This is a genomic window from Neochlamydia sp. S13, assembly GCF_000648235.2.
In the GTDB taxonomy this organism is placed as follows: domain Bacteria; phylum Chlamydiota; class Chlamydiia; order Chlamydiales; family Parachlamydiaceae; genus Neochlamydia.
The window spans coordinates 1095761-1153431 of record NZ_AP017977.1 but is presented as its reverse complement, the minus strand read 5'-3'; the positions used below and the strand labels follow the sequence as shown (position 1 = coordinate 1153431).

The window sequence follows — 57671 nt, the reverse complement described above, 5'->3', positions numbered from 1 at the left end:
GGTATTTTTGCCACCATCTCCAAAAGTTTTCTTCTTTTTCAAGCTGTTGCATTCCTATCTGTTTTTGCTCTTCCCTATCCATATTAACAGACAAAAACAGGTCGGAAATAATCTCAGAAGAAATGTTTTTCAAAGTATAACTATGTACTATTAAGTGTTGCTTAGGCTGAGTGGGCTCAATTTTCAAGTATGTTTTCGGCTCTGGGTCAAAGGTGCAAGAGGTTTCTATTGCCAACAGGGATAAAGAACTGCACAAGAGGAAAGCCCAGCTAATGAATGATTTTAACATTTTTTTAAACCTACTTTTTTAAGGCTAATAGAAGACAACGAAGCATGATGTAGGATAACCAAACAAGAGCTGCTAGCATGAGAGCTGCTGCAAAACTTTGCCTTGCTTCAAAGGTCTCGCGATAGAAAAGAATAAAGCTAAAAAACAGCGCTGTTAACGCTATAACAAGGCTGAGTTTATCTATAATTTTGGAGGGATACATAAGAATATAGCCTTTAACTGGTAATTTGTCTTAATAAAGCAGGCTTTTAAATTTACTTCAATTTTTTTCTAAAAAGATTATTCAATAAAGGCTGCCTTTTAAAAATGGACACTGTAGCAGGCAAAATTTTTTATTGCATGAAAAGCTAAGGGGGGCCATTTGGAAATTTTTTATACAGGGGAGGAGAAAATTTAAAGTTTCTATAGTAAGATAAGCTTTAAAAATAAAATTATTTTGTAAATTTAGCGATAAAACTTTTCCTTGAGATTACAAAAGGTATTTTTCTCTAGAGGGGCATGATTGAAGCGAGGAGAAATTAAAGGCTATCCACAAAAGTTAATAGAATCACTATTATTCCTTTAATTTTTTCTGATATTCGGTAAAATCATTATTTTTTGATTAGAGATAGATGATAGATTTCTATAGCTATGAGTGGATATTTGAGCAAACAGCAAGAAGCCAACAATGACAAAACAACACTTTACCAAGAGTAATTATGAAAAATTTAATTATAAGAAACTTTTATTTAAAATTTAATAAAGCCGCGGCTACTTTACAGTCAGTATTTTTGCTACTCGTGCGTATCTATTTTGGCTGGTCATTTTTTTGGGCCGGCCTAGGAAAACTTCAGAATATCTATGGTACTGCTGAAGCTTTTGCTAGTTTAGGTATTCTTTATCCTCTTTTTAATGCGTATGCTGCTAGCTTAATTGAACTAGTGGGAGGAGCTTGCTTATTTTTAGGCTTGGGAGCAAGATTAGCAGCTTTTGCTTTGTCTATAGTAATGCTTGTTGCTCTTTACACTGCTCATTATGATGTTTTGTTAAATATCTATAGTGCACCTGAGCAGCTTCTTACCCAACTTGCATTTATTTATTTGGTTGCTAGTATGATTATTTTGATTTTTGGCCCAGGTAAAGCTTCAGGGGACTCCTTGATTGAAAAAAAATTGTAAATAGAGAAAGTTTAGAAAAAGGGGATCAATTTAAAGAATGTCAAGAGTTCTTATATTTAGAGTGAGCATTTGGCTAGTTTAAATGATGCCCCTTGAATCTAAAAAGGGAAAGATTTTCCTATAGGCGGGGATAGCTTTTTAAGAAAAAAAGCTATCTTAATAAAAGTTGCCTCATCAAAACTTTATAAAAAATCTCTTATAATTTTTCTAAGGAATTGAATGTTTCAAGGCTTTGGATGTAGGTCTCTTGGATCTATCTCTCGCTACGTTTCTTCAGCTTATAAAAAATTAGGCAGGAATAGGGATGATAATAAAAATATTTTGTTTTTACCTTGACTGACGTTGACTGTTCTTTCTCTTGGAAGAAAAGAGCGTTGAAAAAAGTATTGTACAAAGAAGCTATAGCCGTATATAGCTTAAAAAGAGAATCGGATCTTTAAAAGCAGGCTCTCTTCCTAAAGATAAGTTTATGTTAAAAATATAGGCTTGCATAAGAAGCTGCTCAGAAGCGCATGAAAGGCCTTTAGAATATTAGAAAAACCGTAAGATGAGGGGAATCAGTCTTAAGCTGTAGACCTTTTCTTATTGCCGAGGATTTTAAGAGTGCATTATTTTTTTTCTAACATGCGTGCTTAACTAAAATAAAACCAATAAATGAAGGTGTGTAAATCCTTCTTAAAAAATAATAATAGGAAAGTCATCGAATAATTTATTAGTAACTAAATTTTAGCTATATCTTTAATGATCTAAAATTTTAGCATGGCGCCATTCTATAGGTATATATTCTCCTCCTTCAAGGGCAACTATTCTTTTTCTTATAGGTGGATGGGTAGAGAATAAACTGCTTAAGCTCATTCTATCATTAAAATATAGATGAGAATAAGCCATTCCTTTTAAAGGCATTGTCTCATCTTCTGCTCTCTCAATCTTTATAAGTGCTTGAATAATGCCGGCGGAATTTCTAGTAAATTGTACAGCACAAGCATCTGCTAAATATTCACGTTCACGGCTTACCGCTGCTTTTAAAATAGAGCCCATAATCCAAGTTAAGGCTCCCGCTACAAATATAAGGAGAGCTGCAATAACGACAGGATTATTTTCCTTTTTTTTCCTTCTTTCTCTTGATTGAGAGGTAAATTGAAGGAGGCGCATGCCAATATATAAAGCATAAAAAAAGCCCATTACCATAGCAGCAAGGCGCATGCTAATCTTTATATCACCATTATAAATATGGCCAAATTCATGAGCGATGACACCTTGTAGTTCTTCTCGAGTCAGTTTATCTAATGATCCTTTGGTAATAGCGATGGCTGCGTTTTCAGGTGTGAGACCCGCTGTAAAAGCATTAATTGCGTCTGTTGGTAATATGTAAACGGGAGGTACGGGCAACGAAGAAGCTATAGCTATTTCTTGCACAATATTTAACAGCTGTTTTTCTTTCAGATTATTTGTGTGGTCATCTATAAGTCGAGCACCTAGGGAGCGAGCTACATAGGCGCCTCCCTGCAACTTATAATGGCTATATTCTACCAAGGCTATACCGCAGGTGATAATTAAGAAGGCCCCACCTAGTAAAGGAATAGGAGGATGATAACTATCTTTAGCCAAATCACGCATCGTATATTCAACTAATGTGGAAGTTAAAAGTGTGAGCGCTAAAAAAAGACCTAAATATAGTTTTGTTTTTGAACGCGCTTTTTTCTGAGCTTCCCAAAAGTTTATAGCCATACAAACTATATCCTCATCCTTGACTTGCTTTTAGGGTAGGTTGGCAATTTTAAAGTAAATTTAATTTTCTTTGTCTACGAAGAAAAAGAAACCTTTACAGCTTTTTTAGATTCTTCAGACTCTGCCTCATATAGTTCAGCAGGGTGGTGACCTAAAGAGGTAGCGATTAGAGCTGCGGGAAACTTTTGTTGGATATTATTATAAGCTAATACTTGATCGTTATAAGCTTGTCTAGCAAAAGCTACTTTATTTTCCGTTGTACTTAGCTCTTCTTGTAAATTATGCATGGTATCACTAGCTTTAAGTTGAGGATAATTTTCTGCCAAAGCATAGATGTTACCTAAACCTGCTTTAAGACTGGCTTCAGTGCTCATTAGTTCTTTCATGGCTTGATGGGATGGTAATCCACTTTTTTTTATCTGCTCTCTTATAGCAGAGGCTTGGCTCCTAGCTTCAATAACGGCTTCTAGAGTGGACTTTTCATATCCCATATAACCTTTTACTGTCTCTACTAAATTTGGTATTAAATCATAGCGACGCTGCAGTTGAACATCGATTTGGCTCCATGCATTTTTTACCTGATTACGCGTTTCAATGAGCCTATTATAAATCCCTATTAATGAGAGAGCTATGACAGCAAGGATTGCAATAATAACACCAATAGTTATCAACATACATTCATCTCCTTTACAATATTATATTTAAAATAAAGTCTATAGTATAATGGAACGTTTCTTCTTTAAGAGAGTAGTAACTAATGTATATTCATAAGCCACTTATAATAAAGAAAGCAAGAGAATTTATCTTTAATCTCTTTAGCAGGCCAAAATTGAATTTTACTCCTTCTACTCAAATATGAGTAAGAGACATTCTCTGAATTAATTTATTGCGCTATTCTTCTTACCATCAGACGTATCATAGCTAAATAGAGGAACGCTTGGCTGGTGGTTGGTAAGGCCTCATAATCCTTACTTAATCTGCGGCATTTGCCAAACCAGGCAAATGTTCTTTCTACTATCCATCTTTTTGCTTGTAGATGAAATCCTTTTAGCTTAGATCTTTTAATGATTGTTAAATCAATACCATGTAAAGCTGCTTCTAATTTCATCTCTTCCCCGCTATATCCTGTATCGGCAAACATTTTTTTTGGCCATAAAGCTTTTCCTTGGAAATAATAAAATAGTGCTTTCAGCCCATCTCTGTCGCTACAAGCTGCGCTACTTACTATGACTGCTATTAACAGTCCCAAGTGATCCACCACTATGTGCCTTTTCCTACCTTTAATTTTCTTGCCACCGTCGTATCCGCAGAGCCCTTTTTTTCAGTTGTTTTGACACTTTGGCTATCGACTATAGCTGCGCTAGGTTCCGCTAACTTGCCTAAGCTTTGGCGAAGCGATCGCCTTAAATAAGTATTAATTTGTTCGAATAAATTACTCTGTTTCCATCTTAAAAACTGAGAATAGACCGATTTCCAAGGAGGTAGATCATGAGGAAGATCTGTCCATTGACAACCTGTCCTTAAAACATAAAAGATGGCATTAAGCATCTCTCGTCTAGAGTGCATAGGTGGCTTGCCAGCTTTTTTCTTGCATATTATAGGTTCAAGCACTTGCCATTCTTGATTATTTAAATCGCTAGGATAAGGTTTTCTTATCATATTAGGCTCCTGGTTAAACAGCCTCTATTTTAAACGATTTTAATAATTCAGAGAATGTCTCTAAGGGAAAAAATTATTTATTTTTATCTCAATAAAGCTCTTAACCTTGTTTTTTATAGGGTTATTTAGCATTACACTTTGGTAAAAAAGTTAATTTTAGCTAAGCTTGTATCCCACGAACATTATACATTACCCTTGCAAACTCATGGAATATTTGAACGATACTTTTTCTTTATGGCTATTAGAATATGGAAGCATGGCTCTTTTCTTTTTGCTTGCACTTGGAATTGTCGCCCTGCCGATTCCTGATGAAACGCTTATGGTTATCTCAGGAGTTATGATTCATCAGGGGCATTTATATACAATTCCCACTCTTATGGCAGCCTATCTGGGCTCTATGTGTGGCATTACCTTAAGCTATATGTTAGGAAAGACAGCAGGTCATTTTATTATTAAAAAGTATGGTAAGTGGATTGGTATCAATGAAGTGCGCTTAAAAAAAGCACACGATTGGTATGAATATCTTGGAAAGTGGACTCTTACCTTTGGATATTTTATCCCGGGGGTGAGGCATCTTACTGGCGTGCTCGCTGGGATGACAGAACTTACTTATACGAGCTTTGCTCTTTTCGCTTATAGCGGGGCTTTTTTATGGGCTACAGTCTTTCTTTCGATTGGTTATTTTTTCGGTCCCTACTGGTCTTGCGTTCTCTGCTTCTTAGATGATCATCCCTTAGAATTGATTATAGCAGGAATATCCATTTTACTAATTATATGGCTAAGCAAACGTCGTGATAAAAGCAAAACAGTGACTCAATGATTTTTTAGCATAGTGTCTAGAATAGAATGCAAAATTTAGCTTAGAATTAATTTTTTACATAATTTTCTTAAGCTCTTACGTTGTCTGAAATCTAATTTCTTTAGGAAATGATAAGGTGGAAATAGTAGCGAGATAAAAAAATTTGCTTTACTCTTATCTATATAGTTTTTTTCTTTAAGATCCCTTTAAAACTTCTGCCCTTTCTCAAAAATCAATAAGCGGTCACTGGGGTATAGGGCTTCAGATGCGATTCTGCAGGCATCCGTAAAGTCAAAAATGCTCGCAAATAGCAATTTTTCTATTGACTGCGCTTTAGGATTTACATTTATTCCTCAGCATCAATAATTTAAATAGCAATGCTCCCTCACCCACCAGGGTGGGGTGGGCGCTTACAAAAATCATATTTTATTGCCAAGAGTTCTTACTTATTTATACTAGCTGTTTCTAATGCTGTAAAATTTAAAGTTTTTTAAAAATCTATACTACCTTTAGTTGGGTTTTTATTTTCCAGTGTGGTTGGATTTGTTTTTGGAAGTTTGTTATATTAAGGACTCGGCTACAAACTTAAGTTACAGGGAAACAGTAAATAATTTTAAAGTTATGAGCAATATTTTGAAATTAACGCATCAAGGGAGGCTTTATGAAAAAATTAAATTTAATCCTTACAACTTTAGGTGTAATCTGCTTTACATGTTTATCAGCAAGCGCTTTTTGTGCCACTCCTGGAAAGAAGATAGATGATGCTTTAGACAAAGGGAAAGTTAAATATAAAAAATTTAAAAATATTGTCAAAGATAAATATAGCGATGCTCTAGAAAAGAGTAAGGATAAACTCGATGAGACAAAAGAAAAAGTAAAAGATAGAATTAATTCTACCAAAAAAAGAGTTAGAAGCAAGACAGCAAAAACTCAAGATAACGTTGAGAAAAAGGTGAAACAGAGTAAAAGCTAAGGATTCTAATTATAATGGGCAAGCTTTATATTTTGAAAGCTTGCCCTTAACTCATCTTTTTACTGTTCATTATTTTTCTTCCATTTATAAGAGATCCTCGCTTGCTAATCAGCTTAGACATAGAGTGAAGTGCAATAAAAGAAACCCGGAGAAATTTCGAAATGCTTGTAATTTTAAAGCTTGCTAGCCTGTTCGCTTTATAAAAGAAGCAAGGCTAACCTTTAAAATTGATGACAAGCGGTCAACTTTTACATTTTCAGTTATTTTATTAAATGTTTTTCAAATATTTAAATCGCGAAATTCTAAATATCAACGATTGGGACCTGACCTCTAAAGTGAATAGGGGGAGCTATTGTCTTTTAAAATTATATCTTACATCAAATAATGTTAACAATTATTTTATTTGTAGGACTGACTAGCTTTAATTGCGGTAATTTGTTAGATTAGTAAATCTTTGGTGAAGGTAATTTTACCATTCAACAACTTCTAACTGCTTAGTATAATTTGAACTAAATTTGTTAACGGAGGTCTTTATGAAAAAACTAAATTTTGCCCTTACAATTTTAGGAGCTATTTGCTTGACATCTCTATCAGCAAATGCCTTTTGTGCTACTTTTTGTGCTACTACTCCAGGAGAAAAGCTAGATAATACTCTAGATAAAGTCCAAGATAAATATGAAAATATCAAGGAAAACGTAAGAGATAAATCTAAAGATTTTGGCGATAAAGCCCAAGATAAATACGAAGATATTAAAGATAAAACTAGAGACACCGCCGAAAAAATAAGAGATAAATCCAAAGATCTTGGTGATAAAGCCCAAGATAAATATGAAGATATTAAAGATAAAAATAAAGGCACCGCCGAAAAGATAAAAGATAAAGCTAAAGATATCGGTGATAAGATCCAAGATAAATATGAAGATATTAAGGATAAAGTCAGCGATAAAACTAAAAATATTGCTGATAAAGTCAAAGATAAAGTGAATAAGGGCGCAAGACATGCAAAAAAAGAATCTCATCGCGCAAGAAAACACTTGAAAAAAGCTGAAAAGAGAGCAGCTAAAGCTGAGAAAAAAGCTCAAAGAAGAATGAAAAAGTAAGTGTCTTTTCTAAGTGGCAGGCTTTTAGATATAAAAGCCTGCCAAAAATTTCTTCCCTTTAAAATTAAAATTTTATCGATCTTGGCGTTATTTCCCCTTGTAAATACTATTCATACAATTTTCCTTCTCATTAAAAGTTAGGCGAGTAATTCTACGCTTTAAAAAACTTAGCCTGCATACCCAGCCCTCTGAAAGATGTCTCTTTGCTTAATAAGAGAGATTTTATAAAGTAAGGGACTGCATAAAGAGTAGCTCAAAAGCGTTTTCTAACTAACCTATAAGCCAGGGATGAAAAAAAAATGTATAGTCCTTTCTAAATAAAATAATAGAAGAAGAAATCTTGAAAAGATAACTTTAAAAAAACAAAGGTTTTAGAATAGTTCGCTTGTGGATAAGCTTTTTACTAGGGAAGCGTAGTCAAAAAAGTAGACTAAGCAAGCACTATAAAGAAGACATTTGAGCAAAGATTTCTCGTGCTTCTCCTAAAAGCTCTAATTAATGGCTTTTCCAAAAAGGTAACCGAAAATAGTAAAATAGATAATTCCTATAGAAAATATTAGCTGTTGGCTATGTAATCTGTTTCTTAGTGTATAGCCTATAACAGGTAAGGCTTGCAGAGCATGAAGGCCAAAAAAATGTGAGGATGTTAGATAACCTCGAGAAGTATAATCTGCAAAGGGTAAGCCCCATCCGCTTAGTACTTGTCCCTGCCTTAAATACATATCCTGAAAAGCGATAAAACCGCCTTCTAAACAACTTAAAAGAAATATAACTAAACCTAAGCGAATCCCCCATAAATAAGCAGGGGAACAAAGAGTAGTGGGTTGAAAAAATAAATATAAAATATAACTCGCAATAAGGGTATTAGCTACAATTAATAGATGAGAAAATAGGTATAGACACATACCATAGCAGATAGCAAGGGTTAAGGGTTGCTCTATGCTAAAATGATAAATTTTTCCTTGTATACTCTGTAGAACAATTACAAGCATTTCCATAAATATAAGCAGGGCTGTTAGCCGGCTTATAGCTAAAAACATTTTTGTAGAAATTTTCAAGTATACTAAAATCCATCCTATCGTCAAAAGATAAAGTCCGAAAGAAAAAGCGAATTTGATAGGCTTTATCCAAGGGATGGTCTCAGATGCTACAGGGGAACCTAAGGGAATTAAGCTTAATAAGAAAATTGCTAAAGCAAAATTAAGAATTGCTAGATAGAAGAGTAGGGGATTGCGCTTTTTGCCTTCTCCTATAAAGTATTGCATAGTACGTGTAAAAGATCTCATGTTCTCTCCAAAGATATCCTACACTTGTCATAAAAGAAATTTATTTAAAAGGAAATATTTTTATTAAGTTGCTTATCAAAGAATCTTTGAAAATAAGTCTTCTGATCTTCGTAAATCCTTTAATTAGTGGAGATAGCACACTGATAAGTGAAGAAGCAATCAAAGCAGATGTTAAGAGCTTAGACAAACGAGGAGATCATAAGAAACCCATAAAGTATTTTGCTCTCTAAATTTATAAAAACATGGAGAAGAACCTTTTAATTGAAAGGTTAGTGCTAGGATCATTAAAGAAAAATTTCGGAGTATAGGAGGGGAATTTTAGGGCACTGCGATAAATTTACCATGCCCTTCCTTAATTAAATTGTAAATTATATGCTTTTGAGTTGCTTTTTAAGCACCAGTATACTTTATAAAATCATCCCCTTAAGTTGAGATAAAGCCTTTTACAGAGGCAGGTATGTAGACTTAGCTTTTTAAAGCGTATTATTTAGTTAATCATCTAAGCATCTTATTTGCAAAGAATGGGCCAGAGTCGCTTGCCTATACAAATCATACATACAGCATAAGAAACAACTTTTGGAGGTTAAATGAGTACATTAAGAAATCTAATCATGAGAGGTGAGTTGTGTGTAAGTTAGCCGCCTACATTCATCAAAAAATGGGGGGAGTGCAATATATTTGCATCAAAATTCTTTATCACCAAGGTGATCGTTATAGATTTTCTGGCAGACGCTATATACATGCAGCTCGTAGGCAGCCTATACTTCCTGTTATTTAAAAAACTCTTTATATCCCGCGCTCGCTTACTTTTTTTATTATTATTAAAGCTCAAATTAATCTTAAGTTTCTTTAAGAACTAATTTTTGAAGCTGCCTACGCAAATTTATAGAAAAAATATTATTCCATCTTCCCCAATATAGTCATCGCTACCACGCTACAGAGTAGGAGTAAGGGAGTAATAGGTAAGGACTTATCTGCTGGTTGCTTAGAAGATTTTCCAGATAGTGCCAAATTTTCATCAGTAGCATAAGGATAAATTGTCTCCACTGCTTTCTCAGCTTGTTCTAGCACTGACCACTTGTAAAGGGAAGGAGATTTATAATGTTTAAGATGTTTATTTTTGTTAAGAACTTCTTCTTTATTAATATAATCTGAGATTTTAGACTGAATATCGTGGAGTAAGCTATTAATTAATAAATTTTTTTCCTCTAAAGTTTTAATTTCTGAAATTCCTAAAGAGGTTGCTTTGTGTTTTACTACTTCTTCTTCAAGAGAAGCAGCAACAATTTTATAAAAAATTTCTCCTTTTAATACATCAACTCCCATTTTTTCTCCTGGCTGGTTTTATTAATTAATTGTTTAGATCTATCAATTAAACATAATTTAAACATATTTTAACTGCAATAAATATCATCTTTGCATTCTTTGAGTATCAATATCACCATTGAGCCAATTTAATGGAACGTAAGCAACCATTCTAGATGAAGTTGGTAGGACAAAATGTCTAGTATGAGAAGCATCCATACTGTCTTGCTTACTTTAAATGAGATTTCGAAAGATCTGCGGAAAAAAGCAATAGCGATGGCTCGCTTGTTAGGCGTTTATTATTTGATTTAAAGGGAATGTCTGGTCTTATGTAAATCTGTACAGGACAAAAATTGAAAAAGCCCGTCTAAAAGCTTATCCTGTTTTTTCTTAACAGGAGAAAACAGATGAAAGAAATAGACGAGCTAGGAGAAGTTTCTTAGTTAAACTTTAGATTAAAATTGAGCAAGGCTTACATGCTTTTGCCACATTGTACTGGCTCTTTTTAGGGTTAGAGGCATTAATCTTACTCAACTAGCCATGGCTTTATATCCAAGGAAAGGCCTCTAATTTAACGTCTGATAATATATGTTATGTTGTATAAGTGCCTGGGCTCAGGAGATTTTATCTTTTTCAAAGCCAGTTTGAAGCAAGCAAGCTTTTTTCAAGTATTTTTTTGTGAATTGACGAGGATTTGGAGGAGAACATTTAGTGCTTCTTTAGAAAGCTCGCCTCCTTGCTGTGCAACTGCTCCTAAAGTATCGGAAGTAGAAGACAAGGTAATAGAATCGCCCTTTTTGAGAACTGGGATGAGAGCATCTATCGCTTTTTTATTTTGTAATACGCTTTAAAAAAAGTCGAGTAGCGCGAGGGGATCACACCCTCACGCTCTCACAGTTCCGTACGTGAGCCTCTCAGCTCATACGGCTCCTATTGTCTAGTCGCAGGTATGGCGCCCATTTTCCAGTGAGCAAATAGCTGAGGTTCTCGTTTTGCGATCCCTCCCAACCAATGCATTGCCCTTCTGCTGTGGCCTCTTAACTTCTTGTATTTCCTTTCCGCCCACCTTGCTAATGTACGGTTTGCAACATTGAAAATTTGATAGAGTTCTGATTTGTAATATTTACCATAGTAGTTGATCCAACCTCTTATCATGGGGTTAAACATTCTTGATAAATCTACAATCTTCTTGTCACTGCGCAGATGCATTTTCCAACTTCTCATCGTACTCGTTATTGCTTTCTTTGCTTTATTGCTTACTGCGGGACTAAAGTTGATGAAGAGCTTTCCATACCGATTCTTTGATCTTCTGGCTCTAAAAGTATATCCCAAAAAATCAAATTTCTCGTTTAGGTATCTTTTTCTTCGTTCATCATCTTTGCAATAGACGATTTTTGTCTTTGCAGGATGCAACTCCAGTTTGCATTGAGCTAAGCGTTCTGCAATAGCTTTCTTTATTTCGTTGGCTTGCGCTTCCGTTTGACAGTGAACCACTATATCATCAGCATAACGCTCGAATGGATTACCTGGATAGCATTTCCTCATCCATTCGTCTAAGGCATAATGAAGAAATAGATTGGCTAGTAAAGGGCTGATTACACCCCCTTGTGGAGTCCCTCTATCTCTTTTTATAAGTTTCCCGTCTGCATCTTGCTCTGGCGCTTTTAGCCAGCGTTCTATATACAGAAGAATCCATTGGCTTTCGGTGTGTTTCCTTACGGCTCTCATCACGAGCTCGTGGTCTAAATTATCGAAAAATCCTTTGATATCAAGGTCAATAACATAGTCGTTGCGCCAACATCTCTGTCTAGCGACTCCTACGGCTTCTAACGCTGATTTTCCAGGTCTGTACCCATAAGAATCAGGATGAAAATGTGGGTCAATCTCTGGCTCTAGATACAGCTTAACGACCATCTGTGCGATTCTGTCTGATACTGTGGGTATTCCCAGCTTTCTCAGCTTTCCATCACTTTTTGGTATGGCAACTATCTTTACGGGAGGCGGAAAGTAGCTCCCCGACGATAGGCGATTCCAAAGTTTATACAGATTGTCTTTAAGATTCTTTTCAAATTCTTCTATAGACTCTTCGTCAACACCTGCTGCTCCTTTGTTAGCTTTTACTCTCTTGTATGCTTCCCATACAATGGATTTAGAAATACAATACGACTTTGCTGTATTCATCGATTCCTCCTGTTTCCAGTTGTTCGATTAATCTTAAGCTAAACAATATAGTCCCCTTCGCTCCACCTCCATTACAGAGGTCTCCTCACTACTACGGGCTATTCCGCCCCTGTTCCTTGCATCGGTACTCTGGTTCTTATGGGGCTTCCATTTGAACTTCTCCCTTTTCATCAAGGCGACAGGTTCCCACGTTCCGTATAAGAGCCTGTAGTTAAGTTCACGTCACCTTTATGCCGGATGCCATCTAAGCAGTTAATATTAGGTTTCCCTTAGATTTGTCCTGGGTTAACTAAGACCCCCCAGTTTTGACATCATCCCTATGCTTTCGACACGTCATCAGTGATTCATTTGCATTCGTCTCCTTAACTCTCACCTGATATAGTCTTGCTATACCTTTTCCTTAACGCTCACCACATGGGCTCTTTACCCATGCAGCTTAAGGTGGTTTGTAACCTATGCCTAAGTCATCGGTTACTAGGGGCCTTCCCTAATCTCTTGTACAGCATCTTTGACCCGCCGTTGGCTTGTCAAAGTTCGTGGCGCACCTTAGTCTGCATACCCCACCTTCTGAAAGATGTCCCTCTGCTTAACAAAAGGGAGTTTATGAAGTACGTGACTGCATAAATAGTAGATTAAAAGCGTATAAGTTATCTTTTTAGAATAGGCAAAAAGTTAATGCTTGTAATTTCTTTCAAGTAAATTAAAAGTCCTGAACCATCTAAAGAGAAATAATTATTCCATTTTAGCTGGTGAGCGTCAAATTTTTGATTAATTTCTCTTTTTGTGGCTTCTGTGTGCTCTTCTATATTCCTTAAAAAATGTTCCGTAATAAGGTGAAATAAGTCTCTTTTCTCCTGATTAGAAAAAGCTTGAGAGTCATCTTGTAAATTGACTTCAAAAGTTTGATCTAATTCTAATTTTAATTTACCTAATATATGAGCGATGCGCATTAGTTGTTCCTCAGCATTTTCGAAGAAATTTTTGACCCACTCTTCAATTGCTTTTTCCTTTAACCTTTCTACAATTTTTTTTAGAAAAATTTTCCATGCTAGCTGTCCTCTTTTGGTTATTAATAAAGATAAGCACTCTTCAGCCAAGACAAGATCCAATCCAGCCAAAGAAGAAAAATCAATACTTTTTTTAGACGCTATTCTTAAGGAGCAAAGTCTTTCAGCATACCTATCTAAGGTGCTATCTTGAGCTACATGATCACTCCATTGTCGAAAAATTGAAAAAAAATGCTCTGTTTTTGCAGCTAGAAAGCGCTGCAATTCTGCTTGGAAAACTTGGACTGTTGCCAAGGTTTTTTCCTTTAAATCGCGTTGCCTTTTTAGCAAATTGATAAGGACAGTATCTGTTAAATCCTCTTCTTGTTGGCTGATCAACTCTTTAATTTCTAGGCATTCTTTATTTACAATAATTTGTGAAGACCCTGGCTGTCCTTGCCTACCCGCCCGACCAATTGCTTGATCTTCGACTCTTTGTGAATCTGGATAAAATGTTAGCAGAACATGCAATCCCCCATTTTGTAAGCTTTCTTGACTAAGAACAATATCTGTTCCCCTACCTGCTGTATTTGTGGCAATCGTTACCATGCGTGCCTCCCCTGCCCGATTTAAAATTACATGTTCGAGTTCTTCTTGTACTTCATTTAGAATTTGAGCGTGTATTTTTTCTTTTAAGAGGTGTGTAGCTAGTTCTTTTGTCTCCTTAATTGTAGCACATAAGACCAAGCAGGGGCGTCCTATCTGGATGCATTGCTTAACGTTTTGTAAGATGGTTAAATGATATTTTTCAGTTGTTGGAACAAACAGAATAGGAAAATCTTGTCTTTGTAAGGGACGATGTGGGGGAACATCAAAACTCTCAATGTGATAAATCTCTTTAGTTTGAAATCTTTCTGCTGTACCTGTCAAGGCCGTAATTGTATGGTAAAATTTGTAAAAAACAGCATGAGACAAGGAAAGAGGAGTCAAAGTTTCTTTTTCGACGAGAATGTCGTGTTTAACCTCTAAAAATTCATGAATTCCATTTGCCCAGCGGCTATTTTCTGATACTCGCCCAGTGTCAAGGTTAACAATTTGAATGGTTCGTTCCGCATGCCCTTGATGAGTCTTTTTTACTTTGATGATATATTCCTTATCCAAGCTTAATTCAAATAAGACATGATGAGCTGACCTGAGCCAAGTTTGGAGCTGATCATCTTGGAGCTGGTTAACCATTCTTTGTTGTTCTAGATTTAATGTATGATTTAAAAAGGATTTTAATAAAATAAGTGCTTGGCTTTGATTCTCTTTCACTATTTCCTTATGCTCACGTACAAAAAGTAAGATTGGAGCATAAATCCATTCATAAGAATTAGTGGTTGGACAACCCAACCTTGCCCCATTTTGGGCATTATCAACTAGAAGATTATCCGACTCATCAACCATTACAACATCAAAATTGCGGTGAATATAGGGAATTTCTAACCTTTGTTGATAGAGTTTTGACCCCCAAAGCATATCTTCCATCCAGGCAAATTCAAAATCAAATGCTGGCCCATAAAGGATCTGTGCTTCAAAGTCTTCAGGCCTTTTTCGGTCACGGCAAATGTGGCTTATGGTAATCCCACATTTTTTAAAAAAGGTGGCAAATTTATCGTGATCACGAATTGCAAGGTAACGAGCAGAGGTAATAACGTCAATAGCGCGACACTCCATAGCCATGACGAAAGCCCAGAGAGCAATAATTGTTGATTTGCCCTCTCCTGTTTTAACTTGTCCCTGTCGGCTTTTTCCATCAAGCAGAAGAGCTAAAAGCGCAAGTATTTGCGTACTAAAAGGATAAATACCAAACTCTAGCCAGATGGCGACACGACCGATAGCAATCAAGTTAAGGCGATTCTCTTCATTAATGGAAGCTGTTTTGGCTAAGTTGCGGATTGAGTAGGCCTGCTTCAAGAGTTCATGAAATTCCAGCTGTTTATACTGGGTACATAATTTTTCAATGGTTTGATACTGACGAAAAATGAGGTGTAGTTCTCTATCGTTTAAAGCCTGCGTTATCGTAGGATCTCGCTTAAATCTTATCAAACGCTGCGAAATAGGATCTTGAAAAAAGGTCTCATCTGAAGATGTTGGCTTAAGTTGATTTTTAGAAAGCGTAACTAAAAAATTCCACTCAAGGCGTTGATTTTTCCATTGATCTATTAAGGTATAAAAATCATCATTTTTTCTTATTTTTAATAAGAATTTCAAGTTTTTTATGGCCTGGCTCAAGGTCCATTCAGTTGTTTGATTTAAGGAAGTTAAATAATCATCCAATAATTCTTCCCCTATCTTGTTTTTTAGGCTTAGGCATAAACTCAAAAATTCCTTAACATCTACCTCAGAGGGGTGCTCAAACACCATTAATCGTTCTGGAGAATGCAGAGAAAAAAGAGTCTTATACAGTTTAAGTTTCTCAAATTCATCAAATTTAGTGTTATAGGTAATGTTAATGGAGTAAAAAAGACAAGCGTAAGTTTCGCTTCCCCATTTTTGATGAGTTGAGAGATGAGATAAAAACTCGTCAATCAATTTTGGCAAAGCATAATAGGTTTGACAGTCATAGATTTGGGTGTAAGCTTGTAGAATTAGAGAAGATTCTGGGATGTTAAGTGAATTGGAGAGCTGGCTTTTTTGTTTTCTATGGATTAAAGTAGGCAGCTTATCTGCATGAAATTGATCGACCAAAGAAATAAGGGTTTTAATGGAATGATAGGCTTTTTTTTTATTGTCGATCTGATGCAGAAATTCACCTAAAAATCCTTTTTGAGCAATTTCAAGAACTTTATTCCATGTGGGTTGAGTTTGAAATTTCGCGTTTGAAAGGAGGCAAACAAAGAATTTTTCCCGTTGTTTAAGAAACAATTCATTTGGTTCATGACTTACCCGAATAGCACCTAAGGCAACAGAGACAATATCTATTTCGTCTCCTTTTATTTGATGCAAATACTGCTCAAGGATTTCTTTTAAAGGACTTGTCAATTGCTGGAAAGTAGATCTTTCAGTACCAGAAAGCCATTGCACAGGATCAATTTCAATAGGATTCATTTTTTCCTTCTTATCATCATTTTTTCATTGAGAGGGCGATATTCAAACTGTAAGGGTTACGATTCTTTTTTATTTTTATTTAAGTGAACATCCCCTGTGACTTACCCAAAATGGAACACTCGACTCCGCATGCTTATCCTAGCAAGGAGTAGTGCTCATTTTAATTTCTACTTAAAAGCCATTCTAAAATTATTCGAGAGCTTCTCAATTTAATCAGAATTTCTACTAAATTTTTCAAGGAATTGCTCTACCTTTGGGTTAATAACCTCTTTATGAGCTACTATCAAAGGAGTAACTCCATTTAAATCTTCTTCATGGACATTAGCTCCTTGGTTTAATAGGAGACGAATAATTTCTAAATTCTCAGTATATACTGCATTGTGAAGAGCTGTTCTACCCAAAGCATCTCTTTGATTGACTGGAAAATGTCGAAGCGTCAATTGAATAGCTAAAGGGTTATTTGCGAGAACAGCAGTATGAAGAGGGGTATTGTTTTGAGGAGCTTGGGTAATAATTAAAAGAAGACGGTCTATACATTCCTTTACATCAATTGTTGCAAGTTCTAGTGGAGAACATGAGTTAAAGCTAGTTTTGAGTTTAGGATCGGCGCCACAAATCATTAGCAATTCAACAATTTCTTTAAACCCTTTTTCAGCGGCAATGTGCAAAGGTGTCATTCCCAGTGAATCTTGGATATCAAAATCAGCTCCTTGGTCAATTAATAACATCACATGAGTCAAATTACCAGCTCGTGTTGCTAGATGCATTAATGTTTCCCCTTTGCTATTTTGATAGTCCAAAGAAGGATTAATGAAGTCGAGCATCAATTTAAATTGCTCAGACGATGAATTAGCAGCAGCTAACTCAAGAGGGATTTGACCCGTATCATCGCAAAGTTTCCAGTCAGCTCCTTGCTTGAGAAAAAACTCGGTGACATGCAAAGCACCGAATTGACAAGCATAGTGTAGACCTGTCAATCCATGATCAAGCCGTGAAGAAATGGGAATACCCATTGCATACAAAATTTTCACGGGATCAATGTAGTCCTTTGCAATTGCCAAGCAAATAGCTGGTAACAGCTGGCTAAGGTCGTTTATTAGCAGATATTCTTGGAAGAGGGTGATCAATCTTTGAGTATTACCCGCGCTATTTACGATAAGGCTTTGCAAAATATCTACACCATCAGAAGTTCTTTTATGTGGGTTTGCTCCATGTTCAAGAAGCCATTTGACTGCTTCTACTGTTCCTTGTTTGGCTGCCAAAAGGAGGGGTGTGGTTTCTTTAAGTGTGTGCTGTACCTTTTCTGTATCTAAAACAGGAGTTTCAACTGAAATACCTTGAGAGAGCAAAAATTTCATAGCTTTGATCTTACCTGCTAAAGCTGCAGCATGAATGGGCTGTAATCCTTGATCATCATAAGTAGAAATCGATAATCCTTGCTCGGCAAGAAAACGTAAAATGTAAATTTTATTGCGAGTCGCAGCAATATGTCCAATAAACTGCCCCTCATCGCTCATTTGATTAAATTGTGCCCCACGAAATAAAAGAAAAAGAGTAATTTCTTCATTTTTAGATAAGAGCGAAGCCGATAGAGGAGTCAAAAAACTCCTCCCTTTTTTATCACTGTGACTTGCTCTATGATTGACATTTGCTCTAAATTTAATTAAGAGACGAATAATAGGATAATTGCCTTTTAGACAAGCAAAAATCAAAGGTGTGATTCCAGAAGCGTTACAGAATTCAACATTAGTGCCCCCTTTCAATAGTGCTTTAACTTGCTCGCGTTTATTTTCTTTAATGGCATAAAAAAGAGGGGTAAGCTCTTGATGATCTACAGGATCTACTTTAGAAGGGCCGAGCTTTTTGATGAGATTTTTCAAGAGCTCTATATTATCTGCGACAGCTGCAAAATGCAAAGGCGTTTGTCCTTGATGATTGGTTGTATCCAAAGGAAACACATCGAATTGAGTTGGATCTAAAGAAGTGTTTTTGATCATCAAATGCGCATATGAATTGCCCTCACAATCTATTAAATGAGGATTAAATTCTCTAATTTTAGTAAGAGCTATAATTAAACGATTGAGTTGTTTAGTTTTAGAATAAACGCAAGCTTTTAAAATGAGATGTAAAAGCGTACCTCGCAAGCTGAACCCCTTTAAATTTATGGTAAAATAGGTATTAATTGGCCATTGAGGTAATACTTCTAAAATAGAAGCAAGGTCTTGCTTAGAAACGGCATCATACAGCTTTTCGGTCAAACTTTGATAATTTTCTCTTTCTGGATTAATTCCTAGCTTAGCTTTCACAGCATAACGATTGTTTGCGAAAGAAAGACTAGTAAGCTTAGTTCCATTTTCTTCATCAATTAAAAATCCACGGTTAATCAGAATTTCAGCACAATGTTCGTGGCCTTCTCGACAAGCAATATGTAAGGCGTTATGACCCATTCTTTTTTCTCGCTTAGCATCTGGATTTCTAGTCAAAATGATCTCTAACATTTCTGATTGACCCTCTTTGGCAGCAAGTAATAAGGGTGTCCAACCCTCTTGATTTTGGTAAGCGGAAGAGGCTCCCCTATCAATTAATCTCAAAAAAGCTCTAATGTCCTTGGCCTTAATGGCAAGCAAAAGGGCTGTATCACCTGTGAAATAGCTTGGCTGATTCAAGTCAGCTCCTGCTTTGATAAGTGTATCTAATATCTCTTCTTTCGCGAAAGAAGCAGCACAAAAAATGACATCTGGAGTAATGGGGTTGCGATGATTTTCGTCTAACAAAAATGCAACGTTTTCTTCTCTTTTGCTTTGAACAGCATAAAAGAGAGGATAACGATCTTGGTCATCTTTGACATTTAATTGTGCTCCACAGCTATATAAATAACCTAAGACTTTGCTTGAAATGCTTCGAGCAGCAAGATGAACAGGGAGAAAATTTTTTCCATTTTCAATTGATTGGTTAACAAGATGAGAAGCACCAAATTTTTCAACAAATAAACGAATGAGATCTACCTCACCCCTTTCTAAAACGCTGTAAAATAAATGTCTTCCTTGATAATGATTGATTAAAGGTAAGCCTCTTTTCTTTATTTGCCCAAGCAAGAAACTAAAAACTCGCTTACTTCCATTCTCGCCTGCAAGATAGGGAAGAGTTTTGCCTCCTTCTGCTGCTAAAGGTTGAAGAGGGTCTTTCGTTTGTTGATAACGCTTTCTGAATAAATAAATTCCATCGGATTGAGCAAGATAATGTTCAATTTTCCACCCTTTAGTATCTTTTATAGTGTCTAAATTTACTCCTTGAGGAATTAAGAGATTGGAAATAGCAACGTGATTACCAGCTTTAGCAGCCGATAATAACAAATCCTGCAGTTCAATTTGAGTAAAATGGGTGTTTTTAAAAATTGAGTCAATAAAAGGAGAACCTCCCTTGTAACCTGTTTGCAGCAAAAGTTTAAAAAGGCGTTGAGGAGTAATTTCAGCACCACGTTCTAATAAAACTTCAAGAAATGGATAAAACTTACCTCTAATGGCCAATTCGATGGGGGATTCTTTGAGTTTATTTTTGGTACTTAAATCCCTCACATCTGTAATTAAATTTAGAATATTCATTGCCACTGGAAGATGAGCATAGCGAAGAGCCATAAGTAGTGGGGTATCTCGTATGGCATTTTTATAGTCTAGATAGCCAGGAAGCTGGCTTAAAAGTTGATTAATCTCTAGCGAATTCTTTTTGATGGCCATCTCAATGGTAAAAGGAGTCAAGCTTGATTGAGGAGTCAAAAGTTGGCATAGCTGTAAATTATCATGCTTGAGAGCATAATCCAATGCTGTTTTTCCATTTTTTGCCCTTTTTTTCGGATCAGCACCTTTTTTTAGAAGATAATCGACTAAGGAATATGAGCCTCCTGCACAAGCAATCATAAGAGGAGTAATGCCTTCATTGGTCTCCGCATTAATTATTTTCACAGCTTTTTCTGACTGCTCTAATATGATTTTTATAGATTTTAAATCGCCTTGATGGGCAATACAATGCAGTGCCGTATAGCCATCATTTAGCATGGCATCGCCCCATGCTCCTCGATGTATTAACCATTGAATTGTTTTGGATTGTTTGTGCTGAATAGCGACGATTAAAGGGGTTGCTCCTTGATTACTCACAGCATTTATGGTCTGAGGGTATTTCTCTGTTAAAACTTCTAACTGATTTAAATGCCCATGCATGGCAGCATAATGAACGGGAAGATAGTTTTTATTGTCGCCTACATGTGGAGATAAGCCTTTCTTTAGCAGAGCAATGGTGAAAGCAGAATTTCTTGCACTTGCACTATGATGCAGTAAAGAACGACCCTCACGGTCTTGCATGTCATCTAATGCAACATTTTGAATCAGATCAACAAAATTTTCTTCGTTGTCTTGAGTAATCGCTTGCAAAAGCTTTCGCATTAGTTGGCTAGAGGAAGGAATAAAAAAAGGAAAATCTTGGTCATTTTTTCCAAAATCCAGACTCATATTATCGAAGCCAAGTTTAAAAATTATCCCTTTAGGTTCATTAGGATGATGACTTTCAACTGCTAAACACTCTCCCCTTTTGGTATTTTGAAGTGCTCCCCCCATTTGTTCTAAAATTTGATGGCTCATCCAAGAAGGTTTAACTTTTAGTGAGGATGTATTCATTCCACATCCTCCGACAATTCTTTTACCCGTTTCGATCTCTTTTGCAGATTGTTCGCTGGGTAAGATGAAACAGTCCAGAGTAAGTCTCCCAATCGGTTCTAGTTTATTTTGGTTTTTAAATATACTAGGCAATACCTTAAAAAAACGCTGAATGATTATATGTGGATTATTGTTTATCTCATTTATCAGCTTGTAATTTTGCCCACTGTTTTCTAAAAGAGCTTGCTTACATTGATCAAATAAATTCTTGATGTTTTCTAAAATATCTATTTCGCTCGTGCATTGCTCGATATGAACTTCATATTTTGTTTCATTAGCTAGCATGTCTTGCTGCAGAAAAGGCGAAGCATTTCCATAAATTTCTTTTTGAAGGATTTTTTTAAAATCACTCTTCATTCGATCGTTTTCAATAGTGCTTGTCTGATGGGAGAGAAACCGGCCAATTAAGGTCTCACTTTGATTAACGAACGTTTGAAAAATTTTGAAAAGATTGATTTTTAATTCTTCCTCACGCGGCTCTAAAAGAGGAAGGGGGGGGAAGAGGGTCGGGCAACTGGCCGCTTTAACTTCTACTTCTGGTAAAAAAGGAATTTTGCGATGTTTTTTCAAGGTCATAAAGTAATAAGAAAAGAAATTAATTACTCCTAGCATAGCAAAATATTTACGGCAAAATGGCATTTTCACCATGTGATTATGAATTTGCTGCTTCATGAATTCATAAACTTGAATTAGCTTATCGTAAGCCGCAGGATAGCAGCCATTTAATTTGTAATATTCTTCGAGTGCTTGCTGATAATCGGGATGAGGTTCAACGGTATATTGAACATCAAAATCTGGGCTAAGGACAAATAATCCTTTTGACTGATAAATCCCTTTTTGTTTGGCAATTATTCGAAAGGAGTTTGTGAATTTTGTATAATCATTGAAAATGGGATTTTCCTTTAGATAGCTATCATCCCAAGCTTCATGCACACGTCCACTAAGCTCTTCCTTTATTATTTCTAAGCTGCTCATTTCTAAAGCTTTTAGTAGAGATCTTACTGAGTTGTAGGTTTGACCATCCCCGCTAAGTTGCGCTTCGGCATAGCTTTTAAGATTAATCAATTGCTGTAGCGTAGAGCTGTTAATGGAAATTGGAGCAGGTTTTTTTTGCCATTCGTGAATAAATGTTTCCTTAAAAACTCCTCCATTGAGATAGCCTTTCATAAAATAATCAAGCATGCTAAAAACCTGGCCCACAAGAGTATTTTCATAAGCAGGATGGATGACAGGATACAAGTTGGCATTTGTATTAAAATGTAGGCTGAAGAAAGGGACAGTATCATGAACATAGATTCCATAAGCAAGCTCTTGAAGGATTTGTTTCAGTTCTTGACTGTTAAAGGGCACATCCTCTCCTTCAAAAGCCGGAATAAAGAAGGCGTGCTCCGTTGCAAATAGCGATTCAGGAGAATCGAAGAGCCCCTCAATTAACTCGACAGAGCAGCCGACGCCTCCAATTTCACCCCTTGCCCCTCCTTTTATAGGAGCTGGATGATCTTGGTGACAGGAGTTAAACGACTTTGTCAGCCCTGTTTTTTGTAAAGTTTCATGAAATTGAGCCTTTCCTGGTGTAGGGTCGGGTTTAAAGTTTTTATCAGGATCTTTTTTATAAGCAAACCTCCATTTATCTCTAAATTCAACCGGTGATTTATACCTAGGATGCTTATTATCTCGATATACATCTATATGAGAAGGCTCTCCGAACCGATTATGATGATCAATGTGGTAAAAAACTCCTGTTTTTTTATTATAGTATGCTCCTTTCCCATTGGCTGGATCTGGGCCTGAAGTTGTAAATTTTCCAGCTTTCACTTTTTCTTCAAATCTGTTGACGAGCTCTTCTTTTGTTAAATGCGATACAGGGCTTGCATTCCCTGTTTTGATATGCCTAATTTGAAGATTTTTGCTAAAACGACCAGCCCCTTCTAAGTGGGGCAAGATGAGAAGTTCTCTATCAAGAGCATCAAAAACAAAATCCCACCTCCTTTGAGAAATATTTTCAATTCGTGCCATCAAGCTGTGGCCTTTAAGTTCTGGATCAAATGCTGATCGAATTTTATTCTTTGGAATAACAGAAAAATCCTTTTCAGGATTTTGTATCACGCCAATCATTCCATAATTTGCTAATTTGAAAAGCTGGATATAGCATCCTTTTTCATCCTTAAAGGGAAAGGTGAGAGGAACCAAAGCACGAAGAAATTCTACTGCATTGTCTCTAGTCAATTTCTTTTCTTGGGTTAGGATAGGAGGGTTTGTCAAAGAATCTAAATGATTTAATGGATTTAGCGTCATATTCTCACTTTTTCCTAAGGTTAAATTTAGAAAATTATTTCTAAGTCGGGTCGTATCTCTCTAAGAGTGGTTCCTAAGACAGGAGAAATATTTTGAGATGTTTTCATATAAAGACGGGACAAATTTTTTAAATTTTGCACAAGCGCTATAACTCCTGTTTCAGTTAACATATAGCAACCAGTGATATTAAGCTCCGTTAGATTTTCTAAAAAGCTAAGGTGCTTTAATCCTTTATCCGTTATCTTTTTGCATCCCCATAAAACAAGTCTTTCAAGGCAAGAAAGGGTTTTAATAAAGGCAAGTGTCGCATCACTAATATTTTGACAATAAGTGAGGTCAAGATCTGTAAGGTGTGTTAATTGCTTAAAAGAGCAGAACCCTTCATCAGATACTTTGCTACAATTGCGCAAATTAAGAGTTTTTAAACTTCTTATCTGCGCAATTTCCTTTAAGCCTTCATCTGTTATAAGTAGGCATCCATGTAAGTTTAGAACTTCAAGTTGGGGTAGAGATTTAAAATGGGCCATGGTGAAATCGCCAATATCTTGACAATAAGAAAGATCTAATTCCTTAAGATTATGTAGCTGAGAGAGAGGCTGACCACCCTTATCTGTGAGCTGATGACAACTTTTAAGGTTCAAATACATAAGGGATGATAGAGTGCCAATAGTTTCTAAAGCGGTATTTGTAATATCACAGCCGCTTAAATTTAAACGTTCCAATTGTTTCAAAAATTTTAAATAGGAAATACCTTTATCAGTAATTGTCTCACAGTGTTCCAAATAGAGTTCTTTAAGTGAATGAATAGTTCCAACAATTTTAAGGCTTTGATCCGAAATTTGCCCACATTCTTCTAAAAAAAGCCCTTCCAGGTGAGGAAGAGCGACGATTGTTTGTAGCCCCTGATCATTGATATGCGTCCCCTTGAGGTTTAAAACTAATAAATTCTTTAGAGAAGCTAAATAAGATATTCCTTTATTAGTAATATTTGTACACCTTGCAAGGCATAGATAACTTAAAGACTGAAGTTTTTGTATCCATTTTAATCCTTCATCTGTCAATCCTGGTTGATTACCAAGAGATAAAAATTGCAGTTGCTTCAAGCCAGATAAAGTTTCAAGGTCATGATCTATTAAATATTCGCAGTTGTTAAGATCGAGCGATAAAAGTGTTTGAGAAGAAGAAAGGCATTTGGCAAAACGCTCATCGATTTGACAGTTATTAAGTTGCAGATGAGTTAAATGAGGAAGGGAGCCCAAAACAAGGATACCGTCCTCACTTAAGCTATAAGCCGGGTCTATTGATAAACTAGATAACTTGGGAAATAGAGCTAAAGACTTTAAACCTTCGTCAGAAATTTCGCATGAAAAATGGAGAGACTCAATTTGAGGGCAATATTTTGCTAGCAAAAATAGTTCTTGATCACCCCATTGATAACCATTAAAATTAAACTCTTTTATCCCCTTTTCCTTTAAAGCATTTAGATCAGCTTCCAACGATAATTTTTTAGGCATTAGCATGTTTTTAAACTCTTCTTAATTTGCTTCGACATGACTGTAACGGCTCTATTTGAACGAAAATTTTTTATTAATTAAACAAATTTTAAGGTTTAATGCAATGCACATTTAAAAAATGCAAAGCTTCTCTAGCTTTTTCAGTATTTTCTTCGGCTAAACTGTTTATGAGATTTTCACGGAAAATAGGATTGCTTTCCAAAAATTCGGTTGTATAGGTTATGATACTCATCCAATAAGCCCTCTTTTGCATCTCAATTATCCACTCTTCGACGAGGAGGTTTTCAAACGGTTGGGATTTATTCATCTTTGGAAAAGTGAGCCAACTATAGCTTGCCTGAAGAGAAGTACGGAGCCTAACATCATTTTCAATTAAGATTTTGAGATAACCAAATATTGCAGCTATTTGAGTGTGTTCCTTTTTTAAAGCCTCAAACTCTTCAAGTTTTATCCTAGGTAAGACTTGTTCCGAGGGTCCTTTCAAAAAATTTGCTGACAAATGCGTGAAATATTTGAAGACCTGATTTACTTTCTCAACGCCCCAATAAACTGAGGTTTTCGCTAAAATATAACCGTTGAGTTTCTTGTTAGAAGCTGGTCGTTTCCATAACAAATAGTTAGCTAAAAGATTAATTGATAAGATTGCTATCGGTTCGCAAAACAATAAAAGAGAAGGACTATTTCTTTGTTTTTCCCCAGCATCAACAGAAATGTTAAATAGAAGAGAAACAAATATCCCTGTTAATATACCTAGCACATAAGTCATAATGCGATAAGCTTTTTCTTTGCTTTTCATATCAGGATAGTAAAATTCATCTCGAGGCTTAAAAGGAAAAATAATCCAATTCGCGGCTAAAATTCCTATTGTCAGCGGAATTGGAAATACCCTTTTACTTCTTAAGAAAGAATGACAGGCTGCTCCTAAACTACCCCCCCAAATAAAAGAGAGAAGGAAATAAAGCTTGTCCTTTTTCCTCTTATCATGAGAGCAAGAAAGTTCGTTTGAAAAAAAAGTGGAATTAATTTGGGAAATCATAATGTTTAAATAATTAATTTAATTTGCAAATTATTAACTTTTAATTATGTTAGTGACAAAAGCAATAATAAAACACAAGGTTATTACTTCAACTTTTTTAAAGGGCTAACATGAATCTTTCTAGGAAAAATTTAGACAATTGCCTAAACGTACTTTCTCTGTTTCCCTCGAAAGTATTTTGATCACACATAATCTTCCACTTCTATAGATTTGGTAAAAGGGTTTTGCCTTTCTGCCATTAAGTTAAATTCCTTTTCTTTAGGCAACTTTTCTTCATGGGTGTAATCACGATATGCCAAATTCCGTAAACTCTGCTTCCCACGGCAAATCAATGTCCATGTATTTAAAACGAACATTATCATGTTTTTTAGGACAAAGAATCGCCTGCCGGAGGCTTTCTTTTGCTGCACTGATCTGATTTGCTTTTATCGCCTAAAAACATTCTCGCTACCTGACCTTACATTCTCTAAATTCTTTACCTTGATAAACACAGCACATGTGAATTCGAATATTCCTGCATACAGAAACAGGAAGTTCATCTACCATATGTCCAAAAGGCAATCCATTAACTTTTTCCCAACTTTGGATAAATTTAAGAAGCTTTTCCCCCGGGAGAAAATTCTGTAAATCCGGTGATCCAAGATATTCGAGCTAAAGAATTTCTTGATATAAACATAGCCGAGCACAAAGGAATTAGCTTTGCTTACATTTTCATAAAAAAATCGCCTTCGTGGAATGAGGATTAGCATGACTTCAGATGAAGACCAACGAGTATTTGGCCAATCATGATAATTAAGCGGTTGAGTATATTCGTCAAAAAGGCAGTAAATCATTATGATTTGCTTTTCCATAGCTTCTATCCTAAATTTTAGTTTAGAAAAAATAATTTTAGGATTTTGAAGCCTTTTTCATTTAAACAAAAAACTTATATTAACTTAGTGTTCTGCAATTTAAATTAATTTTTCTCTTTAATCTATTTCTTTTTGTTCCATATACTCTTTGAAAGGAATATCGTCTAACAAAAGAGGGGTATTAGGAGAAAAGTAATGCATGAACTTATCTAGTATTTTTAGCTCATCAATGAGGGCATCGTCTACTAAATCATCGCCTAGCTCTTCAATTTGTCTTTTTAGATTTCTTGCTCTCTTGTTAATTAATTCTACAGCAGCTTGCTTGCGCAACTCTTCTTTTATCAATACTTCTTTAAACCACTTTTTTCTATGAAGGCTTTTCTCTTGTGCTATTTTTATCCGTGCAAACCGGTCTTTCTTTAAGATCCCCCATATGGCTCCAGAAAGCATAAGAATAGGCCCGATAATTTGTTTAACAACTGGAAGATTTGGTGTTTTCGTTGCAAATTGGCAAGCTCCTACACACATAGCATAAGTAAAATTGCTTCCATCTTCTAGAGGCACATAGCTCATGTCCTTGGCAGTAGCATAAATAAAGCTTTGTCGATATTCATTTATTGCTTCAAAAAACAGTTTATCAATTAAACGAATAGTAAACATTTGATGCTCTGATGGTAAAGATAACTCAGCCATACGAGAAGGCATTACCTCGCTCGTGTTCTTAAAAAGCCTCAACAATTGAGTCGTTTTTTCTTTATCTTTCGTTGAAACATAGAAAGGTAATTGCCTTGATGTACTTTGGATGAGCTCGCCAGGTACATCAACTTTAGAGAGTGCAAGATAATTAACCATATTTAAAACCTTGTAAGCTTGTTTAAAACCTTGTACGCTTGATAGGTTCACTATGAGTAATTTCCAAAAATCTAGTCAACAAATTTTTGTGTATCACCTCTTTTTTTAAACTTTCATTTACAATCAAGCTTATTAGTAAGCTTAAAAGTTTTTTCAGAAGCACTTTTTATTCGTTACTCACAAGGAAAAGAATTGGCTCACTAAAGCAATTTAGTCCAATGGAGCGCTACATGGTAAATGCCAACATGCAATAATACTCACTAGACAAGCAAAGAAAGAAATTAAAAAGTAAAAGGAATAAAAAATATTTTCAGGAAATATCTTGATGACTTTAGAGAAAATCTAAATCTTTTTTATGATTGGCTATTAGATTTCCTTTGAGAGGTTATCTCAATTTTGGGATAATATATATGTGGACGAACAATGGATTAAAAAAAACCGATTCTCTAGATGGGATCTAGCAAAAAAGACTTTATGGAATTTCCTGATGGAGTGAAGAACGAGATGGGCCATGCTTTATGCATTGCTCAAAAAGGTGAAAAACATAGAGGCACTAAACCTTTTAAGAGATTTAGGGGTGGTTCCGTGCTTGAAATCGTCCAAAGTGATGCCCGAGGTACCTATCGAACAGGGTATATGGTGCAAATGGAAAAAGCTGTTATTATTCTTCATGCTTTTCAAAAAAAATCAAAGACGGGCATCAAAACTCCAAAGCAAGAGATTGATCTAGTTGAGCAAAGATTGAGAACTGCACCTCAAAAATACAAAGAATGGCTTGATACGCTTAAATTTAGAGGTTAACTGACATGGTCATTAAAAAAAAACAACAAGAGATAGAAAGAAATGAGCTTGAAATTAATAGTGACAATATTTTTGCAGATATTGGAGTTGCTAACGCAGAAGAAGAACTTACTAAAGCCGGATTGGCATGGGAAATTGACACTATCATAAAAAAAAGAAAACTTACCCAGCAGAAAGCCGCAACAATTATGCAAATCAATCAACCCAAAGTATCTGCATTGTTGCATCGAAAGCTGGCAGGTTTCTCTATAGAACGCTTAATACATTTTTTAAATTTGCTCGGGCACGATATTGATATTGTTGTAAAACCTAAGCCTCAGAATAGAAAGGATGCACGAGTCAATGTTGTTGGTTATAAAGAATATTCAGGAATCTTAACCAATAGCCCTATGGCTGCAAAATCTTCCTAATAAGCAATATTTTTAAAAACTATAGAATGAATTGTAATATAGAAACGGCTTATTCTGAGGGCTTTATTACTACCTCATTAAGTGTCTCTCTGATATTAATGTAGGTAAGGTTTATTAATCAAGGAGGGGGCAATGGACCTAGAGCAATTAAATTCCATTGGCGAACAACTTAATGAATGGATTAATGTTTTTAAAGCCCACTTAGGAAGATCAGAAAGAGTTCACTGGTGCAGATTGTACATAGCAGGATTAATATTGGATGGGGAAAGGAAATCTATCGAACCTATGGCAAAAAGGCTTCCTGGGGGAAATGAACAAGCTATTCAACAATTTGTCAATCAAAGTCCTTGGGATTATGCAGCGCAACCACAACAATTAGCTGAGCATATGGTTAAAAGTATGGGTTTTAAAAAAGAAGCGCTTGTCTTAAGACGACACTTCTACACCCAAGAAAGGAAAGTTTTCGGTAGGGGTAGCTCGGCAGTATTGTAGAGCTTTAGGGAAAATTGCCAATTGCCAATCAATCGTAGCATGGCATTACTGTGAAAAAGGCAAAGAGCATTTTCCTATCATAGGTGAATGATTCCTACCCTAATGCTGGACAAAAAGTAAAAAAAGAATGCAGGTAGCCAAAGTTCCGCCGGCAAGGTACAAGTTTTTAAAGAAATGGGAGCTTGCTTTGCATCTTTTAGATGGCTTTCTTAAGAAAAATTTTCCCTATGAAGTGTTGATGCCGGTAATGGAGAAAAACGAGAGTTATTGGGAGAATTAGATAAAAGATAGCTAACCTTTATAGCTCAAATTCCTGAAAATCATAGCTTTTGGCCTATCGATATTCCTTTAAATTCTACCAAGAACATTAGAAGTAGGCCAAGAAAATATCCAGAAGTAGCCGATAGAAACTTTAAGCCCCTGTCTGCTAAGAAATGGTTGAAAAAACTGGTACAGCAAGGAAGTAAATGGCAAAAAGTAACTTTAAGCCTTAAATCGAAAAAATGTTGAGAAAAAATATGAATTTGGCTGTAAGGCTTCGCTAGTGATTACCCATCAAGAAGGGTTAGCTTTAGAGGCCAGAGCCATCCATGGCAACCCTTACAATGGGCACACGCTTGAAGAAGCTCTTAAGAAAGCTCAGCATAATAGCGGCAAGGACATCTAAGTAGCTTTTGTAGATAAAGATTATCGAGGCCATAATGTGAAAGGCAAAAGCATATTTATTTCCGGGCAAAGAAAAGGCCTAACTGATTGGATCAAAACTTAAGCTAAAAAAGACGCCAATCGATAGAACCTCATATCGGCCACATGAAAAATGATGTCAAACTGGGACGCAATTACCTTAAAAGCTGTTTGGGAGATTGTTTTGTTTTAACGCCATTTTATGTGGAATTGACCATACTATGCGTTTAATTTACAACTGGCTAGCCGCTCAAAATTCTCCCAAACCTCTTTATTCAGACTAAAAAGCTTAATTTCTTCTTTTAATTGCTTTAAAAACCTATCTTGAAGGCTACCTCCTACGCTAAAACTCTTAATTTTTAACTAATTTTCATTCTCACTAACAAAAATTCTTGGATTTTCAGTTTTTTAACTCAACACTAAAAGAAAATTCATAATTTTTCTTTCTAAAATGGATGCAATGAGCAAATTTTTAAGATTGATTTAGATCGAAATAAATAAAGTTTACCTTGTAAAATTGACAAATAACGTATAAAATTACCCCATAAAATTGACAGATATGTCCAAAAAAAAGCACTAAAATGGGAAAGATTAGGTAAGATATTTATGAAACGTGAGATAGAAAAGCAGCTGATTGCATGGAAAATATCCCCGATCAGAGCACCGCTCTTATTGCGCGGAGCAAGACAAGTTGGTAAAAGTTGGATTATCGAAAAATTTGGTAGAGACCAATTTGAAAATTTGGTAGTAGTTAACTTTGAGCAGAGACGTGAAGCAACTGCTTGTTTTGGAACGCTTTTGCCCGAAAAAATAGTTTCTGCAATTGAGCTCCTTACCAACTCTATCATCCATCCAGGTAAAACACTTCTATTTTTGGATGAAATTCAAGAATGTCCGCACGCAATTGTAGCATTGCGTTATTTTAAAGAACAAATGCCTGACCTTCATGTAATTGGAGCAGGATCTCTATTGGAATTTGTACTTAATGATGAAAAATTTTCTATGCCAGTTGGGCGTATCCAATTTCTTTATTTGCGACCGCTATCCTTTTATGAATTCCTGAGTGCTTGTGATAGAGAAAATCTGCGTGATTATCTCGGTACAGTATCCCTACAAAATCTCCCTCAAAAAGTTATTCATGATGAACTATTAAAGCTAGTAAGAGAATATATAGCTCTTGGTGGAATGCCTGCTGTGATTGCTGCTTACCTTCAAACTAAGAGCCTTTATCAAACTCAAGGCGTCCAATCCGACCTCTTATCTACCTATCGTCGGGATTTTGGGAAATATGCGACAAAAGCCCAACATAAGTATTTAATCTTGCTCTTTGAAAAAGTACCAAGCCTAGTTGGAACATGGTTTAAATATAATAAAATAGACCCTGCAGTCCATCCTAGAGAAATTAAGACAGCTTTAAAACAGCTCTGCCAAGCAGGGCTTCTTTATCAGGTTCATCATTCATCGGCCTCTGGGCTGCCTCTTGTAACGACGCAAAATGAGAAAAAATTTAAAGTGCTATTTCTTGACGTCGGGCTTGTTAAGAGAGCTTGCTTTCTAGATACAGCTCTTCTTTTTAAAGAAGATATCATGCTTATTAATCAAGGATTGCTAACAGAGCAGTTTGTAGGCCAGGAACTACTTGCTTACTCAGACTGCAAAGATGAAGGACGCTTATTCTTTTGGGTTCGGGAACAAAAAAATAGCAGTGCAGAAGTCGCCTTCGTAATTCCTATAGGCAATAAAATCATTCCTGTAGAAGTCAAGGCTGGCACAACAGGTAGATTAAAATCATTGAAAATTTTCCTAGAAGAAAAAAATTCTGGAATTGGAGTACGCATTTCTGCTAATCCGTTAGCTTTTGAAAATAAACTCCTCTCAATTCCTTTTTATCTAATTGCAGAACTTCCTCGACTCATCCACGAACTACAATAAAATAGGCATATTGTTTTTTTTTGTGATTCATTTACTCTAAGATGAGGAAGAAAATTTATCCCAAGAAGAGAAATTGGAGTTAAAGCAAATAGCTAAAGCAATCAAAAAAAGGATTAAAAATGGGTAAGTTATTTGAAGGGCTTAAAAAAGGGCTTGAAGAAGCTTTAGCATTTTCAGAAAGGAAGCTTATGCTTAAATCAGAGCTTATCGAAATCCCAGAATCCACAAATAATATAAGGCTCTCGATATTAGAAGAATCAGAGAGAAAAATCATTATTTGCAAGGAATCTTTGCAAAAGCATTAAATGTAGCAGCCCTGCGGCTTCTACAAATCGTAGACAAAGGTTTTATAGGTCTAACATTTCTAAGCCTCTATAATGGTGATAGTTTCATGGCAATATGGCTTTGAAAATGCCTTTTAAATGATCTTTAAAATAGCTTTTTCCTAGCCTTCCCTCATTTTTCATTTGGCCAATATGGGTTCAATTGTCTGACACATGTGTATCTGTGCTCTTATCCACTCGCTCACTGTAGTCCTCCCCTTTCATGTTTCTTAAGAAGAAAAATTAACAATTCTTTCAAGAATCTATTTTCCATCCGTTTAGGAGAATAATTACATGTCTATAAAATATTTTATAAGTTTATATTTTATATATTCGGTATATTATACCTGGATAGTGAAAGGAGAGGTAATATGAAGAACATAAGAAGCATTTCAGTTACTCAAGCAAGAAAAGACTTAGGAAAGATTCTTGTAGAGGTCAATTACCATAAAAAACGTATTCTTCTTACCAATCGCAAGAAACGAGTGGCGATAGTACCGATTGAGGATTTAGAAACTTTAGAAGCCCAGGAGGATACTCAAGATATTCATGAAGCAAAAAAAGTTTTAGAAGAGATTGAAGCAAAGGGTACTATTTCTTTGAAAGAGATGAAAAAACGATTAGGCTAAAGGTTAAAGCCAAGATGGCAAAAGCTAGAAAAAAATCCTCGCCTAGAAAATGTTGAGCCTCTACCAGGTTTAGGTATGAGTTTTATATCGCTTTTTAGCAGCAAGTAAAAGATAAAGCCATCCTTTCTTACTTAGGTTATTACTAGCAAGTGCTTGCATAAGTTTAAGATTTGATATAATCTGCATTTATGAAAAGAATATGGAAACTATTTTGTCATACAGTTAAAGGTTTTTATGAAGATGACTGCAACGCACGTGCAGCAGCTTTAACCTACTTTACTTTAATGTCTATTGTTCCCGTGCTTGCCGTAATTCTTGGCCTCGCTCGAGGCTTTGGCTTTGCCCCCTTTTTAGAAGAAGTTATTAAAGAACAACTTAGCAAGCAGCCTGATATTGCTAACTATACGATTGACTTTGCGTATAGCCTTTTGGAAGAAACGAGTAGTACCTTGATTGCTGGTGTGGGAGTGGTATTACTACTATGGACTGTTTATAATATCTTGGGAAATGTAGAAGAAGCTTTAAATGATATTTGGAAAATTCCTTGTGCACGCTCCTGGATAAGGAAAGTTACCGACTATATTGCAGCCATTATTATATGCCCCTTATTTTTCGTCGTTTCAAGTAGCCTAACTATTTACCTAAAAACCCATATTGTAGAAATTTCTAGAAAAGTAGTTTTCTTTGAATACCTATTTATTCATTTTTTTCCCTTTTTGATAACTTGGATGTTATTTACTTTTTTATATTTCTTTTTGCCTAATCGAAAGATTTCATTCAAACATGGAATGCTTGGCGTGCTTGTAGGAGGAACAGTCTATCAGCTTATCCAAACGTTTTATATTAACATACAGTTAAAACTTTCTAGCTATGGGGCTGTTTATGGAAGTTTCGCAGCTTTGCCTTTATTTTTAATATGGCTAAATTTAAGTTGGATGATCATTTTAGCTGGAGCCGAATTGGCCTACCAAGCAGAGATTATGGCATGGAATTATGCGCCTAGGCGTGAAGGCACTCCTCAAACCCTAACTTGTCGACGCGTGCTAGCTCTTATGATTATTTATAGCTGCATTCGTAATTTTTGTGAAGGCAAAACCCCTTATACTATTCATCAGCTTTCAGATAAGTTTGGAGTAGCCAAGATCAAGCTAGCAGAAATTATCAAAATCTTAACCCACTATAAAATTCTTTCAACAACAGACTATTATTCTGATGGAGAGATTTATTATCAGCCTGCTCGCGATGTCAATACCATCACCTTAAAAAATGTAGCTGATATTTTTCCCGCCGTAGAAAAAGAGATAGTGAGTATTTATAGAAATCCTTCAGTTTCTTATTTTGAAGGATTACTTGCTAAATATGATAAGAAGACTACAGAGATACAAGAAAATTTACCTTTAAGCTCTATTAACTTGCAAAAGCTATGAAATTTTCATCTATCGTCCTTCTATGGCTGTAGCTCCATAAGTTTTTTCCCTCCCCTATCAAAAAGAACCTGTAATCCATTGTAGTTTTCTTCGTGTAAACAGCAGCGGTTTGCAGGGAGTAACATCCTTTTCGAATAACTCTTGAATTTATGGATCCAATGAAATAAACTGCTTTTTTATAAATTTTAAGAGAAGAGATGTCGGAAACAAAATTACCGAAAATTATCGGCGTTATCCCCGCACGTTATGGGAGCACTCGCTTTCCCGGAAAGCCTTTAGCAAGTATTTTAGGCAAATCACTCATCCAACGAACTTACGAAAACACAAAAAAATGCCTTTCTTTAGATGAAGTGTTCGTGGCGACAGATGATAGACGAATTTTTGAGCATGTAGAAAGCTTTGGAGGCAAGGTTGTTATGACTTCTTCTGGATGTCCCACCGGCTCAGATCGACTAATTGAGGCTGTACAAAATAATCCTATCTTTAAAGAAGCCTCTATAGTAGTGAATATACAGGGAGATGAACCTTGCTTAGAACCTTCTATCATTCATAAAGTGGTTCAGCTACTGCTCCAAGATCCAAATAATGTTATGTCCACAGCGGTTACGAAAATTCATTCAGAAGCTGAGGCTTTAAATCCTTTTGTTGTTAAATGCTGCTTAGATCGACAAGGGAATGCTCTTTACTTTAGCCGCTCCTTGATCCCTAGTAATCCGTCGGCAAAATTTGATCCTCGCACGGTTTACTTTAAACATATTGGAATCTACGGATTCCGTCGAGAATTCTTATTTACCTATGGTAAGTTAGGGACTACTCCCCTGCAACTAGCAGAAGACCTAGAACAGCTTAAAGTTTTAGAGCATGGATATAAGATAAAAACCGCGATAGTCGAAAGTGCAAGCCTTAGCGTTGATCATCCTGAAGATATAAAAAAAATTGAGTCACTATTATTATGCAAACAAAATATTTGTTCATAACAGGCGGAGTTTGTTCATCTCTTGGTAAAGGGTTGACGGCTGCCTCTATTGCGATGCTGCTTGAAAAAAAAGGCCTCAAAATTGCCTTACTTAAATTTGATCCTTACTTAAATGTAGATCCCGGTACGATGAGTCCTTATCAGCACGGGGAGGTATATGTAACCGATGATGGAGCGGAAACTGATCTTGACCTGGGACATTATTATCGCTATACCAACTCTCCTTTATCGCATGCTTCCAATGCCACTTCAGGGCAGATTTATAATTCAGTAATTCGTCGAGAGAGGCAGGGAGATTATCTAGGAAAAACAGTGCAGGTTATCCCTCATATCACCGATGAAATTAAGCAACGCATTCATATTTGTACTAAACAAGAAGAAAATATTGATGTTGTTTTAGTGGAAATAGGAGGAACAGTAGGCGACATCGAATCGCTACCTTTTTTAGAAGCTATCCGTCAATTTCATAATGAAAATAAAGGCAACTGCTTAAATATACATCTGACTTATGTCCCTTACTTAAAAGCGGCAGGAGAAGTTAAAACCAAGCCCTCCCAACATTCTGTGCAAGTTTTAAGAGAAATTGGTATTTTTGCCGATATTATTATCTGTCGTTGTGAAAATCCTTTATCTGAAGAAGTTAAAGATAAATTAAGCCTTTTTTGTAATGTTAGCCGCCGAGCAGTCATTGACGAAGCAGATGTTGAATCGAGCATTTATGAAGTTCCTTTAAAGCTACATGAGCAAAATCTCGACTCAATGATTTGTGAAATGCTTCATTTGCCTAATAGGCCTGTTGACTTAGCTGATTGGCAAAAAATCCTTAATACCATCCATCACCCTAAAGGAACGATTACTGTAGGAGTCATTGGTAAATATGTACAACATCAAGATGCCTATAAATCGGTTTTTGAATCTCTGCATCACGGAGCTATTTCTTTAGGCTATAAGCTAGAAATCAAATGCTATGAAGCTGATAAATTAGCAGAAGAGGGAGTGGATTTAGAAAATATAATCAAAGGATGCGATGGTTATTTGGTTCCAGGAGGCTTTGGAGAGAGAGGCTGGATGGGAAAAATCTTTTCGGCAAAATATTGTCGCGAGCGTAAAATTCCTTATTTTGGCATTTGCCTTGGCATGCAAGTGATGGCCGTAGAATTTGCAAGACATGTAGTTAAGCTGGAAGATGCTAACACAACCGAAGTAGACCCTTTTACAAAGAATCCCGTGATCTCTTTGCTAAGTGAACAAAAAGTTGTTCAAGACATGGGCGGTACTATGCGGCTGGGAGCTTATAACTGTTATTTGAAGGCAGGATCAAAAGCCCATCATGCCTATAAACAAGACAAAATTTCTGAAAGGCATCGACATCGTTACGAGTTTAATAACAAATATAAAGAGCAGATGGAAAAAGCTGGTTTTATCATTTCTGGTACCCTGGAATCTGCCTCACTATGTGAAATCGCTGAAATTAAAGATCATCCTTGGATGGTAGGTGTACAATTTCATCCTGAATTTAAATCTAAACCTACCCAAGCGCATCCTCTATTTAAATCTTTTGTGCAAGCCATGATTGATTATCAGGCCAAAAAATGAGCGACGTCCAAGTAGAAAAGCCTTTGATCACTCGCATCGCAGCTTTAGACTACGGATTAGCACGCATAGGAATCGCTGTTTCTGATGAGAGTAAGACGATTGCGTTACCTTTTATGACGCTTGGCTGTGAAAAAAAAACAAGCGATACTGCTAAAAAGCTGGTTTTACTTTTAGAAGAGCATCAAAAAGCTAACCATTATACTCTGCTCGAACTAGTTATAGGGCTGCCTCTTTTAATGAATGGAAAAAGAGGTTATCTGGCAGATGAAACTCAATATTTTATAAGCCTATTAAAAAATTTACTCTCTATTCCTGTAGTTTCTTGGGATGAACGGCTTACATCTGTTCAAGCTGAACGTACGATGAAAGAAGGGAAGCTAAATCGCAAGAAACGTGCTAAATCTGTTGACAATGTTGCGGCTATCATTATCCTACAAAATTATCTTGATCATTTGAAATTACGTCATGGTGGGACATATGGCTTCTAACACTCAATATTGGCTAATGAAAACTGAACCTTCGGTTTTTTCTATCGATGATTTACAACGTGAAGGATTTTCAGAATGGGAGGGCGTAAGGAATTTCCAAGCCCGCAATTTTATGCGTGATAGGATGAAAGAGGGTGATTTAGTGCTTTTTTATCATTCCAATGCAAAGCCTTCAGGTATAGTAGGTATTTGCCGAATATGCCGGGAAGCTCATGCTGATTTCACCGCATGGGATAAAGATAGCCCTTATTATGATCCTCAAGCTACCCCCGATCATCCTATTTGGATGATGGTAGAAGTAGAGTTTGTAAAGAAATTTTCCCAAGTTATCGCTTTATCTGAGTTAAGAAAATACCCTCAGCTTGAAGGGCTAAAAATTTTAGAGAAAGGCTCCCGTTTATCTATTACTCCTGTGGAAAAAAAACATTTTGAATTTATTGAATCGCTGGGGCAATTAAGGGTTGAATCAGATCAGAATATATGTTCTTCTCAAGCTCAACCTACCCAATCTACCTAAGGTCATTATCAATCAAGGCCTTCGATCATATCTTCATTTGTAGTGAAATATATTGAGCCGTTTGTTAAAAACACAGGTAAAGAATACCTATTTCGAGGAGACTTTTATGTCGACAGCTACATTTCCGATTGCTAAAGAGTCTTCCCCTGCTCTTACCGAGGTCAATCGTTCTCATAGAACAGCTACCCCCTGTATCATGGTAATCTTTGGTGCCACAGGTGATCTGACTGCCCGTAAGTTAGTACCTGCCATTTATAATCTCAATAAAGAAAAATTGCTTCCCTCTCACTTCGCTTGTGTAGGCTTTGCACGGCGTAAAAAAACGGATGAAGACTTTCGCCAGGAGATGATGGAGGGAATCAATAGCTTTTCACGTACAAGGCCGGTAGATAAGAGTATGTGGAATACTTTTAGCGAGCAATTGTATTATCATATGGCCGAATTTCATGAAGATGAAGGGTATATAAGGCTAGCTAAGCTACTTGAAGACTTAGATATTAAATATGGAACAAAAGGAAATAGAGTTTTTTATCTATCTACCCAGCCTAGTTTTTTTCCTCTTATTATTCAAAAGCTGAGCCAACATAACCTTATTTACAACGAGATAGAAAGCCCTGATAAATGGTCGCGAGTGATTATTGAAAAACCTTTTGGCTTTGACTTAAAGTCTGCCAAGGAGCTGCAAAAAGAAATATCCCAGTATCTAAACGAATCACAGATCTATCGCATAGACCATTATCTAGGTAAAGAAACTGTTCAAAATCTCTTAGTATTTCGTTTTAGCAATCCACTTTTTGAAGCCATTTGGAATAATAGCCACATCGATAATGTCCAAATTACAGTAGGCGAAGAAATAGGCATTGGCAACCGCGGTCGATTTTTTGAAGAAGCAGGCATGCTAAGAGATATCGTTCAAAACCATATGATGCAGCTTCTCTCTCTTGTCTGCATGGAACCTCCCAATAGCCTTAGAGCTGAAGCCATTCATAATGAAAAAGTCAAAGTTATTGAATCCATTCGCCCTTTTTCTATAGATCAGATGGATCGCTTAATCATTCGCGGACAATATGGCCCTGGCCTTATCAACGGCCAGCCAGTCAATGGATATCGGCAAGAGGAAAACGTGCATCCTCAATCTCAAGTAGAAACCTATGTAGCCCTACAATTGTTTATTGATAACTGGCGCTGGTCCGGTGTTCCTTTTTATCTTAGGGCAGGTAAAAGGCTTCCTAAAAGAGCTACAGAAATAGCTATTACTTTTAAAGCTGTACCAGGCTTTCTCTTTAATGATGCAGGTAAAACAATTGAACAGAACGTCTTAGTAATACGTATTCAACCTGATGAAGGAATTTCTTTAAAAATTAATTGCAAAGTGCCTGGTATTAATAGCCCTATCCAACCTGTTAAGATGGATTTCCAGTATGGATCTTATTTTGGCGCCACCCCTCCCGAAGCTTATGAGAGGCTAATCTTAGATTGCATGTCGGGAGACAACACCTTATTTGCACGAGCAGATGAAGTGCTAGCTTCCTGGAGATTATTATCGCCTATCCACCACCACTGGCAAGATAATCCTGTCCCCTGCTTCCCAAATTATGCTGCCGGGACCTGGGGACCTGAAGAGGCTAATCAATTGCTAGTACAAAGTGGAAGAAAATGGAGTTTAATTTAATCTTCCTAACTTTTTAAAGTTAAAAAAGCAAGGTAGTTGTAAAAGATTAGTTAGAACGAGTAAAGGTAAATAAGAATTTTTTTATCTTTGAGAAACATGATTCGCTAGGGTAAAAACAAAAAAATATTTAGGTCTTATGCTAAATTCCTCTTGGAAAACTAAAATACAAGTGTTTGATGATAGAAGAGATGTGGTTGCTGCTGGAAACTACCGAGAAGCACTCCTTTATTGTGTGGAGCAATTCATTGAGCTTGCGAATACATGCATTGAAAACCAGGGTTACTTTGCAGTAGCATTATCGGGAGGAAGTACTCCTAAAGCTATTTTCCAATTTCTTACCTCTTTAGAAAATCGCGGAAGAATTGAGTGGTCAAAAGTCCTGCTATTTTGGAGCGATGAGCGCAGCGTGCCTCCCACTCATCCAGAGAGTAATTACTTAAATGCTATGGAAGCAGGCTTTAATGCATTGCCGCTGAAAGCGGACAATATCTTTCGGATGCAAGCTGAAAATAATATAGAAGAGAATGCTCGGCATTATCAAGATTTGATTCAAACTAAGATTCCGAAAAAAAACTTTGATGCCGTGCTTTTAGGTATGGGAGAAGATGGGCATACTGCCTCACTTTTTCCTCAGACAAGTGGCCTGCATGTACGCAATCGCTTAGTTATCGGTAATTTTATCCCTCAAAAAAACACATGGCGTATGACTCTTACTTATGAGTGTATTAATGCCGCCTCATACATTTTGCTATATGTATTTGGAAAAGGCAAAGAAGATATGGTCTTTCAAGCATTAAAGGGGCCCTATAACCCCGAGCTAATCCCTGTGCAAAAAGTTGGGACACCTACTCACAAAGCTTTATGGATTTTAGATGATAACTCTAAATCTTTATTGGCAAAATGAATCATTACTATATTTAAAAGTTAAATATGCATTTTAAAATATAAGAGTATTGATTAGAAATATATCTTAGCTTGCTAACTTAAAATAAAGGAGTTTATAAAGGCATGGGTAGCCAGTGCTTAAGGTAGCTTTTCTTAAAAATTTTTGCTAGCTAGCTTTATCTGCATTTCACCAAATAAAATTCTCGTCTAGCTTATTCATTAAAAGCAAAAAAGCATACTTGAATGGCCTTGAAATAGCCCGGCTAGAATGATAAACCAATTGCCAATTTATCATGAGTTTATTTTCCCTCTTTTGCATTTGAGTAAAGCCAAACCATCATCCCAAAAAATAGAATAGATTTACAAATAGCCTCTGTAGTAACTTATATTGCTTATGTTAGTCCTAGGAATTGAAACAACATGTGATGAAACTGCCTGTGCAGTAGTAAAAGACGGAAGAGAGATTCTTTCTAATGTCGTCTTTTCCCAAATTGACTTACACCAAGAATTTGGAGGAGTTGTTCCGGAGCTAGCTTGCCGTAAACATGTCGATGTGCTTTTTCCCGTCATCGATCAAGCTCTCCAAGAAGCTAATTGCAAACTTGAAGATATTGACCTTTTTTCAGTCGCCTATGGTCCCGGGCTGATCGGCGCTGTGCTTATAGGCTTAAATGCTATTAAAACAATAGCGCTGTGTATGAATAAGCCTTATATAGGTGTCAATCATGTCGAAGCTCATCTATATGCTGCCCTCATGTCAAATCCTCATGCCGAATTTCCATGCCTTGGTATTGTTCTTTCTGGAGGACATACGAGCCTTATATGTATGCACGAGATAGGGAAATATGAATTGATAGGCCAAACCGTAGATGATGCAATTGGTGAAGCTTTTGATAAAGTCGCTAAAATTATGGGATTGCCTTATCCTGGTGGCCCTCCTATCGAAGCATTAGCGGAGAAAGGATCTAGTTTACGCTATCCTCTAAAAGCGGGTACTGTAAAAGGCAAGCCTTTTGACTTTTCTTTTAGTGGCCTAAAAACTGGAGTCTTATACACTTATAACTTAACGTCTGATAAATCTGATTTAGCAGCATCCTTTCAATATGCCGCTTTTACCGACATTTTGAAAAAGACCCTACAGGCTGCAGAAAAATATAATTGTAAAACCTTAGTTTTTGGTGGTGGCGTCACTAATAATAAAGCGCTGCGTAAGATGTTTATAGAAAAAGGTAGCCACTATCCACAATATTGGCCATCTCCCGGACTAAGCTTGGATAATGCAGCTATGATAGCAGGGCTAGCTTATCATATTTATAAACATAAAGGCAGAGGCGATGATTTGACGCTAGAAGCTGCCACCTCCATTTCTTTTTAATCCATCCTAAGAAGGTGCTCCAAAACCTATCTTTTCCTTAACATGATCCTAGGAGATTGAAGTATAAATCATAGCTTGTGAAGTTGTTGGTAAAGTATTCATAATTCAACCTTATGCTTATAAAGATTTACTCTTAAGAAAAGATCTTGCTTTTAAAATAAGAATTTTTTTCTTTGAATGTTTAAGAGGAATTTACTTAAAAAATAATAGATAGGATCTTAATTTAAGGTAACATCTTCTAGAATTTTTTTGTTTATCGAATAATAGTTGCTAAAAAATAAAAAAAAAGATCATTTTTATCATAAATAAGTCGATGCAATTTAGTAAAAAATCAAGTCTAACTTGATTTTGAAGAAAAAGTTTAATTTATATTTTAATGGAGCTAAATATGATGCCGCCAACTTCCCCTTCTAGCACCCAGGCAAATGCTCGTGCCCTCCCTACAGAGAATACAAAAGATGCTCATGTAGGAGAACCAGCGAAGCAGGCAGTTACTTCGTTGCCTTGTGGGCATACCCTCAACAAAGACGATGAGATTTATTGTTTAGCTTGCCATAAGCTTGGCCTAAGGGATAGCAAGGTTATTGAACAGTATACACCCAACTACGACACTCTACCGGCCTTCTTGCAGGACAAGAATAATTCTAAAAAAGGAGAATACGATTTATTTCTAAAAGATTTAGTGAAAAAAGACGCCATGCAATCAATTCATACATATGAAAAATCTCAAGCTTATTATGAAAACTCTTTTAAACAGCTTGATCCTAGACTCTTATTAAGGATAGGAATAGATTCTTTGGTCCTAGGCGACTTAAATCTAAAAAAAATATCAGATAATCAAGAGGAAGAGTTACTCGACCAGGAAAGCAAAGAGTCAAAGGGTAAAGAAAAAGTAAGTGATAAAGAATCGGAAGAATTATTAGAAGAGATTAACAAAGTTAGGCAATTGGGAGCAGAGAAACTGCAGCAGATACACCCAAGCTCTTCTCCGCTTTCCCCATTAGCTCCTCAACCTTTTATTTCTACCTCTTCTTCGCCTACACCTCCGACTAATTTGCCTACAGGTCCAACTTATATTCAAGTTCTTTCTCCTCAATCTACCATCACCATTTCGATGTCCTCACTTTACAAAGAAATTCTCCAGATTCATTTTCCTGAAGAGAACGGGGATTTTACAGAGCAAGCTAGCATTTTAGATAAAATTTACAAAATTAAGCCAGATTGCTCGGTTGAAGAGAAAGTCGTTCATATCTTTTCGAAACTTTTTACTTTATCGGCCTATCTTGCCCCTGTAGAGCTTGAAAAGACTCCAAAAAAATCCAGGGCTTTTACTCTTTCTAATTATTTCTCTTATCTACTGAATATCAACCGTCTCTTACTATGGCACAAGCTACCTGGAGGAGCAGAGTACTTAAACCAACCAAAAATTAAAGCCCTATCTTTGAAAGAAAAAGGAGAGCTATTAAGCCAATGGATGGAAGTTCATGCTAAAACTATTACACGCTTAGATTTAAATTTTTCCGGCTTAATCATGTTACCCTCAGAAGTGGGAAAGCTTTCTCAGCTACAAGAGCTTTGTATAGGCGGCAACCAGCTAACCATTCTTCCTGCGTCTATCGGTCGCCTCTCTAAACTTAAAAAACTTGTAGCATCAAATAATCATCTGACAGCTCTTCCCACAACTATTGGACAGCTTTGTCAGCTGCAGCACCTGTATTTAAGCCATAACCAGATAAACACTCTCCCTGCAACCATTGGACAGCTTTCTCAGCTGCAATCCCTCTCATTAGATAACAATAAGCTAGCTGTTCTACCTCCTGAACTCTTTCAGCTTTCTCAATTACATGAACTTTCCTTAGATCGTAACAGACTAACTGTTCTTCCTAAAGAAATTGGACAGCTTCCTCGGTTGCAGCAGCTAGGCTTAAACGATAATTATCTAACTGCTTTACCTACAGAAATAGATCAGCTTTTGGAGCTTAGAGAGCTTGGATTGAATAATAATCATTTAGTCTCTCTGCCTACAGCTATTGGACAACTTTCTAATCTGGAATGGCTAACATTAGCTAATAATGATCTAACTGCTATTCCTCCAGCTATTGGACAGCTTGCAGGGCTGCAAATGGTGGACTTAAGTCGCAACCAATTAACTACTCTACCTACACAGTTAGGACAACTCTCTCAACTGCAAGAGCTCTACTTAAGCCACAATCAACTAACCATGATTCCTCCCGCCATAGGGCAGCTCACTGCGCTTCGTGTACTGGATTTAGACCACAACCAGCTAAATACTTTACCTATAGAAGTAGGACAGCTTTCTAAGCTGAAAAATCTTAAATTAAGTCACAACCGGCTAAGCATTATTCCTAAGGCTGTGGGGCAGCTCTCTAAATTACAAGAGCTTGGCTTAAGCTACAACCAACTAACTGCCCTTTCTACCATCATCGGACAGCTTACTGCGCTTCAAACCCTTGGTTTAAACCATAACCAATTAGCTTCTATTCCTACCGACATAGGAGAGCTTCTTCTGTTAAAAGTGCTTGATCTGAGTGATAATGAGTTAAATGCTCTTCCTGCAGCCCTTGCACAGCTTTCTCAGCTGCAATCACTTCACTTAAGCAATAACCAATTAACTTCTATTCCTAAAGCTATTGGACAACTTCCTCGGCTGCAACACCTTGACTTAAGGCGCAACCAGCTAGCTATTTTGCCAGCAAAGTTAAGGCTTCCTGCACTGCAAACGATTGACTTAAGCCACAATCAGCTAGCTACCATTCCTGCAGGCTTCAGCCAGTTTTTACAGTTGCAGCAGCTTTCCTTTAATAATCATCCCATAATACCTCCTCCTCAAGTACCTAATCTTAAAAAGCTTATATTAGAAGGTAACCCCGTTCATGAAAATGTTATGAATAATAAAAGATATTAAAACGATTAGGTAAGTTTCAAGTATAGTGGTTTGAATTTTAAATTTCTAGTCATTAACATATACTTAAAAAAGAGTAATCAATGGTTTGAGCAAGAGTCGAAAACTTACTTATATTTGCTGCTACAATCTTCTTAAAATTAGCCCAAAAGGTTTCAATAGGATTTAAATCTGGAGAATAAGGCGGTAAAAATAAAATCTCACACCCTGCCTTTTTAATAAGTTCATCAGTGGCTTGCGATTTATGGAAGGTAGCATTATCCATTATCACAACTTGTCCTGCTTTAAGTTCAGGTATCAATATTTTTTCTAGCCAAATGTTAAACAGAAGAGAATTACAAGTACCTGTATAACAAAAAGGAGCTAAAATTTTAGACTTGCATTTAGCTGCTATAAAGCTTTCTCTAGCAAATGAACGACCTGCTATAGCACCATAAATCTTTTCTCCTATAGGTGATCTTGCATGCTGGCGCTGTAAGTAGGCATTTATCCCACTCTCATCTATGTAAATCCTATTTTCTTCCGGAATGTTTTCTAGCTTTTGTCTAAACTCCTCTCGTTTATTCTCATCTCTTTCCTTGTAGAAGGGTGTCTTTTTTTTAAAGTGATTTTCAGTCTTTTACAGGCATAAAAAACTGCAGTTATTGTCACTCCGAATGCCTCAGCTATTTCTCTAAGGTATGCATCCGGAGTTTGTTATATATAATTTTAGCTTTTCACTATCAATTTTACTGGGGCTCTGCCGTCTTTTTTTAGGAGCTAGGCAACCTTGTTTTTTCCGCTTAATCCAGTTTGTTAACGTGCGAACTGTTACGCCAAACACCCCACTAGCTGTGGCCATTGAGCCGCCATTCTCTATATAATTCAAAGCTTTCTTTCTTAAATCGTGTGAATATACCATGCCAATTGATTATACATATATCCTTAGAAAAATAGAATTCAAATAACTATATTTAAATGTAATAAATGCAAAAGGAGAGGAAATGCTTCTTAGCAAATCAGCAAACATAGTGTGAATCATTAGTATAGGTCTTAACTTGTGAATGCTCAGCTAAGCATATTTGGGTTAATAGAATTCCAAATCTCTCTCCTCCCGTGGAACCTGCCGTATTGAAAGTCATAAAAAATTTAAGTTCGATTTTTTCATAGAAAGGTTAATAAGTTGTTAGCATTTAACATCTTCTTTAATAAAGCTTGGGAGTTGAAGATAAGGGGCCTACTATCAAGGATCTACCCATACCCTCTTCTATCCATTTATAAAAAATCTTTTTTATGGAGTTTACTGCGAGGGAATTTCTTTCAACAGGAAGTGCTTGTCTTAACATTTAACTCTTGAGATAAAATGCTATTTAGCCATATAGTTATAGGTTTATAAATTATGTTGAAAGTTTTCGGAGTTTAAAAAATGGCCAGTAGAAAAAGAGAAAAAATTAAGCTTAAAAGTTCCGCCAGTCACTACCATTATCATACAGTAAAAAACAAGACAAATAGCCCCGAGCGTATGACCTTAAATAAGTTTGACCCAGTGGTACGTAAGCACGTTGAGTTCAAAGAAACCAAATAATCTTAAGGGAAAGATAAACCTTTCCCCTTCCCTTTAAATCCCTATTTAATGACGGACAAGCATGTTTGAATTATCTGTCGCATGCAAATATTTAAGACCCCGCTGGCGGCAATTGTCTGTGTCTATTATTAGTTTAATTTCCATATTAGTCATCGCACTTGTAGTATGGCTAATCGTAGTTTTTTTTTCTGTAACAAGTGGTTTAGAAAAACGCTGGATAGAGAAATTAATCGCTCTCACTGCACCTGTCCGCCTTACACCCACTGAAACTTATTATAATTCCTATTATTACCAAATTGACAGCATTAGCGAGAACTCTAACTATACCTTGAAAACCATTGGTGAAAAATGGCGAGCTGATCAGTCGGATCCCTACGACCCGCAGCTTGATATAGAAGTTCCCTTTAATTGGCCTGCACCTGATAGAGAAGAGGACGGATCGCTTAAAGATCCTGTAAAGAAAGCTTTTTCTATTATCAAGAATTTGCCTTACTCTCCCTCCATAAAAGCACGTGATTATGAAGTTTGTGCGAGCAATTTGCGTCTTCGTATGCTTCGAAAAACCCCTGAGACTAATCCTACTTTAACACAAGCCTTCTTATCACAGGCTACTTACCTAGGATCTCTAGATAATGAAAATTTGGCTATTTTAAAAGCGACTCTCCCTATTACAGATGCCGATATTAACAACCTACTTTATACTCTTTCTATTGCCTCTGAAAATGTTCAAGAAGATCATCCCGCTTCAGCTGATAGTGTTAATCAGCAACTCTTAAGAGAAAGATTGAAAACTTTTTTTAAGTATACTGAGGTTAATTGGCTAAAAACTCCTCCTGCTGGATGGGCTCTTCCCACTGTCCTTCAAAAAAATGCCTCGCTACCTAAACAACTTCCTGGTGGTTTCCAAATGAGCGCCCTGCCCATTTTGGAATCATTAAATAAAATCCTCTATCTACAAAAAATACTATTTGATGTGAGTTTTGAAGTGGAAGGACATCAAGTTAGCGGACGCATTCCTATGGGAAATTTGCTGATTGCCCATCCTAAGATAAAAACTCATTTTAATAACTCTCCTCCCCTTTCTCCTTTTTGGTTTTACAAAGTAGGCAATTCGCAAGAAGATTTAAAGGTGTTTTTACCTAAAGATGCTGCTTTAGGGGAAGGGATTTTGCTACCCAAACCTTTTCGTGAAGCGGGAGTGTTGCTTGGTGATCGCGGCTATATTTCCTTTCAAATACCTACCGTAAGTGCTCTGCAAGAACAACGCATTCAGGTATTTGTAGCTGGCTTTTATGATCAAGGCTTAATCCCTGTTGGGGGCAAGTTTATTTTGGTAAACGAGGCCTTAACTAACTTAATTGCATCCGCACAGCATAATAGCCAGGCACAAAGCAATGGAATTAACCTACGTTTTTCAGATTTAAGCAAAGTGGACGAAATCTATGGTAAACTGCAGCAAGCCTTCGAAGAAGCAGGCATTGCTCCTTATTGGAAGATTGAAACCTACCGTGACTATGATTTTACCAAGGATATCATTCAACAGCTGCGTAGTGATAAACATTTATTTACGCTTATTGCCATCGTTATCATTATCGTCGCCTGTTCAAATGTTATCTCCATGCTAATTATACTGGTTAATGACAAAAAGCTAGAGATAGGAATCTTGCGCTCCATGGGAGCATCATCAGCAAGTATTGCCGGTATTTTTGGGTTTTGTGGAATGACCATGGGACTAGCGGGAAGCATCATAGGTATTGGAGCGGCTTTGCTTACACTTAGGCATTTAGAGTTGCTTGTCACTTTTTTAAGTAAGCTCCAAGGCCATGAAGCCTTTAATCCTCTCTACTATGGTGATAGCCTACCTAACGAGGTCAGCATGGAAGCTTTATTGTATGTAATAAGTTTTACTGCTTTAATCTCATTATTCTCAGGCCTTGTACCTGCCGTAAAAGCAAGCTTGCTACGCCCTTCAACTATTTTAAGAGCGGAATAAGATGGAAGAAATTATTTTGCAAGCTAGCGATATCAGCAAAGCTTATCATTACCCTGCCAAAGTATCGATTTTAAATAACATTAACTTAGTTGTTAAGCGTGGGGAAACAGTAGCGATAACAGGACGCTCCGGCGAAGGTAAAAGCACTCTATTACAAATCTTAGGGACTTTAGAAAAGCCCTCCTCTGGACGATTGGCTATTGCCGGGCAAACCATTAACCCTTTTAATTGCAGAAAAATTAGAAACCAGCACATCGCCTTTATTTTCCAATCTTTTCATCTTTTAGAAGACTATACCGCGCTAGAGAATATTCTGATGCCAGCGCGTATCGCCCGTAAATCTATTGCTAAAGGAAGTAAGGCTTATCAAAGAGCTTGCTCTTTACTAGAGCGCGTAGGCTTAGAAGACCGCGCCTACTTTGATACCAAGCTTTTATCGGGTGGAGAAAAACAGCGCATAGCGATTGCTCGTGCACTTTGCAATGATCCTGATATTATCTTTGCCGATGAGCCCTCTGGTAACTTGGATAAGCAAACAGCGCAAGATATTCATCAACTTCTGTTAGATTTTGCTTCTGAAAAAGATAAAGCAATAATTATTGTTACACACGATGATAAGCTTTCAGATCTTTGCAATATAAGATATTTCCTAGAAGAAGGGGTCCTCAAGCTTAATTCTCCCTCACTTTTCTAAATTTTCGCTAATGAATATTTCAATAATAGAAATACTCGTTAATAGAGCTTTTAGCTTTGCATGCAGACTTTAAACCCTACATTATCTAACTTTGTTTAGCTTGAGAAAGGATCTTCTGGCCATCCTTACTTCTCTAGCAAACAGGCCCTAGAGAGAATAAATGGAGTTAGGGCTTTAACTTAAAATCATGCTGAGGATTTTTCTCATTAAATTTTAATTGCTTGCTTAGAACAAAAAATGAATTCGAAGAGAGTCAAGAGCAAAGAATAAAGAAAAAAAAACAGCATTTATTTACTTCTAACTTACATTCCTCAGCAAAAAAAATAATTAGGAATTTTGAAGGCTAATCGGGTAAGATGTTTTCTTTAAAGGTTTAAACTAAACGACTGAAAGTTATGCAAATAGATACGCAAAACGTCGATCATTTAGGATTGGTAGCTGGAATGTGTGAGGAAATAGGGTTAGTTGACCTTATTGATCAAGCAGTAGGTAACCAGGCGAAGAATAAGCATTTAACCTATGGGCAAGCTGTTAAATGCATGATCTAAACGGATTGGGATTTGTAAGTCGGACGCTTTACATATATTCTGAGTACTTTGAAGACAAACCCATCGATCATTTGCTAGGTACGCCAGTCATTCCCGAGCAGATTGATGATAATGTTTTGGGGAGAGCGCTGGATAAGTTATTTGAGTTGGGAGTGACCGAGCTTTTTACTAAAATAGCTTTACATACAATCAAAGTGCTGGGCATCCAAGTAAAAAGTTTACATTTAGATGCCACAAGCTTTCACGTAGATGGAAACTATGAGAGCCTATTAGAACAAGGAGAAGCATGCATTCGCCTAGTGCAAGGCTACAGTAGAGACCATAGGCCTGATTTAAATCAAGCCGTCTTGCAGCTTATCACCTCCAATGAAGGCAATATTCCTTTATACATGCAAGCGGCTGATGGCAATAGCAGTGATAAGGCCGCCTTTACGCAAATTGTTGGCGAACATCTTAAAAGCTTTCGGCAAGCGGTAGAGAATCGTTATATAGTAGGAGACAGAGCTCTTTACACGCCAGCTACCTTACAAGTTCTTAAAGAAGAACAAAGCTTACTTGTCACGCGTGTGCCCATGCAAATCAAAGAGGCTAAAGAGCTCATATTTGAAGTGCCTTACGACAAGACGGTAGAGATAGCAGAAGGCTATCGAGCTTTTGAAAGTACCTCTTGCTATGCCGGTATTGAACAAAGATGGGTAGTTATCTTTAGCCAAGCGGCCTATCAAAGAGAATGCCGTATTTTAGCTAAGCATTATCTTAAGGGTAGTGAAAAAGAATCTAAAGCTTTCTTTAAGTTTATAAAGCAAGAGTTTTCATGCCCAAACGATGCTAAGCGCCAATTAGATAAGTTTGCAAAAAAGCTTAAACATATACAAATTATAGAACCTCAAGTTATAACAACTCAAAAGCATACTACATCTGGTCGACCAAAAGCTGGGCAAACACCTTCTATACTTAGCTATCGCCTAGAAGGTACAGTAGCTTGCTCTTTGCTTAACAAAGCAGAGTTAGAGAGGAGCAAAGGGTTTTTCATCTTAGCAACTAATGACATGGACGTAACTGCTTTTCCTGCTCAAGAGTTATTGAAAACATATAAAGCACAGCAAAGTGTAGAAAGAGGATTTAGATTCTTGAAAAGCCGCGATTTCCTTGTCTCTTCTTTCTTTTTAAAAAAGCCAGAAAGAATAGAAGCTCTTTTAATGGTAATGACTCTATGCCTTTTAGTCTATTCTGCGCTTGAATATAAAATTCGAGAAAAATTGCGAGAAAATGGTGAGAACTTCTTAAATCAGCTTAAGAAACCTACGCAAAAGCCAACCACACGCTGGGTGTTTTTCTGTTTCCTAGGCCTGCATATGGTCTTTATTGACCATAAAAAATTGCAAATTACCAATTTGAAAGAACGCCATAGAATTATCCTTAGATGCTTAGGGCCTCCTTACCAAAAATTCTATTATTCTGAAATGTGGTGAGAAATCACGGTTCTAAATGAATTATTTATAGATACTTATGGCTGCAGGTGGGCTATTAAAGAAAAATAGAGATAAGGCTTTTCTCTTTTTTATCTATTAAAAATAAAATTTGCTTAAATAAGAAGAAAAAGAGTAAGTTTTTGGCAAAAAGGTAAGGTAATTTCTTATTACAAAACTTCAAGGAGCCTATATATGATGCCGCCAAGTTCTACTCCTAGCACCCAGGCAAATTTCCGCACTACAATCTCAGAGAATATAGAGGATGCCATCTCAGGAGAACTGATGACTCGGGCAGTTACTTTGTTTCCTTGTGGCCATACCTTTAACGAAGATACTGTGATCCAATGCTTAGCGCGCAATAAACTTTGTCCACTAGATAGAAAGCTTATTGAAACTCGATGATATACTTTTTTATTCTTGACAGTTAGGCAACTTTTCTTGATGACTCAAAAGTTACATTTTCTTGTACTGCATTTAAATGTTTACGAGAAGGCCTTAAAACAAAGATTTCATCTAGCGTCTTTTCGAAATCACGGAAGAGTTCTTTTGAATTTTCATGCTCAACAATTTCTCTTACCACCTGACACAAAGCATCCACTCTAGACTTCTCTACTAGGCTCCCCAAGGTTGCTAAAGGGAGTTTGTTCTTAATGAAATTTGTTTGAGACAAATGAAAAAGAAAGCAGTGGTCAAACAGCAGGCTTAGAATCAAAGGTCGCTCTGATCCCTCAACGCCGCACTGTTTGGCCAAACTGCAAAACCCACAATGACTACTCCAATCTTCAATAAAAACCTCTACTAACCATCTCAAAGTATATCCTTGCATCACATCTTTCATATTCCATGAAAGATTTGCAGCCATAAGATAGCGATACTCATTTTCGCCCTCATATTTAAGGGCTATTACCAAGCGTTTTTTATGATGAGAAGGAACATATAACCTTGCTCCCCCGGCTTGCACCACATTTTTTTTATCACCGCGAATGAAAATTTCCTGATTCCAGCCTTTGTAGGCTTCAAAGAATTCTTGGCATGAGAGAGACTTTTTACCTCGCATGACTTTTTGATTCTTTCTAAGTTGAGTAATGATTTGCACTCCAGGCCAGATACCTTCTACTCCATCTACAAACAAGCTGTTGCCGTAAAGAGCATCAGCCAGTACACAAGTGACCTTAAAAGCAGGAAATTCACAGGCAAAATTTTTAAGTAATTGTAAAGCTAGTGTATACTTTTTTGGATATTCTATTGACCTTTTAGGCTCTTTTGGACGGTCTTTTTTAGAAATTCCCAACTTTTTTAGCTTCCTCACTTCCTGTTGCCATCTTGTGAGTACGGGATCAGGAGAATAAAAGGCAAAGGAGACGGGAATGCAAAATTTTTTAGTCACTAGCTGAAGAAATACTATATTTTGACCACAAAAATAACCACTAGTTTTTTTATCACGGATTTTATGTAAATGATGCAACTTCTCAGCATTTTTTGATCGACTGTGATCTTTATCATCGATAACAAGAACACCTTCTGTGATGCCATGTTTACGCAGGACCGCGCGAACACTACAAATTAGCAGCCTATTCCAAGCAATCTTAGCACGTCTAAACATGGCCGATAAAGCCATCTTTTTATAGCTATTAAGCCCAGCCCTTTCAAATTTTGCCCAACAGATTGAATTAGTAACTAATATTCCCATCAAACAAAAGGCTAGCCAACACCATTGAATTTTGGATAAATTATTATGAGGATTTTCTTGCTTGAGAGCAACTTCAAGTTGATTTAGATATTCTTTAATAAAGGGAAGCGGTTGGGAAAACATAGACGAAAAATTATTTTTAATGAATTGATAAGGTATAACAATATTTTATTAAAAATTAGTCAACAAGAAAAAAGTACATCATCGAGTGAAAGGCATGCGCCCAACTACACGGTCAGGCAACTGGCTGAAACGGCTGAATCTCATCCATTAGAAGAACTTAAGCATGAGCCTAATGAAGAAGCTGTAGGACATTTCTTAAGGGGTAAAGAACTTGCTGAACAAGGAGAGCATGCAAGTGCTATAGAAGCTTTACTGCAAGCTTTGCAATTAACTCCTACTTATGAAAAAGCTCAAGCCTATCTTGAATTTTGCCTTAAACGCTCCTCAGAAGCTTCTTCATCTTCACAGCAAGTCACTCCTCTTTTTTCGAGCAAAGATAAAAGCAAAGAAAAAAGCCTTTCTTCTACAGACTCTCCTAAGGAACGCTATACAGACCTCTTATTCGATCTGTTAGAAGAGTCTTCCATTCAAGAAAACTTGATTTTGAAGAAAATATTAGAGAATCAAGTGGAAGAGTTGATGAACCATGAGGATGAAGAACTGACCGAGAAAGAAAAGGTAAGCTATAAATGGACGGAAAAATTATTAGGAGAAAATAAAAGGGTTAGACAATTTGTCGTTGAAAAGCTGAAGCAAATCTATCAGGACTCCCCCTCTCTCCCCACAGTCACCCCTCAATCTTCTAATTCAATCTCTTCTTCATCTATTTCTTCAATTAAGGAAATTCAAGCTCTTGCTCCTCCATCTATCACTCCTGTTTCCATGACCTCGCTTTACAAAGCTATTATGCAGATTCATTTTCCTAATGAAAATGGGAATTTAATAAAACAAGCTGGTATTTTGGATAAAATTTACAAAATTAAACCTAATCTTCCTATTGAAGAAAAAGTACCTTATATTTTTCAAAAGCTTTTTACCTTAGCTGCTTCTCTTTCTCCTAGAGAATGGGAAGAGAAGTCAAGAGAAAGCATAACCTTCACTCTTTCTAATTATTCCTCCTATCTGCTGAATATTGACCGTCTTTTACTCTGGTGGGAACTACCAGGTGGAGCCAAGTACTTATGCCAACCACAGATTAAAGCTCTGTCTTTAGAGCAAAAAGGAGAGCTGCTAACAGGTTGGATAGAAGAGCATGTTAAAGACATTACCAACTTATATTTATTTGAGACAAGCTTGACCTTTTTGCCGCCAGAACTCTTTCAGCTTTCTCAGCTTCAATTGCTTGACTTAGGCGGCAGCCAGCTGACCAATCTGCCGTCAGTCATCAAACACCTCTCTCAGCTGCAATCACTTTCCTTGAGTGGTAATCAACTTACCTCTCTTCCTTCAGTCATTGGCCAACTTTCTTATCTGCAAACACTCGACTTAAGTCACAACCAGTTAACCGTTATTCCCATTGAGATAGAAAGGCTTTCTCAGCTGCAAAATCTTTTCCTGAAAGGTAACCAGCTAACGGCTCTGCCTGCGGAAATCGGGCAGCTCTACCAGCTGGAATGGCTTGACTTAAGCTACAACAAGCTAACAGCTCTTCCCTCAACTATTGGACAGCTTTCTCAGCTGCGAAATCTTTTCCTGAATGGTAATCAGCTAACTACTATTCCTGCAAGGATCCGGCAGCTTCCTCACCTATGGCGGCTTAAAGCTGATGGCAATCCTCTTTAAAACATATTAGAAACAGAGTGTAAGCATTTTTTAATAAGGAGCCATAGCGAGTCTAATAACCTTCTCGGCAAAAATATAGTGCTTAGCAGGAGATGCTCCTACGCTTGTAGCCCTTAATAAAAAATTTAAAAGTTACTCTTATTTAAAAAAGTAGACTCAACCCTTATTTCAATTAGTACTTTGATGAATAAGTCGATAGCCTTTTAGAATCACATAAAAAATGCTATCTAACGACTTCAATATCCCTGAATAGCTGAGATAGGATTTAGAAATTTTAGCGCCCAATAACTCTCTTGACAGTAAACTTAATATGTAATATTTTAGTATGAAAAAATTTACATATCGGGAGATATGGGTACGAATCATTCACTGATGCCTAAAGACTTACCAGCTAACAAATATCAAAAATATCTCAATGCGATTAGTAGTTTAGCCATCCTTGCCGGTGGGATATTCTCCATTATTTCTTGGCTACAAATTTGTACCCAGGAATGTGCGGCGACACATGATTACCGTTTATTTGGTTTCCAGCTGGAATATATTGGGATGATTTTTTTTCCTGTTCTATCTTTGTTACATTGGGGAGCCTATTATAAAAAAAATTTATCTTTCATGGCGGGAGTCATGCTGGCAGGAGCTTTAGGAGCTGAAATAGTTTTTATTTATGCTCAGAAAGTATGGATTGGTCAATGGTGTCCGTTATGCCTCTGTATTGCAGCTTCGATAGTAATTACTTCTTTAGCTTATCTTTTAAGCTACTTTAACCACTATAAACAACCTCTACCTGATTCAAAAAGGATTAAAATGGCGTTAAATTTACCCAAAGTGCTTGCAATTGTCATGGCTCTGATTACCGGCTTTTCTATAGCATCACTTGGATTAGCAAAAGTAGATGAATTGCAAGCGGCAGAAAATTCTATCAAAAATAGCATCGTCTTTGGGAATTTAAACAGCAAAATTGATGCTTATTTTTTTAGTGACTGGCATTGCCCTGCTTGTCGCCAGCTAGAGCCAAAATTAAAAGAGCTAGTTCCTACGCTTATGAAAAATACTCGCTTAACCTATGTAGATTTTGCTATTCATCCCTCTAGCTTAAATTTCACTCCTTACAACTTATCTTTTATGGTTCATGATAAGAATAAATATTTAGAGCTACGCGATTCTTTAACTCAGCTTTCCAGTGATACTGAAACCCCTACGGATGAGCAAATTGAGAAAATTGCTAAAGAGCAGGATGCTCACTACACTCAACTTAATTATTCTGAGGTTGCTCTTGGCTTAGAATATTTTAAGACTCTGGCTACAGAATTTGATATCGATAGCACGCCTACATTAGTTTTGGTTAATGAGAAAACTAAGAAAGGTAAAAAATTATATGGCGTGGCTGAGATAACAGAAGAAAATGTTTCACAAGCTATTAAAATCTTGAAAGAGTGATTAACCCCTTCTTAAGCAAGGTAAAATACCTTTTATTATCCAGGCTCTTTCCTACTAGATAGCTAGAAGGTTTTAAAGAGCTTTTAACTTTTTTAATTCTACTTTTTAAATCCCTTATTTCATTATATGATTTCTGCTACTAACCTTTCTATGCGTTTCGGAGGTAAAATCCTCTTTAAAAATGCATCTTTTCAGCTTAACCCCGGTAACCATTATGGCCTTATTGGAGCAAATGGAGCAGGAAAATCGACACTCTTAAAAATTCTTGCTAGGGACCTTACCGCTGAAGAAGGAGAATTTTGTATTCCTTCTCAACTAGCATTAGGCACACTAAAGCAGAATCATTTTTTGTATGAGCAGGTGCCTATCTTAGATACTGTACTGATGGGAAATGCAAAATTATGGAAAGCATTAGAAGAAAAAAATATCCTTTTAGAAAAGCCGGAGTTTGATGAAGAAGCCTGTCATTTATTAGCCGATCTTGAAAAAATTATTGAAGAACAAGATGGTTATTCAGCAGAAAGTGTTGCGGGCAAAATTCTTGAAGGTTTAGGGCTACCAGACCGTATCCATCATCAAAATTTATCTACTTTATCAGGAGGTTATAAGCTACGAGTTTTGCTGGCGCAGGTTTTGTTTAGTAAGCCTGACATCCTCTTACTCGATGAGCCGACAAACCACTTAGACCTTTATTCTATCAAATGGTTAGAAGGATACTTAAGAGATTTTCCGGGCACACTGCTTGTCAGTTCACACGATCGAGATTTTTTAAACGTGATTTGTGACTATATGTTAGACTTAGATCATCAAAAAATAACCCCTTATAAAGGTAATTACGAAGATTTTTTGAAAACTAAAGCAGCAGCTGTAGAGCAAAAAGAGCTAGCCTTTGCTAAGCAGGAAAAGCGCCGAGAGGATCTGCAAAATTTCATTGATCGTTTTAAGGCTAAAGCTAGTAAGGCTCGCCAAGCGCAGTCTAAAATGAGATTAGTAGATAAAATTGAAGATGAAATGGCTGAATTGGACTTTACTCCTACTTCTCGTTTATATCCTCGGCTTAAATTCGAGCCTCATCGCTCGTCTGGAGCCATTGTTCTTAAAGCCAAAGATATTTGCAAATCTTACGGAACCAAGCAAGTGCTACATCAAGTCTCTTTTGAAGTAGAACGGGGTGAACGCATAGCTTTAGTAGGCGCTAATGGGATTGGCAAGTCAACTTTATTGGAAATTTTAACAGGGCAATTAAAGTGCGAGCAAGGCTCTTGGGAATGGGGCCATGCTGCGCAAGTCGCCTATTTTCCCCAAGATCATCATCGTGAAGTCAACGGAAATATTTCTCTCTTGGAGTGGTTAAGTGAGCAAGATCCTCAAATACCTGAGCAAAAGCTAAGAGAAATTTTAGGACGTGTTTTATTTACTGGCGATGATGTAAAAAAGTCTGTTCAGCTATTAAGTGGTGGCGAAACAGCTCGCCTCATTTTAGCTAAGATGATGCTTCTTAAAGGTAATATCTTAATTTTTGATGAGCCTACTAACCACTTAGATATGGAA

General features: G+C 36.6%; 40 protein-coding genes and 4 pseudogenes (2 of these 44 running past the window's edge). 29 read left to right on the top strand and 15 right to left on the bottom strand.

Features of this window, described 5'->3' with window-relative positions; genetic code table 11:
• A protein-coding gene (locus TY21_RS04405; RefSeq protein ID WP_042244199.1) for a hypothetical protein crosses the window boundary here: on the bottom strand, positions 1–289 show its beginning. It extends 2246 nt beyond the left edge of the window; only the first 289 of its 2535 coding nucleotides appear in the window; it begins with the start codon at positions 287–289; the stop codon falls past the left edge of the window.
• Between the two features lie 698 nt (positions 290–987).
• Between TY21_RS04405 and TY21_RS04400 the strand changes: the two genes are divergently transcribed.
• Entirely contained in the window at positions 988–1446 is a 459-nt protein-coding gene (locus TY21_RS04400; RefSeq protein ID WP_042244195.1) for a DoxX family protein, read from the top strand.
• Between the two features lie 738 nt (positions 1447–2184).
• On the opposite strand, the gene TY21_RS04395 is transcribed toward TY21_RS04400, so the two are convergent.
• The 3 genes from TY21_RS04395 to TY21_RS11445 form a co-directional block, all read right to left on the bottom strand.
• Entirely contained in the window at positions 2185–3174 is a 990-nt protein-coding gene (locus TY21_RS04395) for a M48 family metallopeptidase (protein WP_232044406.1), read from the bottom strand.
• Between the two features lie 74 nt (positions 3175–3248).
• Positions 3249–3848 (bottom strand): LemA family protein, encoded by a 600-nt coding sequence (locus tag TY21_RS04390; protein WP_042244193.1) that lies wholly within the window; start codon positions 3846–3848, stop codon positions 3249–3251.
• A gap of 209 nt (positions 3849–4057) precedes the next feature.
• A protein-coding gene (locus TY21_RS11445) for an IS5 family transposase (protein ID WP_130589534.1) occupies positions 4058–4833 on the bottom strand; the annotation gives its coding sequence in 2 pieces (ribosomal slippage) (positions 4058–4494 and positions 4494–4833; 777 coding nt in all).
• A gap of 205 nt (positions 4834–5038) precedes the next feature.
• On the opposite strand from TY21_RS11445, the gene TY21_RS04380 reads away from it, so the two are divergent.
• The 3 genes from TY21_RS04380 (at position 5039) to TY21_RS04370 (ending at position 7705) form a co-directional block, all read left to right on the top strand.
• Positions 5039–5653 carry a DedA family protein gene (locus tag TY21_RS04380; protein WP_039384576.1) on the top strand — a complete coding sequence of 205 codons (615 nt, stop codon included), beginning with the start codon at positions 5039–5041 and terminating at the stop codon, positions 5651–5653.
• A gap of 640 nt (positions 5654–6293) precedes the next feature.
• Positions 6294–6605 carry a hypothetical protein gene (locus TY21_RS04375; protein WP_042242186.1) on the top strand — a complete coding sequence of 104 codons (312 nt, stop codon included), beginning with the start codon at positions 6294–6296 and terminating at the stop codon, positions 6603–6605.
• A gap of 533 nt (positions 6606–7138) precedes the next feature.
• Positions 7139–7705 (top strand): YtxH domain-containing protein, encoded by a 567-nt coding sequence (locus TY21_RS04370; RefSeq protein ID WP_052243877.1) that lies wholly within the window; start codon positions 7139–7141, stop codon positions 7703–7705.
• A gap of 491 nt (positions 7706–8196) precedes the next feature.
• On the opposite strand, the gene TY21_RS04365 is transcribed toward TY21_RS04370, so the two are convergent.
• On the bottom strand, positions 8197–8991 hold the full coding sequence (locus TY21_RS04365) for a hypothetical protein (protein WP_042242183.1): 795 nt from the start codon (positions 8989–8991) through the stop codon (positions 8197–8199).
• Between the two features lie 625 nt (positions 8992–9616).
• On the opposite strand from TY21_RS04365, the gene TY21_RS10975 reads away from it, so the two are divergent.
• A complete protein-coding gene (locus TY21_RS10975; RefSeq protein ID WP_158623021.1) occupies positions 9617–9769 on the top strand; it encodes a hypothetical protein in 153 nt (50 codons plus the stop codon).
• A 119-nt stretch (positions 9770–9888) separates the two neighbouring features.
• Here the strand turns inward: TY21_RS10975 and TY21_RS04360 are convergent, their stop codons facing one another.
• From TY21_RS04360 to TY21_RS04330, 7 genes are all read right to left on the bottom strand, one after another.
• Positions 9889–10317, bottom strand: a complete 429-nt coding sequence (locus TY21_RS04360) for a hypothetical protein (protein ID WP_042242180.1) — start codon at positions 10315–10317, stop codon at positions 9889–9891.
• Positions 10318–11226: 909 nt separating this feature from the next.
• Entirely contained in the window at positions 11227–12477 is a 1251-nt protein-coding gene (ltrA, locus tag TY21_RS04355; protein WP_174232785.1) for a group II intron reverse transcriptase/maturase, read from the bottom strand.
• A gap of 647 nt (positions 12478–13124) precedes the next feature.
• On the bottom strand, positions 13125–16553 hold the full coding sequence (locus TY21_RS04350; RefSeq protein ID WP_042238856.1) for a hypothetical protein: 3429 nt from the start codon (positions 16551–16553) through the stop codon (positions 13125–13127).
• Between the two features lie 209 nt (positions 16554–16762).
• On the bottom strand, positions 16763–23554 hold the full coding sequence (locus TY21_RS04345) for an ankyrin repeat domain-containing protein (RefSeq protein WP_042238853.1): 6792 nt from the start codon (positions 23552–23554) through the stop codon (positions 16763–16765).
• Positions 23555–23580: 26 nt separating this feature from the next.
• The gene (locus TY21_RS04340; RefSeq protein ID WP_042238851.1) at positions 23581–25074 is read right to left on the bottom strand and encodes a hypothetical protein; all 1494 of its coding nucleotides are present in this window, start codon (positions 25072–25074) and stop codon (positions 23581–23583) included.
• An 82-nt stretch (positions 25075–25156) separates the two neighbouring features.
• Positions 25157–25864: a hypothetical protein gene (locus tag TY21_RS04335; protein ID WP_130589533.1), complete on the bottom strand. Its 708-nt coding sequence runs from the start codon at positions 25862–25864 to the stop codon at positions 25157–25159.
• Between the two features lie 1208 nt (positions 25865–27072).
• Positions 27073–27807, bottom strand: coding sequence for a hypothetical protein (locus tag TY21_RS04330; RefSeq protein ID WP_042238844.1), 735 nt, complete (start codon positions 27805–27807; stop codon positions 27073–27075).
• A gap of 474 nt (positions 27808–28281) precedes the next feature.
• Between TY21_RS04330 and TY21_RS04325 the strand changes: the two genes are divergently transcribed.
• From TY21_RS04325 to TY21_RS04250, 16 genes and pseudogenes are all read left to right on the top strand, one after another.
• A complete protein-coding gene (locus TY21_RS04325; RefSeq protein WP_197725086.1) occupies positions 28282–28608 on the top strand; it encodes a type II toxin-antitoxin system RelE/ParE family toxin in 327 nt (108 codons plus the stop codon).
• Positions 28609–28613: 5 nt separating this feature from the next.
• A complete protein-coding gene (locus TY21_RS04320) occupies positions 28614–29018 on the top strand; it encodes a helix-turn-helix domain-containing protein (protein ID WP_042238838.1) in 405 nt (134 codons plus the stop codon).
• Positions 29019–29255: 237 nt separating this feature from the next.
• Positions 29256–29556, top strand: a pseudogene (locus TY21_RS04315) (transposase); the annotation flags it as partial.
• A gap of 498 nt (positions 29557–30054) precedes the next feature.
• Positions 30055–30177, top strand: a complete 123-nt coding sequence (locus TY21_RS11650; RefSeq protein ID WP_255501522.1) for a hypothetical protein — start codon at positions 30055–30057, stop codon at positions 30175–30177.
• 623 nt (positions 30178–30800) lie between these two features.
• On the top strand, positions 30801–32126 hold the full coding sequence (locus tag TY21_RS04305) for an ATP-binding protein (protein ID WP_042238835.1): 1326 nt from the start codon (positions 30801–30803) through the stop codon (positions 32124–32126).
• A gap of 119 nt (positions 32127–32245) precedes the next feature.
• The gene (locus TY21_RS04300) at positions 32246–32431 is read left to right on the top strand and encodes a hypothetical protein (protein ID WP_042238833.1); all 186 of its coding nucleotides are present in this window, start codon (positions 32246–32248) and stop codon (positions 32429–32431) included.
• A 389-nt stretch (positions 32432–32820) separates the two neighbouring features.
• Positions 32821–33078, top strand: a complete 258-nt coding sequence (locus TY21_RS04295) for a type II toxin-antitoxin system prevent-host-death family antitoxin (RefSeq protein ID WP_042238831.1) — start codon at positions 32821–32823, stop codon at positions 33076–33078.
• Between the two features lie 188 nt (positions 33079–33266).
• Positions 33267–34505, top strand: a complete 1239-nt coding sequence (locus tag TY21_RS04290; RefSeq protein WP_042238828.1) for a YihY/virulence factor BrkB family protein — start codon at positions 33267–33269, stop codon at positions 34503–34505.
• A 197-nt stretch (positions 34506–34702) separates the two neighbouring features.
• Positions 34703–35482: a 3-deoxy-manno-octulosonate cytidylyltransferase gene (kdsB, locus tag TY21_RS04285; RefSeq protein WP_042238826.1), complete on the top strand. Its 780-nt coding sequence runs from the start codon at positions 34703–34705 to the stop codon at positions 35480–35482.
• On the top strand, positions 35458–37077 hold the full coding sequence (locus tag TY21_RS04280; protein WP_042238823.1) for a CTP synthase: 1620 nt from the start codon (positions 35458–35460) through the stop codon (positions 37075–37077). Before kdsB ends, TY21_RS04280 begins: the two co-directional genes overlap by 25 nt.
• Positions 37074–37565 carry a Holliday junction resolvase RuvX gene (gene ruvX / locus TY21_RS04275; protein ID WP_042238821.1) on the top strand — a complete coding sequence of 164 codons (492 nt, stop codon included), beginning with the start codon at positions 37074–37076 and terminating at the stop codon, positions 37563–37565. Before TY21_RS04280 ends, ruvX begins: the two co-directional genes overlap by 4 nt.
• Entirely contained in the window at positions 37555–38082 is a 528-nt protein-coding gene (locus TY21_RS04270; RefSeq protein WP_042238818.1) for an EVE domain-containing protein, read from the top strand. Before ruvX ends, TY21_RS04270 begins: the two co-directional genes overlap by 11 nt.
• A 196-nt stretch (positions 38083–38278) precedes the next feature.
• A complete protein-coding gene (gene zwf, locus TY21_RS04265) occupies positions 38279–39754 on the top strand; it encodes a glucose-6-phosphate dehydrogenase (RefSeq protein ID WP_368668646.1) in 1476 nt (491 codons plus the stop codon).
• 136 nt (positions 39755–39890) lie between these two features.
• Positions 39891–40658, top strand: a complete 768-nt coding sequence (gene pgl, locus TY21_RS04260; RefSeq protein ID WP_042238813.1) for a 6-phosphogluconolactonase — start codon at positions 39891–39893, stop codon at positions 40656–40658.
• Between the two features lie 375 nt (positions 40659–41033).
• Positions 41034–42014 (top strand): tRNA (adenosine(37)-N6)-threonylcarbamoyltransferase complex transferase subunit TsaD, encoded by a 981-nt coding sequence (gene tsaD / locus TY21_RS04255; RefSeq protein WP_042238810.1) that lies wholly within the window; start codon positions 41034–41036, stop codon positions 42012–42014.
• A 388-nt stretch (positions 42015–42402) separates the two neighbouring features.
• The gene (locus TY21_RS04250; protein ID WP_052354289.1) at positions 42403–44940 is read left to right on the top strand and encodes a leucine-rich repeat domain-containing protein; all 2538 of its coding nucleotides are present in this window, start codon (positions 42403–42405) and stop codon (positions 44938–44940) included.
• Between the two features lie 52 nt (positions 44941–44992).
• On the opposite strand, the pseudogene TY21_RS11440 reads toward TY21_RS04250, so the two are convergent.
• Together TY21_RS11440 and TY21_RS11745 are read right to left on the bottom strand one after the other, a co-directional pair.
• Positions 44993–45481 (bottom strand): annotated as a pseudogene (locus TY21_RS11440) (IS630 family transposase); the annotation flags it as partial.
• Positions 45472–45778, bottom strand: a pseudogene (locus TY21_RS11745) (IS630 transposase-related protein). The pseudogenes TY21_RS11440 and TY21_RS11745, both read right to left, overlap by 10 nt.
• Before the next feature lie 564 nt (positions 45779–46342).
• Here TY21_RS11745 and rpmG point away from each other — a divergent pair.
• The 5 genes and pseudogenes from rpmG (at position 46343) to TY21_RS04205 (ending at position 51610) form a co-directional block, all read left to right on the top strand.
• Entirely contained in the window at positions 46343–46501 is a 159-nt protein-coding gene (rpmG, locus tag TY21_RS04230; protein ID WP_079979843.1) for a 50S ribosomal protein L33, read from the top strand.
• 61 nt (positions 46502–46562) lie between these two features.
• A complete protein-coding gene (locus TY21_RS04225; RefSeq protein WP_042239539.1) occupies positions 46563–48494 on the top strand; it encodes an ABC transporter permease in 1932 nt (643 codons plus the stop codon).
• 1 nt (position 48495) lies between these two features.
• Positions 48496–49188 carry an ABC transporter ATP-binding protein gene (locus TY21_RS04220; RefSeq protein WP_042239541.1) on the top strand — a complete coding sequence of 231 codons (693 nt, stop codon included), beginning with the start codon at positions 48496–48498 and terminating at the stop codon, positions 49186–49188.
• Positions 49189–49583: 395 nt separating this feature from the next.
• Positions 49584–51208: pseudogene (locus tag TY21_RS04210) on the top strand (IS1634 family transposase).
• 192 nt (positions 51209–51400) lie between these two features.
• Positions 51401–51610, top strand: a complete 210-nt coding sequence (locus TY21_RS04205; RefSeq protein ID WP_042236840.1) for a hypothetical protein — start codon at positions 51401–51403, stop codon at positions 51608–51610.
• A gap of 22 nt (positions 51611–51632) precedes the next feature.
• Here the strand turns inward: TY21_RS04205 and TY21_RS04200 are convergent, their stop codons facing one another.
• Entirely contained in the window at positions 51633–53021 is a 1389-nt protein-coding gene (locus TY21_RS04200) for a transposase (RefSeq protein WP_130589529.1), read from the bottom strand.
• Here TY21_RS04200 and TY21_RS04195 point away from each other — a divergent pair.
• From TY21_RS04195 to abc-f, 3 genes are all read left to right on the top strand, one after another.
• A complete protein-coding gene (locus tag TY21_RS04195) occupies positions 53010–54683 on the top strand; it encodes a leucine-rich repeat domain-containing protein (protein WP_130589528.1) in 1674 nt (557 codons plus the stop codon). The two genes, TY21_RS04200 and TY21_RS04195, sit on opposite strands and share 12 nt — an antisense overlap.
• 351 nt (positions 54684–55034) lie before the next feature.
• Positions 55035–56120 carry a thioredoxin domain-containing protein gene (locus TY21_RS04190; RefSeq protein WP_079979818.1) on the top strand — a complete coding sequence of 362 codons (1086 nt, stop codon included), beginning with the start codon at positions 55035–55037 and terminating at the stop codon, positions 56118–56120.
• Between the two features lie 126 nt (positions 56121–56246).
• Positions 56247–57671: the 5' portion of a ribosomal protection-like ABC-F family protein gene (gene abc-f, locus TY21_RS04185; protein ID WP_042239043.1), read on the top strand. The gene runs 486 nt beyond the window's last position; only the first 1425 of its 1911 coding nucleotides appear in the window; its start codon is at positions 56247–56249; the stop codon falls past the right edge of the window.

What these genes read in the sequence shown, in the direction of transcription:
- TY21_RS04400 (WP_042244195.1), top strand. Translation starts at nt 988, where the DNA reads ATGAAAAATTTAATTATAAGAAACTTTTATTTAAAATTTAATAAAGCC.
- TY21_RS04395 (WP_232044406.1), bottom strand. Translation starts at nt 3,174, where the DNA reads ATGGCTATAAACTTTTGGGAAGCTCAGAAAAAAGCGCGTTCAAAAACA.
- TY21_RS04390 (WP_042244193.1), bottom strand. Translation starts at nt 3,848, where the DNA reads ATGTTGATAACTATTGGTGTTATTATTGCAATCCTTGCTGTCATAGCT.
- TY21_RS04380 (WP_039384576.1), top strand. Translation starts at nt 5,039, where the DNA reads ATGGAATATTTGAACGATACTTTTTCTTTATGGCTATTAGAATATGGA.
- TY21_RS04375 (WP_042242186.1), top strand. Translation starts at nt 6,294, where the DNA reads ATGAAAAAATTAAATTTAATCCTTACAACTTTAGGTGTAATCTGCTTT.
- TY21_RS04370 (WP_052243877.1), top strand. Translation starts at nt 7,139, where the DNA reads ATGAAAAAACTAAATTTTGCCCTTACAATTTTAGGAGCTATTTGCTTG.
- TY21_RS04365 (WP_042242183.1), bottom strand. Translation starts at nt 8,991, where the DNA reads ATGAGATCTTTTACACGTACTATGCAATACTTTATAGGAGAAGGCAAA.
- TY21_RS04360 (WP_042242180.1), bottom strand. Translation starts at nt 10,317, where the DNA reads ATGGGAGTTGATGTATTAAAAGGAGAAATTTTTTATAAAATTGTTGCT.
- ltrA (WP_174232785.1), bottom strand. Translation starts at nt 12,477, where the DNA reads ATGAATACAGCAAAGTCGTATTGTATTTCTAAATCCATTGTATGGGAA.
- TY21_RS04350 (WP_042238856.1), bottom strand. Translation starts at nt 16,553, where the DNA reads ATGAATCCTATTGAAATTGATCCTGTGCAATGGCTTTCTGGTACTGAA.
- TY21_RS04345 (WP_042238853.1), bottom strand. Translation starts at nt 23,554, where the DNA reads ATGACGCTAAATCCATTAAATCATTTAGATTCTTTGACAAACCCTCCT.
- TY21_RS04340 (WP_042238851.1), bottom strand. Translation starts at nt 25,074, where the DNA reads ATGCTAATGCCTAAAAAATTATCGTTGGAAGCTGATCTAAATGCTTTA.
- TY21_RS04335 (WP_130589533.1), bottom strand. Translation starts at nt 25,864, where the DNA reads ATGAAAAGCAAAGAAAAAGCTTATCGCATTATGACTTATGTGCTAGGT.
- TY21_RS04330 (WP_042238844.1), bottom strand. Translation starts at nt 27,807, where the DNA reads ATGGTTAATTATCTTGCACTCTCTAAAGTTGATGTACCTGGCGAGCTC.
- TY21_RS04325 (WP_197725086.1), top strand. Translation starts at nt 28,282, where the DNA reads ATGGAATTTCCTGATGGAGTGAAGAACGAGATGGGCCATGCTTTATGC.
- TY21_RS04320 (WP_042238838.1), top strand. Translation starts at nt 28,614, where the DNA reads ATGGTCATTAAAAAAAAACAACAAGAGATAGAAAGAAATGAGCTTGAA.
- TY21_RS04305 (WP_042238835.1), top strand. Translation starts at nt 30,801, where the DNA reads ATGAAACGTGAGATAGAAAAGCAGCTGATTGCATGGAAAATATCCCCG.
- TY21_RS04300 (WP_042238833.1), top strand. Translation starts at nt 32,246, where the DNA reads ATGGGTAAGTTATTTGAAGGGCTTAAAAAAGGGCTTGAAGAAGCTTTA.
- TY21_RS04295 (WP_042238831.1), top strand. Translation starts at nt 32,821, where the DNA reads ATGAAGAACATAAGAAGCATTTCAGTTACTCAAGCAAGAAAAGACTTA.
- TY21_RS04290 (WP_042238828.1), top strand. Translation starts at nt 33,267, where the DNA reads ATGAAAAGAATATGGAAACTATTTTGTCATACAGTTAAAGGTTTTTAT.
- kdsB (WP_042238826.1), top strand. Translation starts at nt 34,703, where the DNA reads ATGTCGGAAACAAAATTACCGAAAATTATCGGCGTTATCCCCGCACGT.
- TY21_RS04280 (WP_042238823.1), top strand. Translation starts at nt 35,458, where the DNA reads ATGCAAACAAAATATTTGTTCATAACAGGCGGAGTTTGTTCATCTCTT.
- ruvX (WP_042238821.1), top strand. Translation starts at nt 37,074, where the DNA reads ATGAGCGACGTCCAAGTAGAAAAGCCTTTGATCACTCGCATCGCAGCT.
- TY21_RS04270 (WP_042238818.1), top strand. Translation starts at nt 37,555, where the DNA reads ATGGCTTCTAACACTCAATATTGGCTAATGAAAACTGAACCTTCGGTT.
- zwf (WP_368668646.1), top strand. Translation starts at nt 38,279, where the DNA reads ATGGTAATCTTTGGTGCCACAGGTGATCTGACTGCCCGTAAGTTAGTA.
- pgl (WP_042238813.1), top strand. Translation starts at nt 39,891, where the DNA reads ATGCTAAATTCCTCTTGGAAAACTAAAATACAAGTGTTTGATGATAGA.
- tsaD (WP_042238810.1), top strand. Translation starts at nt 41,034, where the DNA reads ATGTTAGTCCTAGGAATTGAAACAACATGTGATGAAACTGCCTGTGCA.
- TY21_RS04250 (WP_052354289.1), top strand. Translation starts at nt 42,403, where the DNA reads ATGATGCCGCCAACTTCCCCTTCTAGCACCCAGGCAAATGCTCGTGCC.
- rpmG (WP_079979843.1), top strand. Translation starts at nt 46,343, where the DNA reads ATGGCCAGTAGAAAAAGAGAAAAAATTAAGCTTAAAAGTTCCGCCAGT.
- TY21_RS04225 (WP_042239539.1), top strand. Translation starts at nt 46,563, where the DNA reads ATGTTTGAATTATCTGTCGCATGCAAATATTTAAGACCCCGCTGGCGG.
- TY21_RS04220 (WP_042239541.1), top strand. Translation starts at nt 48,496, where the DNA reads ATGGAAGAAATTATTTTGCAAGCTAGCGATATCAGCAAAGCTTATCAT.
- TY21_RS04205 (WP_042236840.1), top strand. Translation starts at nt 51,401, where the DNA reads ATGATGCCGCCAAGTTCTACTCCTAGCACCCAGGCAAATTTCCGCACT.
- TY21_RS04200 (WP_130589529.1), bottom strand. Translation starts at nt 53,021, where the DNA reads ATGTTTTCCCAACCGCTTCCCTTTATTAAAGAATATCTAAATCAACTT.
- TY21_RS04190 (WP_079979818.1), top strand. Translation starts at nt 55,035, where the DNA reads ATGGGTACGAATCATTCACTGATGCCTAAAGACTTACCAGCTAACAAA.